This is a genomic window from Prevotella sp. 20925_1_30, assembly GCF_041433025.1.
GTDB lineage: Bacteria > Bacteroidota > Bacteroidia > Bacteroidales > Bacteroidaceae > Prevotella > Prevotella vespertina.
Genome location: NZ_JAPWAR010000012.1, coordinates 1 through 57,671, shown reverse-complemented (window position 1 = coordinate 57,671; position 57,671 = coordinate 1). Strand labels below are relative to the sequence as shown.

39 protein-coding genes (1 of these 39 running past the window's edge) are annotated in these 57,671 nt (G+C 41.5%); 5 read left to right on the top strand and 34 right to left on the bottom strand.

Going from position 1 to position 57,671, the window contains the following annotated elements:
• From O3603_RS06905 to O3603_RS06865, 9 genes are all read right to left on the bottom strand, one after another.
• Positions 1 to 1,576, bottom strand: partial view of a transketolase family protein gene (locus tag O3603_RS06905; protein ID WP_371521735.1) — the 5' portion only. The gene continues 443 nt to the left of window position 1, outside the view; 1,576 of the gene's 2,019 nt are visible here — the first part of the coding sequence; its start codon is at positions 1,574 to 1,576; its stop codon lies beyond the left edge, outside the window.
• A gap of 147 nt (positions 1,577 to 1,723) precedes the next feature.
• Positions 1,724 to 2,401, bottom strand: coding sequence for an NUDIX domain-containing protein (locus O3603_RS06900; protein ID WP_371521733.1), 678 nt, complete (start codon positions 2,399 to 2,401; stop codon positions 1,724 to 1,726).
• Positions 2,402 to 2,549: 148 nt separating this feature from the next.
• A complete protein-coding gene (gene galK / locus O3603_RS06895; protein ID WP_371521731.1) occupies positions 2,550 to 3,710 on the bottom strand; it encodes a galactokinase in 1,161 nt (386 codons plus the stop codon).
• Between the two features lie 107 nt (positions 3,711 to 3,817).
• Positions 3,818 to 5,101, bottom strand: a complete 1,284-nt coding sequence (locus O3603_RS06890; RefSeq protein ID WP_155716131.1) for an MFS transporter — start codon at positions 5,099 to 5,101, stop codon at positions 3,818 to 3,820.
• Positions 5,102 to 5,142: 41 nt separating this feature from the next.
• Entirely contained in the window at positions 5,143 to 6,234 is a 1,092-nt protein-coding gene (locus O3603_RS06885) for an aldose epimerase family protein (protein WP_371521729.1), read from the bottom strand.
• Positions 6,235 to 6,708: 474 nt separating this feature from the next.
• Positions 6,709 to 7,995, bottom strand: coding sequence for a folylpolyglutamate synthase/dihydrofolate synthase family protein (locus tag O3603_RS06880; protein ID WP_371521727.1), 1,287 nt, complete (start codon positions 7,993 to 7,995; stop codon positions 6,709 to 6,711).
• A 139-nt stretch (positions 7,996 to 8,134) separates the two neighbouring features.
• On the bottom strand, positions 8,135 to 9,298 hold the full coding sequence (dnaJ, locus tag O3603_RS06875; RefSeq protein ID WP_371521726.1) for a molecular chaperone DnaJ: 1,164 nt from the start codon (positions 9,296 to 9,298) through the stop codon (positions 8,135 to 8,137).
• A 5-nt stretch (positions 9,299 to 9,303) separates the two neighbouring features.
• The gene (locus O3603_RS06870) at positions 9,304 to 9,894 is read right to left on the bottom strand and encodes a nucleotide exchange factor GrpE (RefSeq protein WP_371521724.1); all 591 of its coding nucleotides are present in this window, start codon (positions 9,892 to 9,894) and stop codon (positions 9,304 to 9,306) included.
• A 58-nt stretch (positions 9,895 to 9,952) separates the two neighbouring features.
• A complete protein-coding gene (locus O3603_RS06865) occupies positions 9,953 to 11,569 on the bottom strand; it encodes an ABC-F family ATP-binding cassette domain-containing protein (RefSeq protein WP_018910226.1) in 1,617 nt (538 codons plus the stop codon).
• A 209-nt stretch (positions 11,570 to 11,778) separates the two neighbouring features.
• On the opposite strand from O3603_RS06865, the gene O3603_RS06860 reads away from it, so the two are divergent.
• Positions 11,779 to 12,669 (top strand): RluA family pseudouridine synthase, encoded by an 891-nt coding sequence (locus tag O3603_RS06860; RefSeq protein ID WP_371521721.1) that lies wholly within the window; start codon positions 11,779 to 11,781, stop codon positions 12,667 to 12,669.
• A gap of 817 nt (positions 12,670 to 13,486) precedes the next feature.
• Here O3603_RS06860 and O3603_RS06855 read toward each other — a convergent pair.
• From O3603_RS06855 to O3603_RS06835, 5 genes are all read right to left on the bottom strand, one after another.
• Entirely contained in the window at positions 13,487 to 16,546 is a 3,060-nt protein-coding gene (locus O3603_RS06855; RefSeq protein ID WP_371521719.1) for a glycoside hydrolase family 2 TIM barrel-domain containing protein, read from the bottom strand.
• A 42-nt stretch (positions 16,547 to 16,588) separates the two neighbouring features.
• A complete protein-coding gene (locus O3603_RS06850; protein ID WP_371521717.1) occupies positions 16,589 to 17,968 on the bottom strand; it encodes a sialidase family protein in 1,380 nt (459 codons plus the stop codon).
• 181 nt (positions 17,969 to 18,149) lie between these two features.
• Positions 18,150 to 20,138: a glucosamine-6-phosphate deaminase gene (locus O3603_RS06845; protein ID WP_155716122.1), complete on the bottom strand. Its 1,989-nt coding sequence runs from the start codon at positions 20,136 to 20,138 to the stop codon at positions 18,150 to 18,152.
• Entirely contained in the window at positions 20,138 to 20,926 is a 789-nt protein-coding gene (gene nagB / locus O3603_RS06840) for a glucosamine-6-phosphate deaminase (RefSeq protein WP_287315531.1), read from the bottom strand. Before nagB ends, O3603_RS06845 begins: the two co-directional genes overlap by 1 nt.
• 55 nt (positions 20,927 to 20,981) lie before the next feature.
• Positions 20,982 to 22,301 carry an MFS transporter gene (locus O3603_RS06835; RefSeq protein ID WP_314518916.1) on the bottom strand — a complete coding sequence of 440 codons (1,320 nt, stop codon included), beginning with the start codon at positions 22,299 to 22,301 and terminating at the stop codon, positions 20,982 to 20,984.
• A gap of 249 nt (positions 22,302 to 22,550) precedes the next feature.
• On the opposite strand from O3603_RS06835, the gene O3603_RS06830 reads away from it, so the two are divergent.
• Positions 22,551 to 24,095: an alpha-L-fucosidase gene (locus O3603_RS06830; protein ID WP_371521714.1), complete on the top strand. Its 1,545-nt coding sequence runs from the start codon at positions 22,551 to 22,553 to the stop codon at positions 24,093 to 24,095.
• A gap of 424 nt (positions 24,096 to 24,519) precedes the next feature.
• On the opposite strand, the gene O3603_RS06825 is transcribed toward O3603_RS06830, so the two are convergent.
• The 14 genes from O3603_RS06825 to O3603_RS06760 all read right to left on the bottom strand — a co-directional run bounded on the left by O3603_RS06825 (position 24,520) and on the right by O3603_RS06760 (position 48,433).
• The gene (locus tag O3603_RS06825) at positions 24,520 to 25,875 is read right to left on the bottom strand and encodes a discoidin domain-containing protein (RefSeq protein ID WP_155716118.1); all 1,356 of its coding nucleotides are present in this window, start codon (positions 25,873 to 25,875) and stop codon (positions 24,520 to 24,522) included.
• A 24-nt stretch (positions 25,876 to 25,899) separates the two neighbouring features.
• Positions 25,900 to 27,024 carry a DUF1735 and LamG domain-containing protein gene (locus O3603_RS06820; RefSeq protein ID WP_273540013.1) on the bottom strand — a complete coding sequence of 375 codons (1,125 nt, stop codon included), beginning with the start codon at positions 27,022 to 27,024 and terminating at the stop codon, positions 25,900 to 25,902.
• A gap of 20 nt (positions 27,025 to 27,044) precedes the next feature.
• Complete coding sequence (locus O3603_RS06815) at positions 27,045 to 28,148, bottom strand: glycoside hydrolase family 18 (protein ID WP_371521712.1); 1,104 nt, start codon at positions 28,146 to 28,148, stop codon at positions 27,045 to 27,047.
• 20 nt (positions 28,149 to 28,168) lie between these two features.
• Entirely contained in the window at positions 28,169 to 29,764 is a 1,596-nt protein-coding gene (locus O3603_RS06810) for a RagB/SusD family nutrient uptake outer membrane protein (protein WP_371521710.1), read from the bottom strand.
• A gap of 12 nt (positions 29,765 to 29,776) precedes the next feature.
• A complete protein-coding gene (locus O3603_RS06805; protein WP_371521708.1) occupies positions 29,777 to 32,911 on the bottom strand; it encodes a SusC/RagA family TonB-linked outer membrane protein in 3,135 nt (1,044 codons plus the stop codon).
• Positions 32,912 to 33,562: 651 nt separating this feature from the next.
• A complete protein-coding gene (locus O3603_RS06800) occupies positions 33,563 to 35,209 on the bottom strand; it encodes a fumarate hydratase (RefSeq protein WP_371521706.1) in 1,647 nt (548 codons plus the stop codon).
• A 109-nt stretch (positions 35,210 to 35,318) separates the two neighbouring features.
• Complete coding sequence (locus tag O3603_RS06795) at positions 35,319 to 38,249, bottom strand: M16 family metallopeptidase (protein WP_371521786.1); 2,931 nt, start codon at positions 38,247 to 38,249, stop codon at positions 35,319 to 35,321.
• A gap of 37 nt (positions 38,250 to 38,286) precedes the next feature.
• The gene (locus tag O3603_RS06790) at positions 38,287 to 40,140 is read right to left on the bottom strand and encodes a DUF4954 family protein (protein WP_371521704.1); all 1,854 of its coding nucleotides are present in this window, start codon (positions 40,138 to 40,140) and stop codon (positions 38,287 to 38,289) included.
• A gap of 120 nt (positions 40,141 to 40,260) precedes the next feature.
• On the bottom strand, positions 40,261 to 41,511 hold the full coding sequence (gene hflX, locus O3603_RS06785; RefSeq protein ID WP_371521702.1) for a GTPase HflX: 1,251 nt from the start codon (positions 41,509 to 41,511) through the stop codon (positions 40,261 to 40,263).
• A gap of 647 nt (positions 41,512 to 42,158) precedes the next feature.
• Positions 42,159 to 43,088: a DNA/RNA non-specific endonuclease gene (locus O3603_RS06780; protein ID WP_371521700.1), complete on the bottom strand. Its 930-nt coding sequence runs from the start codon at positions 43,086 to 43,088 to the stop codon at positions 42,159 to 42,161.
• Positions 43,089 to 43,217: 129 nt separating this feature from the next.
• The gene (locus O3603_RS06775; protein WP_278567430.1) at positions 43,218 to 43,469 is read right to left on the bottom strand and encodes a type B 50S ribosomal protein L31; all 252 of its coding nucleotides are present in this window, start codon (positions 43,467 to 43,469) and stop codon (positions 43,218 to 43,220) included.
• Between the two features lie 132 nt (positions 43,470 to 43,601).
• A complete protein-coding gene (locus O3603_RS06770) occupies positions 43,602 to 44,570 on the bottom strand; it encodes a choice-of-anchor J domain-containing protein (protein ID WP_311454412.1) in 969 nt (322 codons plus the stop codon).
• 23 nt (positions 44,571 to 44,593) lie between these two features.
• The gene (locus O3603_RS06765) at positions 44,594 to 45,832 is read right to left on the bottom strand and encodes a DUF5689 domain-containing protein (RefSeq protein ID WP_371521697.1); all 1,239 of its coding nucleotides are present in this window, start codon (positions 45,830 to 45,832) and stop codon (positions 44,594 to 44,596) included.
• A 21-nt stretch (positions 45,833 to 45,853) separates the two neighbouring features.
• Positions 45,854 to 48,433, bottom strand: a complete 2,580-nt coding sequence (locus O3603_RS06760) for a TonB-dependent receptor (protein ID WP_371521695.1) — start codon at positions 48,431 to 48,433, stop codon at positions 45,854 to 45,856.
• Positions 48,434 to 48,643: 210 nt separating this feature from the next.
• Here O3603_RS06760 and O3603_RS06755 point away from each other — a divergent pair, with 210 nt between their 5' ends.
• The 3 genes from O3603_RS06755 to udk all read left to right on the top strand — a co-directional run bounded on the left by O3603_RS06755 (position 48,644) and on the right by udk (position 51,015).
• Complete coding sequence (locus O3603_RS06755; RefSeq protein ID WP_371521693.1) at positions 48,644 to 49,690, top strand: endonuclease/exonuclease/phosphatase family protein; 1,047 nt, start codon at positions 48,644 to 48,646, stop codon at positions 49,688 to 49,690.
• 73 nt (positions 49,691 to 49,763) lie between these two features.
• On the top strand, positions 49,764 to 50,351 hold the full coding sequence (locus tag O3603_RS06750; RefSeq protein ID WP_288953786.1) for a uracil-DNA glycosylase family protein: 588 nt from the start codon (positions 49,764 to 49,766) through the stop codon (positions 50,349 to 50,351).
• Positions 50,352 to 50,388: 37 nt separating this feature from the next.
• On the top strand, positions 50,389 to 51,015 hold the full coding sequence (gene udk / locus O3603_RS06745; RefSeq protein WP_287315546.1) for a uridine kinase: 627 nt from the start codon (positions 50,389 to 50,391) through the stop codon (positions 51,013 to 51,015).
• A gap of 578 nt (positions 51,016 to 51,593) precedes the next feature.
• On the opposite strand, the gene O3603_RS06740 is transcribed toward udk, so the two are convergent.
• The 6 genes from O3603_RS06740 to O3603_RS06715 all read right to left on the bottom strand — a co-directional run bounded on the left by O3603_RS06740 (position 51,594) and on the right by O3603_RS06715 (position 57,380).
• Positions 51,594 to 52,061, bottom strand: a complete 468-nt coding sequence (locus O3603_RS06740) for a nucleoside deaminase (RefSeq protein WP_155716418.1) — start codon at positions 52,059 to 52,061, stop codon at positions 51,594 to 51,596.
• 23 nt (positions 52,062 to 52,084) lie between these two features.
• Positions 52,085 to 52,720: an HD domain-containing protein gene (locus O3603_RS06735; RefSeq protein WP_287315548.1), complete on the bottom strand. Its 636-nt coding sequence runs from the start codon at positions 52,718 to 52,720 to the stop codon at positions 52,085 to 52,087.
• Between the two features lie 75 nt (positions 52,721 to 52,795).
• Entirely contained in the window at positions 52,796 to 53,737 is a 942-nt protein-coding gene (gene menA, locus O3603_RS06730) for a 1,4-dihydroxy-2-naphthoate octaprenyltransferase (protein ID WP_371521690.1), read from the bottom strand.
• A 36-nt stretch (positions 53,738 to 53,773) separates the two neighbouring features.
• Positions 53,774 to 56,170: a putative porin gene (locus tag O3603_RS06725; protein WP_371521688.1), complete on the bottom strand. Its 2,397-nt coding sequence runs from the start codon at positions 56,168 to 56,170 to the stop codon at positions 53,774 to 53,776.
• Positions 56,170 to 56,400: a hypothetical protein gene (locus O3603_RS06720; RefSeq protein ID WP_004384480.1), complete on the bottom strand. Its 231-nt coding sequence runs from the start codon at positions 56,398 to 56,400 to the stop codon at positions 56,170 to 56,172. Before O3603_RS06720 ends, O3603_RS06725 begins: the two co-directional genes overlap by 1 nt.
• A gap of 56 nt (positions 56,401 to 56,456) precedes the next feature.
• Positions 56,457 to 57,380 (bottom strand): DUF4468 domain-containing protein, encoded by a 924-nt coding sequence (locus tag O3603_RS06715; protein WP_371521686.1) that lies wholly within the window; start codon positions 57,378 to 57,380, stop codon positions 56,457 to 56,459.
• Between the last annotated feature and the right edge of the window lie 291 nt (positions 57,381 to 57,671).

Genomic DNA, 57,671 nt, shown 5'->3' with positions numbered 1-57,671 from the left:
TAAGTGCCGTAGGCGTATCCATATTCTCCATAGCCATCTGCCAACAGATGGTTGCAGCATCACTATCGGCTGGACGAAGAACGCGTACAGAATCTTGACCAGCATGGTTCTGTAACTTCTCCATCAAGCGAATCTGTGCTTCCTGCTCTACTGGCTCATGCGTAGGTCCATCTTCACCAACGCGGAAAGCATCGTGACTCCATACGAATTTTACAGGTACTTGCATGAGTGCTGCCATACGAATAGCAGGCTTCATATAGTCTGAGAAAACGAAGAATGTTCCCATTGCAGTGATAACACCACCATGTAGCATCATACCGATACACATACATGCCATAGCTAATTCACTTACGCCAGCTTGGAAGAAAGCACCACTGAAATCGCCACGAGTAAATGAATGAGTCTTGTTCAGAAAACCATCTGTCTTATCAGAGTTACTGAGGTCTGCAGAAGAAACTATCATATTAGGTACTTGCTCTGCAATTACTCCAAGACATGCTGCAGAACCATTGCGTGTTGGAATATCACGTTTTTGAACTAAACCATTCCAATCTATTTTAGGAGCTTTACCTGAGAACCACTGTTGCATTTGCTCTGCCTTTGATGGATTATGTTTCTTCCACTCAGCCTCATCAGCGTGTCTCTTTGCTACAATCTGCCTTAATTCTGCATTGCGTTTATCGTATAATTTTTGTACTTCTGGGAATATTTTGAAAGGGTCATTAAGCTCTCCACCAAGATTCTTAATAGTATTCGTATAGGCTTCACCACCAAGTGGTGCTCCATGAGTCTTTATGTTATGTTCATAGCTACTGCCGTCAGCTTGCAAGGCTCCTTTACCCATTATTGTTTCACCAATAATAAGGGTTGGGCGTAATTCCTCCTTATTTGCAGCGATAAGTGCAGCACGGATAGCTTCTGGATCATTACCATCTATCTTTATGACATTCCATCCCCATGCCTGATACTTCATTGCTGTATCTTCGCACATAACAGCCCCACATTCTGTTGAAAGTTGGATATCATTAGCGTCATAGAACATGATGAGGTTATTAAGACCTAGATTTCCTGCCAATCTTCCGACTTCACTACTGATGCCTTCTTGTACTCCGCCATCAGAGATGTAAGCATATATTTTGTGTTGCATCATAGTGTGACCAAGTCGAGCCTCAAGGAACTTCTCTGCTATAGCAGCACCTGCAGCATAGGCATGTCCTTGTCCTAATGGACCAGAAGAGTTCTCTATGCCGTGTGCTAAGTCACGCTCAGGGTGTCCTGGGGTGATAGATCCCCATTGACGGAATTGTTTGATGTCATCAATTGTGAACTTCCTTTGAAGTGTTAGCGCTGCATAGAGCATAGGAGACATGTGACCAGGATCGAGGTAAAAGCGATCGCGTCCAGTCCATTCTGGCTGATCTGGGTCATAAACGAGAAACTCAGAGAAAAGAACGTTGATAAAGTCTGCTCCGCCCATAGCACCTCCAGGGTGTCCAGACTTGGCTTTCTCTACCATTGAGACTGCTAGAATTCTAATGTTGTCCGCTGCGCGGTTCATCAGTTCCTTGTCATTCATATAGATTGGATTTAAATTTGATAATGCAAATATAGAGATAAATGTGGAGACCTCAAAATAATAAACTTACATTTTTATAAAAATGTTTTTAGATGCTGCTAATAGTATTTTAAGATCATAATAGAGTTATTCTACTTTTCAGCATACTTATAGTTTATAAACAGAACAATCCTTATATGCTTGCTTGTTGAAGCGATATAGAAGGGCTCCCCTTTTACTAGTTACTTTATCTATAAGACTCGTTTGTTCTATAAAATCAACTTGTTTAATGCGCTTCCTAAAGTTACGTTTATCAACCTCTGTACCTAAGATCGCTTCATGAACATGTTGCAATTGGGTCAAAGTAAATAGTTTGGGCAGCAGACTAAAGCTAATAGGAGCATTGTTGAGGAGCTTGCGTAACTGTTCCAAAGCTAGTTGCACCATCTTTTGGTGATCGCCATATAGATCTTCTAGATGGTCTAATTCAAGCCATTGTAGGTCATTTTCCTCCATAGCTTGATGGTTATAATCTGTTGCATTGATGAGTGCACAATAGGCGATGGAGATAACTCGATCACCTGGATCACGATCTATTTCACCAAAAGCACCTACTTGTCTCATGTAGGGATTCTTAATACCTGTGCATTGATATAATACACGATTAGCAGCCTCTTTCAAGCTCTCATCTTCTTTTACAAATCCTCCATACAAAGACAATCTGCCACTTTCTGGTTCTACTTTACGCTTACCGACAAGTAGTTTAAGCTTTTTGTTTTCAAATCCTAGGACTATACAATCCACGGAGACTAATATTTTGGGTTCTCCTTGGTAATATTCATTCATGTTGTAGACATTTATAATAGAGATGTAAAATTACTATTTTTTATTATTTAATCACGTTTTTATCCGTTTATTTTGACTTTCGCAAAGTAAAAAGCCATAAGTCTTTATGAGCTTATGGCTTATACTTTTTCAATTATAACTATCAGATTTAACAAACCTTATGAGAGCCTTCACTGATGATTACAGGATAGATCTCTGGTTTGTGTCCATATTTTGCATTGAACTTCTCGGTTACATTCTCAATGAATGTCTCGTACAAGTCGTCTTTTACGAGGTTAATCGTACAACCACCGAAACCGCCTCCCATGATACGAGAACCAGTAACACCATTCTCTTTAGCAACATCATTGAGATAATCAAGTTCCTCACAGCTAACCTCATACTCCTTGCTTAGACCATAGTGCGTCTCGTACATCTTCTGTCCAACTGTCTCATAGTCACCAGCAACAAGAGCATCGCAAACAGCAAGTACACGATCTTTCTCGCCCAGTACGAAATGTGCGCGCTGATAATCCTCGGCACTAACTTCTGCTTTTACAGCCTCTAGTTCTTCCCAATTAGCATCTCGCAATGTCTCGAACTTCTTATCAGGGAAATGCTTACCAAGTGCTGCTACAACATTCTCACAACTCTTACGACGATCATTATAAGGACTTCCTGCCAACTCATGTTTAACCTTTGAGTTTACGAGAACCAACTTGTAACCTTTTGGATCAAATGGGAAGTACTCAAATTCACGACTCCTACAATCAAGGCGCATGAGCTTTCCTTCTTTGCCAAAGACGCTTGCAAATTGATCCATAATACCACAGTTAACACCGATGTATTTATGTTCTGTAGCCTGCCCTGCCAATGCAATATCCCATTTAGAAATCTTGTTATCAGCAAACAAATCATTCAGAGCACAGCCAAAACAACTTTCCATAGCAGCAGAAGAGCTCATACCAGCACCGAGAGGAACGTCACCAGCAAAGGCAATATTAAATCCTTTTACATCAACACCAAGTGCTTTAAACTCCTGAACCATGCCATAGATGAATCGTGCCCATGTAGCGCGTGGACCTTTTGGATCGTCTACCTTAAATTCAACTCGGTCTTTCAAGTCGATAGAGTAACACATTATAGTATCTGTTCCGTTAGGTCTTACTTCTGCCATGATACCCTTATCTACGGCACCAGGGAATACGAAACCTCCATTATAATCTGTATGTTCACCAATGAGATTAATACGTCCTGGTGAAAAATAAATGTTACCAGTTTTGCCGTCAAAATGTTTAATGAAACGACTTCTTACAAATTCTATGTCCATGTTAGTTAGTATATTTTAAAATGATTGTTAGGGTTTTTATCTTACATTTATGTTATAATAGCAGACAATTCAAAAGGAATTATCTGCTATTAGAAAGGGTATTCTTGTTATGCTTTCTTAGCTGGGCGAGAGCCAATCAAAGCGAAGAAGAGGATATAAGCTAACATTGCGACGATTAGCCAATAGCTCTGAATATCACCAATCTTAGTTGCCATGAGGTTCTGAATCAATGGCATGACACCACCACCGACTACCATAGTCATGAACAAACCAGAGGCTGTTGCTGTGTATTTCCCAAGTCCCTCTGTTGCGAGGTTGAATATTACGCCCCACATTACGGATGTACAAATTCCACACAAGATGATGAACAATACCTTTGTTGGAACTTCTGCATGTATCAATGTACTCTCGGCAAGGTTAGGTACTGTAAGGTTCATCTTGCTAGCTTCTGGTGTGAATATTGCAATTAAAAGGAGGGCAATAGCCACTACAGATGTTACTGTTAACTGTGTGCGTGAAGAAACTTTACCGCTGATGAAAGCACTTACAAAACGACCAACAAGCATTAACAACCAATATATACCAGCAATGAGACCAGCTACAGCCGCACTACCAAGAACACCGCCTTCAGATACTGGCTCACTCAGATAGAATAAGAGTTGTCCAGGAATACCCACCTCTACACCAACATAGAAGAAGATGGCAATAATTCCTAAAACAAGTTGGCGATAAGCCAAAGCACCCTTAACACCACCAATGACATCTGCATGCTCTGTTTCAGGCTCGGTTAGTTGGGTGAACCAGACGATAACAAATGAAGCTGCAAAGATACCTAATGCGATAAGAAGTAATGGTGTTACTACCTGCAGAGAAGTGTCTTTTGTAATCTCACCAATCATTGATCCCGCAAGCATAGGGGTTAATGTTGCTGCGAGAGAGTTCAATGATCCACCAGTTTGAATGAGCTGGTTACCACGGTTACCACCGCCTCCTAGCAAGTTAAGCATTGGATTGACAACAGTATTAAGAATACATACACAGAATCCGCAAATGAATGCTCCTAGTAAGTAAACAACGTATGTGCTGATAGAATTACCATCCATAGTACTTGAAACGTATTGTACTCCAATACCTACAAAGCCCAATGCTAAGGCAACAAGAGCAGTCTTCTTGTATCCGTATTTAGTAATCATCATACCAGCTGGGATGCCCATGAATAGGTATGCAGCAAAGTTCATCATGTTGCCCATCATACCTGCCCAATCATAGTGTTGTTTCCAGATTGTGCCAAAAGGTGCCGCCATGTTGGTGACGAAAGAGATCATTGCGAACAGGAACATCATAGTGATGATTGCCACTAGAGTTCCTTTCTTCTTTGTTTGATTTTCCATTGTGTCTATTTTATTTTTTTGTTTATTAATTCATAAGATGGTTATTCCTCCACTCCAAACTTATAGATTGTCTTCTGCGTGTAATCCTTACATGGCTCCAAGATAACTGATGGGAAATAAGGATGGTTAGGGCTATCTGGGAAGTGTTGAGCCTCGAAACAGATAGCACTACGACGTGGGAAGGTTGCTCCATGTTGTCCTTTGTATCCATCAGCCCAGTTATCTGTGTACACCTGAACGCCTGGTTCTGTTGTATAAACTTCCATTGTTCTACCGCTATGAGGCTCTTTGATCCGTGCAGCAAACGACAATTCTCCCTCTTCCCTCTTGTTCAGAACGAAGCAATGGTCATAACCTGCTCCATTCTTAATCTGTTCGTTATCAGCATCAATATCTTGTCCAACGGGTTTCATCTGACGGAAGTCAAAAGGTGTATCTGCCACCTTTCTTATCTCACCTGTTGGTATAGAAGTCTCGTCAATAGGCAAGTAGAAATCAGCATTTATTTGACATTCTAAGTCATTGATAGTGGGTGTTGGGTTAGCAATACCAGCCAGAGAGAAGAATCCATGACTAGTAAGGTTGATGATAGTCTTCTTATTTGACTTAGCGAGGTATTTGATAACTAGCTCGTTATCGTTTGTAAATGAATAGGCAACCCACACTTCAACCTCACCTGTGTACCCCTCTTCTCCATAAGAGGATGTGTATTTTAACACAACAGCGTGTTCGTTTACCTGTGTTGCATCCCACACTTTGGCATTGAATCCTTGTTTGCCTCCATGCAGAGAGTTAGGTCCATTGTTAATAGCAAGTTTATATTCTTTGCCATTGAGTTGGAATCTTCCTTTTGCAATGCGATTGCCATATCGTCCAATAAGAGTTGATAGATAAGGTTCGGGAGAATTGATAACGTCTTGAATATTATCGTGTCCTTGAATAACATTGGATAGGTTCCCATTTCTGTCAGGAACCATTATTGCGACAATAGCACCACCATAGTTCGTGATTGCCACTTCGTTTCCTTTTGCGTTCTTAAGGATATAGAGGTCTGTTTTCTTTCCATCAATAGTGGTCTGGAAGTCCTCTTTCTTCAGTCCACACACATATTGTGCCTCTGCGGTATTTACCATGACGTTTGTTTTTAGTTACTAATTCAATGAATTGCAAAGTAAATAAAAATAAACGAAAGTCACAAACTTAACCTTAAGAAATGATATTTACTATTGTGTTAAAAACAATTAATCAACACTCTTTCCTTTGCTTTCCAGAAGTGCTTTTATTGCTTAATCAGCATATCTTTAATGCTTTTCTTTTTATAATCGAATACTTCTTCTGATTCTTAATTTGGGTTTGTTCTTATGGAATTAGACAACAAGTTTAAAATGAAGAGACGCTCTTTTTGATGGGATAAGAGCCTTTCCTTGTCGTGAAGAAACGCTCTTCTCTGTTTAAGAAGGGCGTTTCTTTCTTTACTTTCTATTGTTTTCTATTAATAAAAAATCATTTCATTATATACCGACTTATTCTTCATTGTTGTGCATTCACATGTCTCGTTGGAAACTTCTATCCTTCGTGAATGTTATAAGAGATATCCTTTTGAATTTCTATTGTAAGCCTGCTAGTAGATCTGCAACCACATAACTAGACCCACCAACAAATATGAAGTCATCTTTGTTGGCATCAGTAAGAGCTGCGCGATAGGCTTCCATTACTGTTGGATATTGTTTTCCTTGTAAGTTGTAAGCATCAGCTGTTTCGAAAACCTTATGTACAGGGAAGGCACGATGCGTACTTGGTTGTGTCCAGTAGTACACGGCATCATCGGGTAACATACCCATAACAGAGTGTAAGTCCTTATCATCCACCATACCAAAGACGATTCTTCTTTGTTTGCAAGGCGTATGCTTGATTTGTTGAGACAGATATTTCCATCCGCCAGCATTGTGTCCTGTGTCACAAATTACTAATGGTTGTTTTTGAATTGTCTGCCATCTACCCATGAGCCCAGTCATCTCACAAACGTTTGCAAAGCCTTTTTCTATACTTTCTGTATTCTTTATCACACCTTTATTATATAGGTGCATGGCTGCAGTAAGTACAGTATTGGCATTCTTCTCTTGATAGTTTCCTCCTAACTCACCCTTAATATGACCGAAGAAACGGGTTTCGTATGCACGTCCCCCACTTGGTAAAGCCTGCGAAGAGAGTACTGCTGGGATGTCTTCAGCGAATACAATCAATGAATCCATCGTTTGTGCCTTAGCCAGAAAGACCTTTTGCGTCTCGGGCACAGCCTCTCCGATGATTACTGGTACACCTTGTTTTATGATTCCCGCCTTCTCTGTTGCAATCTCACCAAGCGTATTTCCGAGGAATTGAGTATGGTCAAGAGATATGTTCGTAATGATAGAAAGGATAGGAGTTATAATGTTCGTGCAATCCAACCTGCCACCTAATCCCACTTCAATAATTGCTATATCGACCTTTTGGTCAGCAAAGTGTTTGAAGGCCATAGCAGTTGTTAGTTCGAAGAAAGAGGGATGTAATGGTTCAAAGAAACTGCGTTCTTGCTCAACAAAATCGATTACCTCTTGTTCAGAAATCATCTTTCCATTTACTTTGATACGCTCCCGGAAGTCAATAAGATGCGGACTTGTGTAAAGCCCAACCTTATATCCTTCAGCCTGTAAGATGGCTGCTAAAGTGTGAGAACATGAGCCTTTACCATTCGTTCCAGCGATGTGAATGGTGAGAAAGTGGGTGTGCGGATGACCAAAGTGCTCGTCTAGAGCGTGTGTCGTCTCCAATCCCTCTTTGTATGCGGAAGCACCAATATGCTCAAAAACAGGGGTGCTATTGAACAGATATTCTACTGTTTCTTGGTAAGTCATGTAGTGTGTTATGTTTGTAATCTTGGGTGTTTGACAATGGATATAATAACATTTAGTCCCATTAGCCGTTACAGTCTAATGGGACTAATACCATTCATCTTACAATCAGCTAGTCGACTTGTAGAATGAATCGAAGGCATTAATTAAACAATTTCTTGAAGTTTTCAAAGATAGAACGCTTCGTATTCTTATCACCACGGAAGTTCTCGCTGTCACGCAATTCCTCGATGGCTTTCTTCTCAGACTTTGTTAACTCCTTTGGAACATAGATACTGATATGTACGACAAGATCGCCAATTCCAGTGCCATAACCCTGTACGGCAGGTAGTCCCTTGCCCCTTAGTCGAAGTGTCTTACCCGGTTGTGTGCCTGGTTCAATTTTAATCTTTACGTTGCTTCCATCGATAGTTGGAATCTCAACTTGCCCTCCGAGGACAGCCGTTGGGAAGTCGAGTAGGAGGTTATAGATAACATTTTGTCCGTCACGAACGAATGTTTCATTAGGTTCCTCTTCGATATACACTTGTATATTACCCGTCACTCCGTTGTGCTTTCCAGCATTTCCTTTGCCAGGAACGTTGACCACCATACCTTCTGCAACACCTGCTGGGATATTGATTTCGACAACTTCTTCACCCTTAACGACACCTTCACCTTGACAATGAGTACACTTGTTCTTGATGATCGTACCCTCTCCACCACATACGTGACAGGCTGTTTGGGTCTGAATCATACCAAACATACTTTGTTGAGTACGTATCTCTACACCAGAACCATGACAGTTTGGACAAGTCTCTGTGCCACTTCCACCTTCTGCACCTGTACCATGACAATGCTCACAGGTGACGTCTTTGCGCACTTTAAACTTCTTGGTAACACCTGTAGCGATCTCTTGTAAGGATAAGCGAACCTTCAGTCGGAGGTCAGAACCACGATATTTAGGTGCCTGTTGACCACCGCCACCAAATCCGCCAAAGCCTCCGCCGTGACCACCGAATACATCTCCAAACATGGAGAAGATATCATCCATAGAGAATCCACCCGCTCCACCGAAGGGGCTGCCACCACCGAATCCACCGCTCGGAGCATCAAATCCGAATTGATCATACTGCTGGCGTTTCTGCGGATCATGCAATACATCGTATGCTTCCGCAGCCTCTTTGAATTTGGCTTCCGCCTCGGCATCACCAGGATTGCGGTCAGGGTGATACTTAATAGCTAGTTTCCTGTAAGCCTTCTTAATCTCATCTACAGAAGCACTCTTGCTTACTTCGAGTACTTCATAGTAATCTCTTTTAGCCATCTTGTTTATTGTCCTACTGCTACCTTAGCGTGTCGGATAACCTTATCATTCAATGTATATCCTGTTTGAACACAGTCTATTACCTTTCCTTTCATGGCATCTCCCATGCCAGGAACCATGGCAATAGCTTCGTGGTAATCAACATCAAAGTCCGTATCGTTTGTTTCAATCTTCTTTACTCCCAGTGTCTCCAGTGTCTTGAGGAACTTTTTGAAGATGAGTTCAAAGCCCTCTTTGATAGCTACTGGGTCTTCTGTCTTGTCAGAAAGAGCACGTTCGAAGTCGTCTAAAATAGGTAAGATAGAGGAGATAGTCTTCTCACTTCCATTTAAGATTAGCTCTGACTTCTCTTTTAACGTACGTTTCTTATAGTTGTCAAACTCGGCTACTAAACGGATATACTTGTCCTTCCATGCTTCAGCCTCACTCTGTGCAGCGGCTATAGGATCAGTCTTTTCTTCTGAAGAAGATTCCTCTGAAGAATCCTTTTCATTGTTATCTTCAGCCTGTGTATTCTCTTCGTTCATAGTAGACTCATCATAGTTCTTTTCCAACTCTTCGCCTTCTATGTTTATTTTCTTTTCTTTCTTGCTCATATTAAAGTACTATTAATCGTGGTATACACCTACAAATTGTATGCCATGTTGGATGTCTTTAGTACATGCCAGCCCTCTGTTCCTTGATTTGTTCATCATGGATATAGTCGTCGTAAGTGGTTAACTTATCGATAGTACCACTTGGTGTCAACTCGATGATACGATCAGCAACAGTGTTGATGAACTCGTGGTCATGTGAACTAAACAGGATATTACCCTTGAAACTAACCAAGTTATTGTTGAATGCTTGGATACTTTCGAGGTCAAGGTGGTTCGTTGGCGTATCAAGGATGAGGCAGTTTGCATTCTGTAATTGCATACGGGCAATCATACAACGCATCTTTTCTCCACCCGAGAGGACGTTTACCTTCTTCTCAACCTCTTCTTGTTTGAACAGCATTCTACCTAAGAATCCCTTCATAGCAACCTCATTACCTGGACCGTACTGAGATAGCCAGTCGACCAGATTTAGGTCACAATTAAAGAACTCAGTATTGTCTAGTGGGAGGTAAGCTGTTGTAATAGTAACACCCCAGTTGTACGTTCCTTCGTCTGCTTTTCGATTACCATTAATAATCTCAAAGAGAGCTGTCATTGCTTTTGGATTGCGTGACAAGAATACGACCTTTTGCCCCTTTTCTATGTTGAAGTTTACGTGATCGAACAATACAGTGCCGTCTGGATCAACTGCTTTAAGGTCTTGTACCTCTAGAATCTGGTTACCCGGTTCACGTTCCATACTGAATATGATGCCTGGATACTTACGACTTGAAGGGCGGATCTCTTCAACGTTTAGACGTTCCAACATCTTCTTTCGAGATGTAGTTTGCTTACTCTTTGCAACGTTAGCAGAGAACCGGCGGATGAATTCCTCAAGTTGTTTCTTCTTCTCTTCAGCCTTCATTTTCTGGTTCTGAGCTTGTCTCAATGCAAGTTGTGAGCTCTCATACCAGAACGAATAATTACCAGCAAAGACTGTAACTTTGCCGAAGTCGATATCAATCGTTTGTGTACTAACAGTGTCCAAGAAGTGACGGTCGTGTGAAACAACTAACACCGTCTGATGCTCGTCAATCTCACTTAGATAGTCCTCAAGCCATTCCACGGTATCAAGGTCAAGGTCATTAGTAGGCTCATCAAGTAGTAAGTTCTCTGGCTTACCAAACAATGCTTTCGCCAACATAACGCGCACCTTCTCTGTATTTGATAGCTCCGACATCTGCTTCTCATGTAGATCCTCTTTAATACCGAGGTTCTGAAGAAGTTGTGCGGCATTGCTTTCTGCCTCCCAGCCATTCATCTCTGCGAACTTTAACTCTAGGTCGGCAGCGCGGTTACCATCCTCTTCTGTCATCTCTGGCTTGGCATATAGCGCCTCACGCTCCTTCATATTCTGCCAAAGACTATCGTGTCCCATGAGGACAGTATCCATCACTTTGTACTCGTCATATTTAAAGTGATCCTGCTCCAATACCGACAATCTCTCGCCTGGACCAAGCTCGATAGTTCCCTTGTTAGGCTCTAAATCGCCTGATATCGCACGAAGTAATGTAGACTTACCTGCGCCATTAGCACCGATAACTCCATATATATTACCTGGTGTAAACTTTAGATTAACGTCTTTGTAGAGAACTCTCTTGCCGAATTGGATAGCAAGGTTTGAAAGTGTAATCATCTTTTTCTAATACCTTATTATATAATAATTTGGCTGCAAAGGTACTACTTTTATTCCATTTCCCCAAATCTCTTGCTTTCTTCTCAAGCCATGAGAAGGATTGTTATTGATAGGTAATAGTTATTGAGGTTGGCGTGTAGCCTATGGGAATTAATTTCTTCTACTGATTTAATAGATGTATCACTTATTCTTCGTACATTTGCACCCTGATGATAAGAAAGAACCCATATACACAAGAGAAGTATAAGCATTATAAGGTAAGAGATAATGCTCCATTGCTGGAATGGCTGTTAGCTAACCTCAGCGAGAGTAAGAGTAAGGTGAAAGCAACGTTGCAGAACCGAGGTATAAAGGTTAACAGCAAGTGCGTAACGCAGTTTGATTATCCGTTAAGAGCTGGCGACAGGGTTTCAGTAAGTAAGAGTAAGAAGAACGATCTGTTCCGTAGTCGTTATGTGAAGATAGTCTATGAGGATCGCTTCTTAGTTGTGATTGAGAAGAACATAGGTATCCTCTCAATGGCTGCTGGTCACTCTGCTCTAAATGTGAAAGCTGTGTTGGACGATTATTTCCACAAGTCTCGACAGAAGTGCACAGCGCATGTTGTGCATCGTTTGGATCGTGACACATCGGGCTTAATGATATATGCTAAGGATATGCAGACCGAACAGCTCTTGGAGAGAGATTGGCATAATATCGTCTATGACCGCCGCTATGTGGCTGTTGTCAGTGGTGAGATGGAGAACGATGAAGGCACGATTGCCAACTGGCTGAAGGATAATAAGGCTTATGTCACCTATAGTTCTCCAGTGGATAATGGCGGTAAGTATGCCGTTACTCATTTTCATGTGTTGGATAGAACAGTGCGTCATAGTCTTGTTGAATATCGTTTGGAAACAGGAAGGAAGAACCAGATACGTGTGCATTCAGCTGATATGGGGCATCCTGTCTGCGGTGATGTCAAGTATGGCAATGGTGATGATCCTTTGCACCGACTATGTTTGCACGCTTATGTTCTTTGTTTCTACCATCCTGTAACACATCAGCGCATGGAATTTGAGACGCCTATCCCGATGAATTTCAGACATTTGTTTAAGTAGGAATCTATGATGTTGTAAGATGGAACAATTCGAACAGTTCTTAGGCTTGTTATTGGCTTTAGTCGTTGGTGTAATATTGATTAAGAAGATAACGAGTTGTCTTTTCCGATTAACTATAACCCTTGTTCTATTAGGGATTATAGTCTGGTTCCTGTTGAATTACACGAGTGTCTTTCATTGAGTTAATCTATTAAGAACTTACAAAGACAGAAGCTTTCTGTATAGCAACAGAGGCTTTCTTCTATTTAAGAAGGGCGTTTCCTCACATCAAGGAAACGCCCTTCTCGCATCAAAGATATGCCTTTCTCAAAAGGAGAAGTGTTTCTCCTCCTCTGCTAATAGCTTTATCGTTGTTATTCAATGGTTCGTATTCTAATTGCTCTCCAATAGGTGTCTCTTCCATTAGAAAGGTTAAGTACGATCGTTGAAAGCCCTTTCCTACAATTTTATACACGCTTGTATAATTAGTTATACACGTGTGTATAATCAGTTATACACGTATGTATAATTAGTTATACAGCCTTGTATAATTCGTTCTACACGTCTGTAGAATTTGATACATCTTATAGGCAAGCAGTCATCATGGTATTACTCGTTCGATTGAATACTAACTCTAAAAGGGTAGCGAGGGACTATTGTTAGCCGATTCTTATATACCTTAATAATCTATCTAGGCATATTCTCTCCTTTTAAAGGAGGGCTTAGTAAAGTCGTTCGTAAGGAATGTTTGGAGACAGAAAAGCCCTATTCTTTTCCCCCGAATGATGGTAAGAGGAAAGGAATAGGGCGATTGTTTATGTCGTTCTAATCGCTTACACTATTTGGCGAAAGGATAGAGAACGAAGCTGAAGATTGTTCGCTTAACTGGAACACGATATTGCTCGGCAACACCAGGACCACAGGTTGCAGTACCAACACCGCTTTGCAGTGCATCTAAGTGTACTGTTACCTTTCCATCGCGATAGAGTTGGTTGATGTGAGTAGCACGATCGACAACACTATCAGAGAATGGTATTACAGAGAACTGGAAGGGTTGCTGCGCTGCAACCATCAGTTGGTTCTTTGTGTCAGAGAACTTCACCCATCGCACATCAGTGCGGTTGCCCGTTGCTTGTGGTTTCACATAATAATGGAACATAGCCTCTGCAGTGGTGTTGTAATGCCCAATCAATCCAGCTTGCTTGCGGTCGTTGTAAGTCTCAACATCACCACGACCAACGTATTCAACCTTTCCGAAGTCGTCATTCATGCGGAAGGTAAGTCCAATGCGAGCAAGCGATTTGATGATTGCAGTGTCTGGGTTGAAGGTCACTGATACTGCTAACGCACCATCCTTTTGTGGTTGATAAGTGAAGAGAGCTGTTCCAATGACGTTACCCTTCTTACCGATAATCTCGGTCTCTGCGCTCGTTATGTCCTTTTTATGCGTAATCTTCGTTACCTTCTGCGTGATAGAATCAAGTCCAGCCTCACGCCAGCGTCTAAGTCCGAATTGGTCACGTCCATCGTTATCGGTTGCTGGACGATAAAGACTAAGGCAGAGTGGGGTAGCAAGATATTCCTTGTTACCATTCTTCAAAGAGGTTAACTCGCCTGTTTTCTCATCCACCTTATAACTTGTGCGTTGCTTCTCACGAGGGAGATATGTGGTGCTGTTCGCTGCTTGTTTCAGTGTGAACTGATCGTAAGCAACTACATCATTCTTAGTGATAACCAATCCGTCATTGACAGGTTGCCATGCGAGATCAAGGAAGGCTTCGGTTGTTGCCTTCAAGTTAGCAGTAGGGAAGGTGATAGTTGTAGTTTCATGAGGAGCGCAATCCACGTTCTTTGTTCCCTTGGAGAGCACCTTTCCGTTCTCATCAACAATCTGCCAGTTAAGCTGGTAAGCATTGAGATTGGTGAAGTCAAACCAGTTCTTTACCTTAATCGTTATTTCTTTATCGTTTGATACAAGCTCTGATTTAATGTTCTGGTAAATCTTCTTTACCTCTGCAAGATGTGGATGAGGCGTGCGATCGGCAGCTATCAAACCATTCGTACAGAAGTTGTCGAAGCTAGGAACATCCTTTGGTCCATAATCGCCACCATAGCTCCAATACCAGTTACCATTCTTATCTACCTCACGGAACGACTGATCCACCCAGTCCCATATACTTCCACCTTGCAAGATAGGTTCTTTCTCAATCAAATCCCAATAGTCCTTCATGCCACCACAACTATTACCCATAGCGTGAAGATACTCGCACATGATGTAAGGGCGAGTGGTGTCAGTGCGTTTAGCGTATTCCTTCATGTGATCAAGTGAACGATACATTGGGCAATAGATGTCCGTGTTGAAGTTCTCTTCCGCACGTTCGTATTGTATCAAGCGAGTCTTATCAGCATTCTTAAGCCAGCGATATGTGTGCTCGAAGTTAGTGCCATTACCAGCCTCATTACCTAATGACCAGATGATGATACTAGGGTGGTTTTTAGAACGCTCATACATACGGCGAGTTCTATCCATGTGTGCCTTGAGCCATGTACTATCCTTTGCTAATGACTCTTTGCCATATCCCATACCATGTGACTCGATGTTTGCTTCATCGATAACGTACAATCCGTATTTGTCACAAAGCTGATACCAATAAGCGTCGTTAGGGTAGTGAGAGCAGCGAACCAGGTTGATGTTGTTCTGTTTCATCATACGAATATCCTGTTCCATAAGCTCCTTGCTGACGGTGCGACCACGTTCAGAATGTTCGTGGCGATTGACTCCCTTGACAAGAATAGGCGTGCCGTTGACGCAGAGTTGCTTGTTTTTTATCTCGATAGTCCTAAATCCTATCTTGCTACCAGTTTGCTCTGTTACATTACCATCTTTATCCTTTAAGGTGATAAGTAACGTGTAGAGACTAGGGTGCTCAGCACTCCATGCAGCTACATTCTGTACATTCTTTGTGGTGAAGGTAACGATGGCATCGGCATCTTTCGGGTTTACAGTCTTATCTTCGGAGAGCACTTTGTTGCCCTTGTCATCTGTTAAGGTATAATTGACAGAGGCAGCTCCTGTACCTTTAATATTGGTAGTTAGACTGAAAGAACCATTGTAGCTACCATCCGTCTGTTTGTCAACAGAAGCAGTTGTGTTATAGTCTGCAATGTATTGCGTGGGTGTGGAGTAGAGATAAACATCCTGTTCAATACCGCTGATACGCCAATAGTCCTGGCATTCGAGGTAAGAACCAGAGCTCCAACGATAAACCTCCATCGCAATTATATTGTCACCCTTGTCATTAAGGTACTTGGTTATATCCCATTCAGAAGGCATCTTCGCACCTACATTGAAACCAACATATTGCCCATTGATCCATAGGTAGAAGAATGATTTAACACCTTCGCAGCATAGAACGACACGGCGCCCCTTCCATGCAGCAGGTATAGTGAATGTACGACGATAGTCGCCTACTTCATTCTCTGCAGATGGTACATGAGGTGGGTTCTTCTTAAAGTTGAAGAGCTTATCATCAAACTCGTATGTCTCATTGACGTATATAGGTAAGCCGTAACCTTGGCGTTCCCAGTTGCCAGGAACATTGATGTCATTCCATCCCTGTACGGCAAAGTCAGGTTGATAAAAGTTCTTTGGGCGTAGCTCCGGGTTTCTATTCCAATGGAACTTCCACTTTCCGTTGAGCGACATATAGTAGGTGGAATGTTCGTAACCACCAGGTTGCTGCAATGCTGCAACAGATGAGTAAGGTATCACATAAGCATGTGGTTCTAACTTGTTCAGTCCTGTGCTGTATTGACTCTGCCACTCAGGAGTGGTAGTCTGAGCCAATGAGGATAGAGGAAGTAATATGCCACAAAGAATGCTGAATATTTTTCTCATGTCAATATCTTGATAATAAATGGATAGTATAAAAGTCTGTTCTTATTTCTTTCTTATATTGCTTTTGTTTCTTGGTTGAGTCTTTCCTTTCCTTGCAAGAGCTGCATCTTTGAGGAATTGCGTGCGGTCAACGTGTGGAAGAATCGTGTACTCTCCGTTTGTGATATCATTCAATGAGAGACTAACAAACTCTATGTCATAGCCATCATTTTGCCCACGAACTTCGTAAAGGAAGCCTATGCGATGGTTAGACATATTAACCATTGTGGAGTAACAAGAAGACTCGTCAGTTACACGTAGTCCTTTCTTCCAATTCTTTCCAAGTGCCGCTGCTGTTGAGTAATCGGCATAACGAGCTATTTCCTTATAATAGAAACCAACGCTATCACGCTTTGCGCTGAGAGGAACAGATTGTAGGGCAACGAAGAGTTGTTTGCCATCAATATTCCTCTTAGCTGGTACGATGAGGATTCCACCATTACATGCATTTACTTCCTTAGCGGTCATGTTCTCTGGCATTACTTCTTTGCCCCATGACCCAGTAGCCTCTTTTGTATTGGTATATGTGAACACATTGAATCGTCTTCCACCATATACATTTCTGCAACTAAGTAATACGCTACCATCAGGTAACTCCTCTAGCTTTGATTCATCTTGTGCTATTGAAGGAGCGACTGAAGGGTTACCAAGTGTATGCCAAGTATATCCGAAGTCATCTGAATAGATAACAAATGTACCGCAGATATCCACGCCTTTTTGCCTGATCGGATGTGCTATATAAAGGCGATAGAACTTACCTTTACGTATATAGCGGCTTTGCATAATCTTACCTGATGTAAGGAATATACCATCAGGTTTTCCTCCGTTGGGTAGTTTCCCGTCATAAAGACCATGTATCATCTCGGTTAGTTCAATACCATTATCCCATGTCTTACCACCATCCTTACTATGGAAGAATACTGCATGTTGTGGATTCTGCCGGGTTGCTGTCTGGTATCCTGACTTTCCCGCAACGCAATGTAGGAGGACATTGTCAGATGTTCTATCTGCTACAATACTTGGGTCTCCAAAGGCAGCACGTACGGGGTTAGTTGCATGTTCATTGCCACGTGCAACGCAAACAGAGTCTGACCAAGTTCGACCAAAGTCTTGGCTTGTCTTCATAACAACGTTAATCTGCCATAAACCATTGCGATTGTTCCATCCAATATCACTATGGTTTAAGCGATAGTCGCATACTGCGAGCAATGTTCCTTTGCGTGTTTCTGTAATTGCAGGGATGCGGTAAGGGACTGTGCTATGCGCTCCGTCAAAGACAATGGTTCTAAATTCACCATCATCTTTAGGTGTTTGGCTTGTCTTTGCATACCCTGTCAAACATGACAAAGAGAGAATAAGTAAAAAGATAATATGCTTTCTCATTTTTGTTAAATGGGGAAGTTTTTGATTGTTTTGTTTAGTAATAATCATTGTTCTAATCGATAAGAACATGATTATATTGGGGTTTGTATAAACTGCACCTACCCTTAGCAGGTAGGTACAGTGTTATTTCTTAGAACAATGTAATTCAAAGAGTCTCTTTTAATTACAGCTGTCCTAAATGCTAAATTTTATATTCGACGAATGCTTCCATTGCCTCATAACAAGCTAAACCGAGGTCATCGTATAGTTTAGCTGTCCCGCGATTGCGGTCTTCCGAACGCTGCCAGAAGAGTCGCTCATCGTTTCCGAGGAATGGAGCACTTTCCATCTGACTCTGGTGCTTGAGGATAGAGTTGCGCTTAGCACGTAGCTCTTCAGGGCTGATAGGAACACACATTTCAATGTTCTCAATTTCCCATTCTGCCCATGCACCACGATACATCCATACGCGACAATCCTTTAGCCACTCTGCTTTAGCTTCTTTCTCAAGGTCTAAAGCTGCAAGTACTGCATCGGTGCACTTACGGTGTGTACCATGAGGGTCAGCCAAGTCACCAGCAACATAAATCTGATGTGGTTTTACCTTAGTGATGAGATCTCTAACAATATTTACATCAGCCTCGCTCATTGGGAGCTTTTCTATCTTACCAGACTCATAGAAAGGAAGATCCAAGAAGTGTACGTGGTCGAGTGGGATCTGATTGAATGTACAAGCTGTGCGAGCCTCTCCACGACGGATAAGTCCCTTGATTGTGCGTACATCTTGTGTGTCGATATCACCTTCCTTCTTGCCTTTCAAGAAGTTCTTAATCTCTTTGTATTTAGACTTGATAACCTCATCTTGCTCGTTGCCGAATATTTGGTTAAAGCCATTGATGAAGTGCATGAAGCGTACAACTTCCTCATCTCCAACGGCAATGTTACCCGATGTCTCATAAGCTACATGTACATCATGACCTTGTTGTACTAGACGACGGAGAGTTCCTCCCATTGAGATAACATCATCATCAGGGTGTGGAGAGAATACAATTACTCTCTTCGGGAATGGTTTAGCACGCTCGGGACGATAGGTGTCGTCGGCATTAGGCTTACCACCTGGCCATCCTGTGATAGTATGCTGAAGGTCATTAAAGATCTTAATATTAGCATTGTAAGCTGAACCATAGAGTGCTAATAACTCACTAAGACCATTCTCGTTGTAGTCTTTATTCGTTAACTTAAGGATTGGTTTACCAGTGATCTGGCACAACCATACCAATGCTGAGCGTACTAACTTATCGGTCCATTTGCATGAAGCAACAAGCCAAGGATGCTGGATGCGAGTAAGTTTTGCTGCAGCAGAGAGGTCGATTACTACATGAGCATCATTATGTGTTTGTAAGTAGGATGCAGGTACTGTTTCACTAATCTTACCCTCAACAGTTTTCTTGATGATATCTGCCTTTTCCTCGCCCCATGCTGTTAAGAAAATCTTGCGAGCGGCAAGTATAGTGCTAATACCCATAGTGATAGAGCATGGAGGAACGGTTTCTTGTGAACCAAAACTCATCTTCATCTCTTCGCGTGCAGTCTCATCAATGAGGATAAGGCGTGATGCAGAAGTGAGACTAGAACCTGGTTCGTTGGTCGCAATATTACCCATACGACCAATACCCAATAAGATAACATCAAGTCCTCCAAGCTCTTTAATGCGCTGTTCGTAGGCACGGCAATGTTCTTGTACCTTGTCTTGAGCAATCGTACCATCTAATGTATAGATGTTTTTCTCTTCGATATCTATATGATTAAGGAAGCGCTGCTTCAATTGATTGATACTACGATTTACATTTTCCGCATTCAGTGGGAAGTACTCGTAAGCATTAAACATAACAACATTCTTGAAGCTCAATTTGCCAGCCTTATGACGCTTGATAAGCTCCTCAAATATTGGTGTGAGAGATGAGCCAGAGCCGATACCTATGACGAGTTGTCGTCCCTCTTGTTCTCTCTTCTTAATCTCTGTTTCAAGTTGATTTGCTATATCGGCAGCACCTTCTTCTATGGTAGGGAATATATCAGTAGGCACTTTCTCAAAGCGCGTAATCTCTGATCTCTCGATAGCAGTTGATGGGTGATAAAACTCTTTAGGAACTTGGTTTAGTACGATTTGTGAACTTAGATTTAGTTTCATTATAGATTCTCCTTTTCTATATCTTTAAAGTATTTATATGTTTCAACAGTCAACTTGTCTGTTGCAGATTCATCACATACAATTGTTCCGTGCTCGTGCATCTGAAGTGCACTGATAGTCCATTTCTGAGTGATTCCTCCCTCAACAGCAGCGTGAAGAGCCTCAGCCTTGTTATGACCATTTACAAGGATAAGAACTTCTTTTGCGTCCATTACCGTACCAACACCTACAGTTAAAGCATGTGCAGGAACTTTCTCTGGGTCATTATCGAAGAATCGCGAGTTTGCGATACGAGTGTCAGAAGTTAATGTTTTGATACGTGTACGTGAACGAAGAGATGAACCTGGTTCGTTGAAGGCAATGTGTCCATCAGGTCCAATACCTCCGAGGAAGAGATCGATACCACCTGCTTCACGAATCATATCTTCATAGTGCTGACATTCAGCCTGTAGATCCTCTGCGTTACCATTAAGTATATGGATGTTCTCTTTGGGGCAATCAATGTGATTGAAAAGATGCTCTGCCATAAATGAGTGATAGCTCTGTGGATGACTTTCAGGTAGTCCCACATACTCATCCATATTGAATGTAATAACGTTCTTAAAACTCACTCTTCCTTCTTTGTAAGCTTTCACTAGCTCTGCATACATACCCTCTGGTGACGAACCAGTTGGCAGACCGAGTACAAAAGGTTTAGCTTGATTCTTTGCAGCATTGATACGTTCGATAACATAATTAGCTGCCCATTTAGATAACTGATTGTAATCGGGTTCTATGATTAATCTCATAAGTTTTGGTTTTAATTATTTTGTTTGAATGTTCTATTTGTTATTTAAGGGCTTGTTAAGCCTTATCTTTCTTTGTTGTATCTGGATAAGTGAAAGGTACGAACCATGTAATTAGTAATGCAGGAATGGTACATATCAAGACAAAGATAAAGAATCTGCGATAACCAAGAATGTCACTACAGAGTCCACTTAGCATACCAGGCAACATTACTCCTAGGTTCATAATACCACTGGCGAAGGCATAATGCGCCATTTGATGCTTACCAGGCGCAACCTGTTGCATCATGAATAATGACAATCCTACAAATCCGAAGCCATATCCGAAGTACTCCATTACGATACCCCCACCAATCCATATCAAGTTTTCTGGTTGATAAATAGCCAAGAGCGTGTAGGCTATAAAGGGGATGTTAAATACTAATGCGAGGGAAAATAAGCTTTTCTTCAATCCTCTATGAGCAATGTAATAGCCAGCAAGGATAGAGCCGATGACAAAAGCAGCAGCTCCGAATGTTCCATAGCAAAGCCCAATCTCTTGCTCGGTAAGCCCTAGACCTTGTTCAGCACGGGGTGCTTTAAGGAAGAGAGGGACAATCTTCATGACAAAACCTTCTGCAAAACGATACAGAATGATGAAGAAGATATAGTATAGAATATGTGGCTTCTTGAAGAAATCAATGAATACTTTGAGTAGTTCATTTAATGAGTCACTAAGAGATTGAGGTGTTTCTTGTGCCTCTTTCTTTGGATTCGGAAGGATGAAATAATGGTAGATACCAATAGAAACCATTATAATAGCAATAATCAGCATGATGAATGTCCATGCCTTCGTAACGCCGAATATTTTGATGAGACTACCTGCAAGATATACTAATCCGCCAGTTGCTGCAATCTTTGCAATGTTATAGAAAGCACCTTGCCAGCCTATCCAACGGGCTTGTTCCTCATTAGAAAGTACTGACATATAGGTTCCGTCAGCAGCAATGTCATGTGTGGCACCACTCATTGCTATTACTGCAAGCATGGCAATGGTGATTGCGAAGAAAGAAGGGAGATGTAACGCAAAAGCTACTAATGCGAACAACAATCCCGTAAGTATCTGTGTGAGTACAACAAAGAACTTCTTTGTTTTGTATATTTCAAGGAATGGGCTCCATACAGGTTTGAATGTCCATGGAAGCATGATGAGTGATGTCCAAAAGGTAATTTGAGCATCAGATACTCCCATACCTTTATACATTAACGTGCAAACCATATTGAGAACAACGAAAGGCATACCCATTGCGAAGTAAAGTGTTGGTACCCATGTCGCTGGACTATGCTGCTTGCTTTGGTTTTGGTCTACCGTCATTTGGTTCTTAGTCTTTAGATTCATTTCGTTTATTTGGATGTCTTTTAAAGTGGATTCAAAGTTACAAATTTACTTATACTTATGGAAATATTTAACTATAATTTATCAATTAAATGTGTTATTTCTAGGCTATATGTCGTTTATTATTGCTAGTTCCGCTTTTAAGAGTCTTTATATGCTTTTTGTGATAGCATAGTTTGATTATCTAAGGATAATGTCGTAATTTTGCGGGGAGTAATACATAAATTAATTTACAATCAATTACCTATTCGTATGCAGAATAAAGCCTACTCGAAAATTCTGAGGGCTACGATTGCAAGTTCTTGCTTGTTTTGTATGCCTACATTGCTCCCTGTAGCGTACGCTCAGGAGCATAATTTTGTTGTTATTAATCCATCTGATTCTCCTGCAGACATTGTTAAGAAAGCTGCAAATGTTGTTCCTTCCGCTCGTCAGTTCAACTGGCAACGCCAGGAGTTGACAGCTTTCTTGCATTATGGGGTAAATACTTATACAGGCAGGGAGTGGGGCGATGGAACGGAGTCTCCAGCAATCTTCAATCCAACTAACCTCGATGCCGACCAATGGATACGTGAGTTGAAGGAGGCAGGGTTCAAGTGTGCCATCCTTACATGTAAGCATCATGATGGTTTCTGTTTATGGCCTTCAGCTTATACTGACCATAGTGTGAAGCAGTCGCCATGGAAGAATGGAATGGGCGATGTGGTTCGTGAGGTCAGTGATGCCTGTCATAAGTATGGAATGTCATTTGGAGTTTACCTCTCGCCATGGGATCGTAACTCTAAGCTCTATGGTACAGAGGAATACAACGATTACTTTGTTAAGCAACTGACAGAGTTACTCACGCAATATGGAAAGGTAAGTGAAGTATGGTTTGATGGTGCATGCGGTGAAGGACCTAATGGTAAGAAGCAGCACTATGACTTTGTGCGTTGGTATGAAGTTATTCGCAAATTACAACCTGATGCAGTGATAGCTGTGATGGGACCAGATGTACGATGGGTTGGAACTGAGACGGGTAAAGGTCGTGAAATGGAGTGGAGCGTTGTTCCAAAGGATAATCTCGACCAGGATGCCATAGCTAAGAACTCTCAACAGGAAATGCTGACTCAGCCTGTTGGCGATATGCGTGGAGAGGATTTAGGAAGTCGGAAAGTCATTGAGAAAGCAAAGTCTCTCATATGGTATCCTGCAGAGATTGACGTGTCCATACGCCCAGGTTGGTTCTATCATAAGGAGCAGGATAATCAGGTAAAGACTCCCAAAGAGTTGATGAATATCTACTTCTCATCAGTTGGAATGAATGGAGTTTTACTCTTGAATCTCCCTCCGAATAAGGAAGGTCAGCTTGCGGAGGCAGATGTGAAGAGCCTTCGTGGTTTCCGTCAGTTATATGATGCTACTTTTAAGCATAACCTTTTAGCGAATGCGAAAGTTACTTGTCAGTTACTAGAGGGTAAAGGTCAGAATCTGATAGATGATAATTATGATACATCCGTCCGTCCGAATATGAAAAAGGGTACGGCTGTGTTCCTTTTTAAACTCAAGCAACCAGCGACATTCAATGTGCTTTCTGTGCAAGAAGACATCCGAAAGGGGCAGCGTGTAGAGCAGTTCTCATTGGAGGTAAAAGATGCCAAAGGACAATGGAAGAAGGTGACGGAGGGTACTACGATAGGGCATAAGCGCCTGTTGAAATTCGCTCCTCAAACAGCGAAAGAAGTACGTTTGGTAATTCATCAAGTACGTGATATTCCAACCATTAGTGAGGTTGGTCTCTATCGTTTGGTAGAGTAGGAGAGCGGCAGACAGCGTCTGTCTTGAATAGAGCAAACGCCCTTCTTGATGCGAGATAACGCTTATCTCAACTCAAGAAGGGCGTTTCTTTGTTTGCAGGAGAACCTATCTTTTATCCCATTCGATTGATGGTCGCTTTGTAGTATCGTACTGATGAAACTCCTGTATCATGCCGATGATACTTCTGGTTCTCCTATGTGTAGCAAGGAATAGCACATACGTGTCACGAGTAGTAGCACATATGTGTCACGTGTGGTAACACATATGTGTAATGAGTGGTAACACATATGTGTTGTTTAGAGATGACGCAAAAGAGGCTGTATCTCATCTCATTATCCACTTATTGTAGTGGTAAGAGAAGCGATACAGCCTCTTGTTCTTGCTTGTTGTAAACACCCGTGAGGATGTTTACTTATTATCGGAATTACTTAAAGATTTCAATCTCTGATAATGAGCCAAACGCCTCAGGTGTATGGTACTCAATCTTTAGGTAGCGTACGTTTGTAGTCTTCGTAGCAACGATGTCATTCCATGTTGTTTGGTTCATCGTAATCTTGTCAGACATGAGTTTCCAGTTAGAACCATCGGTACTACCATAAACCTTTACGTAATCAGGATAGTAAGCATAATCTTCGTTGACAAATATTCCTAGGCTTATACCCTTTACACTTGTTGTTTGCTTCAAATCGATAGTGAGGTCAGTTGTACCTTGTGGGAGGTAAGTGTACTGCTCAGTATCTTCATCTGACATATCTTCTATTGATCCATAAGAGAAGTCTCTAGAAGTCGTGATAGTGTAATCTGAGCTAGAGATTTTGCTACCTGATGGAGTTGAAGATGATGCCTCGAAGTGGATATCAGCTACATTAATAGGGATGAGCACCTCTCCGCCTTGGATGTAATGCTTGTTGCCAGCCTTGTCATAATATACTGCACGCATTGGAAGGATGTATAATCCCTCTGCTGTGAACTTCTCTGGATGCTGCAATGTTACGGTAGTTTGCACATCTGATAAGTTCTTTGCACTTACCTGTGAAGCGACAGCGATACCCTCAGGAGCAAGCTTCGCCTCACCCTCACTCTTGAAGAGAGAGTTGTCACGCTCTAGTCCTACCTTGCAATCTTCAGTAAGCTGCTTGGTTGTAGCAAATTGGATATTCAATGTTGTGCCACTTGTATATGTAGTAGAAGAAGCACCAATCTTTGCTATACCACCTTCACCAATAAGCTTAGCAGTCCATACATCCTTAGGTTGAATAACGATGTAAGCATAGTCCTGCTTGTTTGTTGATGGATTCTTCAAGTCAGCACTTGAAGGCGTAATACGTACTGGTACGACTGTTGGTTTGGTAATCTTCTGGAGATTATTTACAGTGACTGGTATGTTTACTTGAGTTGTGCCAGTTGCAAAGTCGAATACTCCGTTGTTAGGAAGAGATATCTGATCAGCAGTAGCCACCTGATAGTCTTTGTAAGTAGTAGCCAACAATGGAGCGTCAGCTGCTAATGCCACCTGGATCTTAGTAGCGTTAGTAAGATTACGGCTAATGTTTGCTGTGAAGTTGAATGTGTGACTATTCTCACCCACAGGGATGTCACCAACGAAGTCGTTGGTATATTCCTGAACATTAGTTGGGAAGTAAACCAAGTTGTTTCGTGGGTCAGAGCCATGGAAATAACCTGGGATGTCGTATTCGCCATCGTAGTTGTAATCGTGGCTACAACCCGTAAAGGTTGTAGCTGCGAGTGCAACTGCTATAATATATATGTTCTTTTTCATATTGCTTAGTTACTTATTGAATGTTTATTCTGGGAACTTCTCATTCGACCATGTTATAAGGCTTTGGTCATACTCTGTACCATCACCAGAACCTGGAACATAAACCTTGATAGTATTCTGCTTCTTTGATACATCCTTGATACCAGTCTTCTTGTCTAATGGAGCATAGAAGAGTAAGTCTGGATTGTCAGGTGTTTCAATGTACAAGTTATCAGCTATCTGGAATGCTGTGAGTGCCTTGTCATAGAGACGAATCTCACGAACATAGCCCTCGAATGCGCCCCAACTCATGTTCAACTTAGTGAAAGTCTCAACCTTTGGTACGTCGAACTCGTTATCAAGTACGCCATTGATGTAGCATCTTACATGCTGGTTCTTGTAAACCCAAGCAATGTAATACCACTTACCTGGCTGTAGCTTTGTCTTAGCAAATGCCTTAGGATCGTCTGTCTCACCCACCTTCATCTGCAAAGCACCATCAGCAGTGACACGAGAATAGAAGTCTGGAGAGAGAACTGCCTGGTTATCTTTGTTGCGATCAAGCTTGATAGCGTAAGACATTGTCCACTCGTGTAAACCTGTGTAAGGTGTTGGGAAAACGGTCTTCAAGTAGAAGTTCTTCTGACGTAGAGCGGTTGTATAGAGTACGCGGTCGATAGCGAAGATCTTTACAGAGCTTGAGCCTAGGAGCTTAGCACCATCAACTGAAGCAATCTTTACAGGTATTGCATACTTTGTTGAAGCATCTAAATCGTCACCAAGTGGCTTAACGTTTACGTCGATATTACCATTAGAGATATTTGCCTTATCAATGGTGAGATTCTCTGTTGATAGGCTGTAATACTTTGCAGGCAATAGCTTATAATGTGTGCCATTTGCCTCATTGTATTTTGTAAGCTCTTGCTCATCAACAGCAAACTTCAAAGTAGCATTAGATGATAGTCTGTTTGCTGCACGAGCAGTGAAGCTAGCCTTACCACCCGCTGCGTCTACAGTGAGCTTAGAGATAGGAGCAACATCTGCACCATCAATATATATTGCGTTGGGTAACTTGTCTTCATTACCCACCTCATCATAGTCTACATTTGCACATGACCATGTGAGACATGCAATAGAAGCGATACCTAAGAATTGAAATATATGTTTCATCTTGTCTATTTATGTTTTAGTTATTTTATAGCAGGATTCATAATCTGGATACCCTGACGTAGGTACTTGTAAGAAGGATTAGCTGCGTAATCTTTCTCCATGTGGTAACTACCGATACCGCCCTTACGTCCCTTTAGTGGTTGCCATTGTGCCATACCAAGGTAAGATGTGACAGTCTTTCCATCACGAGTCGTGAAGTTTACACCACCTTTAGCAGAGTAAGCCTCGAAGTTCTCTGTTACGATGAGCTTGCGAGCTACCTCCTCAGCTGATTGCTTTGATGCAAATTTGTTAGCAACCTGCTGGAAGCGTGTGTCAAGATCAGTGTAAGAATAGCAGTTGTAAGCCTGAAGAATGTAGTAGTTGAAGTAGAGAGCCATATCTGCAGAGAACCAATAAGGTTCGCCATCTACGACTAACAATTTCTTTCTACCTTCTTCTGTCTCAGCCTTTGGCCCGATACGCTTACCCATAGTACGGATGAATAGATTCATACGATCGCCTTGCCACATCTCTTTACTGGTCTGGAATGGTTGTGGAATATAAGGCTCTGCGTCGAGATCGAAACCATCGAGGTTGTACTTATAGATTGTGTCGCAAATTGCATTAGCATACTTTACAATAGCGGCATTGATCTTCTCTTCATCACCATCTACCCAACCCCAGTAGTTGTGGTTGTATTGTTCCCATGTCTCACCTTTATCCTTTGATGCTTTAGGCTGTGCAGGGGTAACACCTTTACCGATGTCGAAAAGAAGAGCACATGCCAATGCACGGATACCTTTCTCTTCTTGGGCACGCTTCAAGTCAGCCTGTTGTGCCTTGGTTAGATTAGAGAAACCATCCCAAAGAGATACAAAGTCTGTACTATCAGGGAGATTATAGAGGCAACGTGATGCTGGATTCTCACCTGTCCAGCCACCAAACCACCCGAAGGTGACTTGGTGATCAGTTTGTTTGTATGCACGGAGGTTAGCAAGATAGGCCTCATGTGCTTTTGCCTGTGCAGCATCAGCATCTGCTAAGAGTCCGTCGATATTCTTTGTTGCAGGCTCTGTCCAATCACTACAACTAACAGTAGCGAAGAGTAATGCTAAGAGACCGAAAATATAATATTTCTTCATTTGAATAATCTTTATAAGGGTTATTTATTCTTCTTATCCCACCATACACGTGTTGCGCCATTGTCAGGTCCATTCAATAATGAAACAGCCTTCTGAACATTTGCAAGGTTCTTGGTGTACTCATCATTTGAGTATGGAATACGTGTAGGACGGAGGTCACCATCAACATCACAATCTGTTGCGTTGAGAACAGAAGGGAATATGCGAGGATATCCTGTACGGCGGAACTCTGACCAAGCCTCCTGGCCATCAGGATAGATAGCGAGGTACTTCTGTGTGATGATACGCTCTAAGTTCTTTTCAAAGGTATCGCTGCTTTCCCATTTGATAGTGATCGTAGAGGCTGCAGTTGCATTATATTCAGAGTGTTGTGCATCAACGAAGTTAGCTGGTTTTGCTGTACTATTTGCTGCATAAGCTGTTGCTTGTGCTGAGCTTAAACCATTCTCTTCAAATGAGGTCGCAATACCCTTGTCATAGTATGACTGTGCTGAGCCACCGCCCATGTTCCAGCCACGAAGTGCACCTTCAGCACGTAGGAAATAAACCTCAGAAGCCTTCATGATGTAAATAGGTGTTGCATCTTGCACATTGAGAGAAGATGACTTTGTCTTATCCAAGTAGTCTGTTGTGTTTGGAATACTTGAACGAACGCCATAGTAACCTTCGATACCATTGTTCTTTGACTTTACAAAGTAAGACGCAATACGTGGGTCATCATAACCCTTGAGGTATGATTCAATCTCTGCACCCATACGAACGTCATTGTAGCTACCATTGATGATTACTAATGGATTTCGTAGAGAAACACCTGCACCCTTAGATAGCTGTGCAGCGTCTTTAGCAGACTCAATTACACCATAAGGATTATTGATTGCTTTCTCTGCATATTGCTGTGCAAGCGTTGGATTAGCGTATACAATGCGCATAGCCAAGCGAAGCATTAAAGAGTTAGCAAACTTACACCACTTAGTGTAATTTCCTTCGTAAATGATATCATACTTAGGGAATACATCATGTCCACCATTGCTAAGAGCCTGAACAGCTTCGTCCAAATCTTTTAGCATAGCCTTATAAACATCTTCTTGTGAGTCGTATTCAGCTGTTGTAGCACCAGCGATACCAGCCTTGGTATAAGGAATAGGACCAAAGGTATCTGTTGCTTTGTGAACTGCTGCGACCTTGATAATCTGTGCTATTGCTAATCCTTCAGGATCATTAGCAGTGCGCTTCTTAACGTCAAGGAAGTTACGGAAGGCATTACCAGCCATAACATTGTAGGTATACTGGCTCCATGGCTTCAGAGCGTAGCTTGGGAAACCACGTCCAACCCACTTATTTTGAGCTGGTGCCATATAACCAATCCAGCATGCACCTGCTAGTGTGTAAGGAATCTGATAATCGTTAACATAACCTGTGCCAGAAGATCCTACAGGGAAGATACTCTCTTCGAAAGAAGTAACAAAACCACCGACATTGAGGTTATCTTGCTCTAATTGTTCTTCTGTAGGCTGACGATGATCACGGTTTATATCCTCAAAGTCAGCTTGGCATGATGCTAATAGTGATGCGGCAATAGCCGAAACACATATAATAGAATTAATATTTCGTTTCATGAGAAATTCGTTTTAGAAGTTAAGTTTCAAGCTAAATCCAATGTTTCTTAGGCTAGGAGCACTGAAGTAGTCGCTACCTTGACCATAAGTACCAGTAGAAGCAGCAACTTCTGGGTCGAATGGAGCCTTGTTGTAAATCATCCATAGGTTGTTAGCGATGAGTCCAACAGTAACGCCAGGCCAGCCTTGTCCTAATAGAGTCTTAGGCAATGTGTAGCTTAGACTTACGTTCTGTAGACGAACGTTAGTTGCACTGTAGTAGTAGTAACCCATCAACTGTTGGTTAGCAACAACCTCGTAGTATTTCTGTGGGTCAACTTTCTGTCCACCAGCAACCTCTACATAGCCACGATCTCTTGCATCTGCTGTTGCCTTAGATACACCGAACTGATCGAGAACAGCCTGTGTTGCAGAAGTTACGATACCACCAACACGTGCATTGATTAGGAATGAAAGGTTAAGACCTTTCCATGAGATGTTGTTTCTCCAACCCAAAGTGAAGTCAGGGTTAGTGTTTCCAATCTTTAGACGTTGACCGTTTGGTAAGTCCATAGAAGACAGACTACCATCTGCACCAACAGCAATCTTACCTGATGCATCACGCTTCAACACCTTTGTGATATATACATCACCCATGCTATCACCCTCGCGAATGAAGCCACCACCAGCTGATGTCTCTGTGAAGTTAATTACCTGGTTGTCAATACCTGTGTGATAATCACGAACCAACTTCTTTACCTTATTGACGTTGCGGCTATATACAAGACGTGACTCAAAGTCTACAGCACCAACATGGTCGTTATATGCTAAAGACATTTCTACACCAGTGTTGGCAATGTCACCAGCCTGAATATACAAACCAGAATAAGGAGATGTTGCAGAGAGTTCTGCTAAGAAGGTCTGGTTGTAGGTGTTAGAGTGATACCAAGTAAGATCGAGGTTCAATTTGTTGTTGAACATACGTAGGTCTAAACCTAACTCGTATGATCTCGTTCTTTCTGCCTTGAAGTCATAGAAAGGCATGATGGTACGAGTAGAAGGAATACCATTAGAGATAGGGTAGGTCACTGTTCCGCGTGTAACGCCACGATAGCGATCAGGGATAGGAGAACCTACTTCAGTATATGAACCTCTCACCTTCATGAATGAAATGAACTCTGGAAGTTTTGCCATCTTAGTTACAATGGCTGATAGACCTACAGAAGGATAGAAGAAAGAAGGTTCCTTTGCATTTACCAAGAGTGAACTCCAGTCGTTACGTCCTGTCATTGAGAGGAACAACATATCCTTCCAAGAGAGTTCTGCACTAGCAAAGACAGCTGTATTGCGCTTACGGAACTCAGAATCATTAGGTATCGCGTTTACTGGGTCAAGTGCTGCAGAAGAGAACAAGTTAGGAACCTTGAGGATAGGACCACCAAAACCAACTCCACTTGAGCGATAGTCTTCGAGGCTGGCACCAAGGTTAGCTGTTAAGCGATAATCAGCACCGAAGCTCTTATCAAGGTTGAACATCATATCCAAGTATGTCTGCTGATCAATGCTCTGAGAGTGGTTATAGATACCATTACCGTATGTACCTGCATACAAGATGCCCTGACCACTTGCGTGGAAACGACTCTCTGATTCAGTGTTAGTGTTATCAACACGTACACGACCAGTAACATTTAACCAAGGAAGAATGTCATACTTCAAGCTACTCATGAACATGTAACGCTTACGCTCTGTAGGAGTCATCATGTCGTTAACAATGAAGTAAGGGTTTTGCAACTGCATACCCTGGTCACCATAAGGCCAATATTGTGTAGCAAACTTGCGTGAAGCGTCGTAACGTTTGTACAACTGTACTGCTGACCAGTCCTCTCCACGTGGGAAAAGGTAAACGGCTGTCAATGGGTTGTAGAACTCACCAGGACGATACATATTCTGTGTGTTCTGGATGATGTAACTAGCACTCACGTCAAGATGTAACTTGTCATTGAGGAAGTCGCTTGTGTTACGAGCTGTAAAGTTGTAACGATTGTATTTGTTGTTAGGTAATATACCTGTTGCATTGGTTGTTGCAACAGAGATATACGTCTTATTTGTCTTTGTACCTGTAGTCAATGTTACAGAGTTGAGGTAACTATGACCAGTGTTAAAGAAGTTCTTAGGATTGTAAGAAGATGGAGTTGCTAAACGATCACCCCAGCTTTCAAAAGAACCTGCTTTGTTGCCATAAGTGTTTTGGAACTCTGGCATAACAAAAGGATTAGAGAACTCCATACTGCTTGAAACAGCAACTTTCACCTTTCCTTCTGCACCACGTTTGGTGTTAATCATGATAACACCATTAGCGGCAGCTGAACCATAAAGGGCAGCAGAAGATGGACCTGTAAGAACGTTGATGCTCTCAATATCGTCTGGGTTAATATCTGCAATACCTTCACCACTTGGTTGGCTTGAGTAACGACCACCGCCAACATCACCACCACTCTTATTGAGCATTGGCACACCATCGATTACATAAAGAACGTTGTTACCACCGGTGATAGACTTTGTACCGCGCATGACAACACGAGTAGCACCACCAACACCTGACGTTGAAGCGTTGATGTTCACACCAGCGACAGCACCATTCAGACTGTTTACAAAGTTTACGTTCTTAACAGCACTAAGTTGTTCGCCACCAATCTTCTGTACGTTATAACTCAAAGCCTTCTCTGAGCGTTTGATACCTAAAGCGGTTACGACAACTTCGTCAATCTTGTGTGCTTCGTCTTTCATGGTAATCTTCAGGTCAGACGAACCTGTTACTTGAACCTCTTGCGTAAGCATTCCGACGTAACTGATGATAAGAGTTGAACCCTTAGGGACGCTTAACTCAAATTTACCATCAAGGTCAGTTGCTGTACCATTTTGAGAGTTCTTTACTCTTACCGTTGCACCAATAATTGGCTCACCGGCATTGTCAACGACAGTACCATTGACCTTTACATCACCATTAGATTGTTGTGTTCCTAAGATACCTGTGCTTGTAGCTTTGGTAACAGCTGTCACCATATTTTTGCCGAGATTGTCAGATGAACTGACATGACCACTGGCAAATGCGTTAAGGCAGCAGCAAGATAGGAAAACACTTACTGGTAGAATCTTTCCTTTTCTCATTGATTATAGTTGAGTTTGTTAATAAATTATCTGACTTAGGGGTCCTTTAGGGGTATATTTAGGACTTCGTTGTCTAATACTAGGTTGTTGTTTCTGTACCTTTAGGTTTTGCAGATGCAAATATAATATATCCTATTGTAATATAGTATAGTGTACACACATCTTTTAACAAATATAAACACAAAAGAGACTAAATAGAACCTTTCTTCTTCCTTTTGGGAAGATATTTATCGTTTTCAACGCTATTGTTTTGTATTATTTGTTGTTTCTCGATGGTGCTTTTATAACCCTTTCTATTATATAAGGTGTGTATGAGTCTCTATTGATGTTTAAGTTAAAGTACGAGAGGGGTTTAAGTTAAAGTACAATCGTTGTTTAAGTTAAAGTACGAATGAAGTTTAAGTTAAAGTATAATTGTGCTTTAGTTTAATGGATTCGTGATGAAGTTATTAAATGCTTTTGTGCCTGTAATCTAATGGGTTATGAAGTCTCAATATTATTGTAAGTTTAGCTCCTATTTAGTATATAAAAAAGAACAGCATTAGGTAAGTATTAACCTACTTTTATGCTGTTCTTAGTTTTATAAAGAGTAATAATCTCGTTGAAAAATTGTAAAAGCTATTACTCTTCAGTTGTATATTCTCTTACATCTTATTTATCGCAACTGCAACCAGTCCATGGCTTTAATTCCTTAAAGAAATCATGCCCCTTATCGTCAACAAGGATGAAAGCAGGGAAGTCTTCAACTGTAATCTTCCAGATAGCTTCCATACCAAGTTCTGGGTATTCTACGCATTCAATGCTCTTAATACTACTTTGAGAAAGGACTGCAGCTACACCACCAATCGTACCGAGATAAAACCCGCCATGCTTCTTACATGCATCAGTAACAACTTGCGTACGATTACCTTTCGCCAACATAACGAGTGAGCCACCATGACTCTGGAACTCATCTACGTATGGATCCATTCGGTTAGCTGTTGTTGGTCCCATTGAACCACAAGGATAACCTGCAGGTGTCTTAGCAGGACCAGCATAGAAGATTGGGTGATCCTTGAAGTACTGAGGTAAGTCTTCACCTGCATCCAAACGAGCCTTCAACTTAGCATGTGCTATGTCGCGTGCTACGATGATAGTTCCCTTTAGATTGACGCGTGTAGATACAGGATACTTTGTTAATTCTGCACGTACAGCATCTATACCCTTATCAAGATCAATCTCAATGCCCTTTGCGCCCTCTCCTGGCTTGCGGTACTCCTCTGGTATTAACTCACTTGGATTTGTATCCATCTTCTCTAACCAGATACCATCTTTGTTAATCTTAGCCTTGATGTTGCGGTCAGCAGAACAGCTTACGCCCATACCTATAGGGCAACTTGCACCATGGCGTGGCAAGCGGATGACACGGATATCATGTGCTAGGTACTTACCACCGAACTGCGCACCAAGTCCGATCTTGTGTGCCTCGTCTAGTAGTTTAGCTTCTAGGTCGATGTCACGGAAAGCACGACCTGTCTCATCACCTGTAGTTGGTAGATTATCATAGTACTTAATACTACCGAGTTTAACTGTCAATAGATTCTTCTCAGCAGATGTACCACCAATAACAAAGCAGATGTGGTAAGGAGGGCAAGCAGCAGTACCTAGACTCTTCATCTTCTCTACGAGGAATGGAATCAACGTTCCCTCGTTTTGGATGGTAGCCTTTGTCATTGGGTAGAAGTAGGTCTTATTAGCAGAACCACCACCTTTGGCAACCATTACAAATCGATATTCTGCACCTTCAACAGCCTCGATATCAATTTGTGCAGGGAGGTTGCACTTTGTGTTTACTTCATCATACATGTTAAGAGGAGCGTTCTGTGAGTAACGAAGGTTCTCCTCTGTGAAAGTATTGAATACACCACGTGAGAGCGCTTCCTCATCCTCGAAACCAGTCCAAACTTGCTGTCCCTTCTCACCATGAATGATAGCCGTACCCGTATCCTGACAGAAAGGTAATACTCCCTTAACTGCCGTCTCTGCATTGCGGAGGAATTGGAGAGCAACATACTTATCGTTCTCAGAAGCCTCTGGGTCAGTTAGAATCTTCGCAACTTGCTCATTGTGCGCACGACGGAGCGTAAACTCACAATCGTGGAAAGCTTCTTGTGCTAGGAGCGTCAACGCTTCTTTACTTACTTTAAGGATCTCTTTACCTTCAAACTCATCTACACTAATTCCCTCTTTAGAAATCAGTCTGTACTCGGTGTCATCCTTGCCCAATTGAAACATTGGTGCATATTTGAATTCAGCCATAATGTTTTGTTTTCCCGCTGTGCCTGTGTTGTATAAGGCACAGCGGCATTTTCTATTTGTTTGTTATTATGTTTTTGTATGTTTCTTGTTTATTCGCTTTTACCTTGTTCTAATATCCGAAGATTTCTTCTGTAGTAACCTTCTTGATAGGTGCAATCTTCTCAAGCCCCTTCATATCAAGCTCTTTCTCATCACCAAGAATGATGTACTTAAACGGCTTATTAGCTACATACTTCTTCTCAAAGTCGATTACATCTTTCAGTTGTAGTGCTGGAAGAGCTTTGTAAATAACTTCGCCTAACGAGGTGTCAAGTCCTAATCGTTGTGCTGCAAGGTAAGAAGTGAGGATAGAGTACTTTGTGGTACGTGCAGACGCCAAGCTCTTCATCAAACTTTGTTTTGCTAGATCGAAACCTGCTTGACGCACTGGCATATCATCAAGGAGCTTGTTAAACTCGTGTACACAATCCATCATCTTATCGTTTTGTGTAATAATATAGGTGTAGAAACTCTCCTTATCACCTAAACGATAAGGTGTATCATATTGTGCATAGGCAGAGTAAGCAAGTCCACGTGCTTCGCGCAACTCTTGGAAGACGATAGCATTCATGCTACCACCGAAGTATTCATTGAAGAGAGCAATGATTGGGGCACGTTCAGGTGTCCAATCTTGATTCTCGTTATGAAGCTGTACCATATAGATATTCTTTGCCTCATAAGGAGCAATAATCACCTCATTCTTTGGTGTTGTCTGTTCTACGTAACGTTTAGCAGCAGGAACTTCTGCAAACTTCTTAGGTGATTGAATGGTTTTACTAATAAGTTCATCAATCGCCTTTATACTTGATGGTCCATAATAGAGAACTGTCTGCTTATAGTTCTTCAACCCTTTCAGCATATTTAGTAGTTCTTGTGGATTCATTGCTCTAAGAGCTTGTTCACTAAGAATATTACGGGTTGGGTTGTATTCTCCATACGTTGCATAGTTTCTCAGCGCAGCAAAGTTCTGTTGCTGATTAGCTTTATTATCGCTGCGTGATTTCAGAACCTGTTCAACATAGAGGTTATAAGCCTGCTTATCCACCTTTGCATTATTAAGTAAATCATTTAATAAGGCAAGAGCTTGTGGCATATTTGAATTTAAGCCATTAAGCGTGATATAGGTGCGCTCATTCTTCTCAGAGATACTATAGTCGCATGCTAACTTATAGAACTGTTGTTTGATCTGTTCGTTTGTGAGCTTATTAGTTCCAAGATACTCAAGATATTCAGCTGCATAAGCGAGCTTAGGATCGTGTTCGTCACCGAAAGGAAGAACAAAGCAGAGCGTGAAGAGATCGTTAGATGTGTCCTGCTTATAAAGGATAGGTAAGCCCTTCTTTGTTGTCGCCTTTGTCAGGTCACGCTTATAATCAACAAACTGAGGTTGAATAGGAGTAGCCTTTGTGTTTACAATCTCCTCCAAGAACGCACTATGTTTATCGTTGTTTGTAGGGATAGGAGTGATGGCTGGCTTTTCCACCTTCTTAATAGTAGTGTCATTACCTTGCTCTTTGTAAACACAGGCGAAGTCATTACCAAAGAAGTGGTTAGCGAACCTAACGATGTCAGTCTTTGTTAGTTTAGATATACGACTAATCTTTTCTACTTCCTGTTTCCAGTTCTTATGATTGATGAATGCATCAACAAATTGCTTTGCTCGGAACTGGTTGTTATCGAGCTGTGTGTAATAATGTCTTTTATAGTTGTTGATGATAGAAGGAAGTAAATCGTCAGAGAATTGTCCTTTCTTTAACTTCTCAATCTCATCTAATGCCAAACTACGAACTTCTGGTAATGTTTGTCCTTTCTTAGATTGACCATAGAGATAGAATACAGAGTAATCGTTCATATCAGCAACGCCCGCACCGACCTCTTGTACCTTCATCTTTTGATTAAGGTCTAAGTCGAATAAACCAGCTTTGCCATTCGATAGTAACTCTCCAATTACTTCTAGGGTATCAATCTGTTGAGAGTTACTAGCATCTGCACGCCAACCCATGAAGAACATAGGAGCTTCCTTACCTATAACAGTTGTGTCGATAGGCGCTGTGATTGCTGGTTGAGCAGCATATTGTGGTACATCTATATGTGCACTTGGTTTCCAATTACCGAAATACTTATCAATAGTTGCTACTGTCTCGTCCGGATTCAAGTCGCCAGATAAACAGATAGCAATATTGTTAGGAACATAATACTTGTGGAAGTAATTCTTAATATTGACAATAGAAGGGTTCTTTAAGTGCTCTCCAAGTCCAATCGTTGTTTGTGTACCATAAGGATGTGTAGGGAATAACTTTGCAAATAAAGCTGCATACATCTTGCGCCAGTCACTTGCCAGTCCAATGTTATACTCCTCGTACACAGCTTCAAGCTCTGTGTGGAATCCACGGATTACCATGTTCTGGAATCTGTCACCTTCTATCTTTGCCCATGTGTCAATCTCATTTGAAGGGATATTTTCAACATAACAAGTGACATCATTCGATGTGTATGCATTTGTCCCAGAACTTCCAATAGCAGTCATCATCTTATCGTACTCGTTAGGAATATTATAACGAGCAGCTAGTTGGGAGATGGAATCAATTTGATGATACCACTTCTTGCGTGCTACTGGATCAGTGATGTGACGATATTGTTCGAATCGCGCTTCAATAGAGTCTAGGTAAGGACGTTCTGCTTCGGCGTTAGATGTGCCGAAGTGGGTAGTTCCTTTGAACATAAGGTGTTCCAAGTAATGAGCCAAACCAGTTGTCTCCTTTGGGTCATTACGTGACCCTGTTCGAACGGCAATGTAAGTTTGCACACGAGGTTTCTCCTTGTTTACTGATAAGTAAATCTTCAGTCCGTTCTTCAGCGTATAGATACGCGTTTGCATGGGGTCATTTGGCACACTCTCGTAGTTATAACGCTGTGCATGTCCCGCAAGGGTTGTTAGTAGAAGCATTGCTCCCACACAAATCCCCTTCATGTAGATTTGATTAAGGAAATACTTTCTCATACCATAATAGTTTAGTTGTTGAATATAAGGTTGGTTATCAATTCTCAAAGTCAATCTCATGATCAAGGCTATTGACGAAGGACTCAAATACTTCTGGCTCCACATCGCCCATATCAAACTCCTTCTGAGCATCTTTCCTAATCTCGGCAATCCATGCACGACGTGCCTCCACGTAGTCTTTCTTAATGCGTTCATCGTCTTCTGCAGTAATCTCCTTGATTCCATAATATTCAAGAATCATGCGATAAGTCCATGCCCATTGATATACTCGATAGTTCTCGTTGATTTCCATAAAGCGTTCAATAACATCTTGTATGGTCTCAAGCGTACCATCCTTAATATCACTGATAAGACGCATCTCTTCTGATTCAGGAAGTAATAAGCCTGATAAGTCATTCCATTTACCTGTACCGACTTCAGTCTCTGGTTTACCAAAGAAGCCCCACTTATGTGCACGCTTGAGCACTGCACCCATGTAGATGCGCAAGGCTATATCGTAGTATTTGATACCCTTACGCAGGCTGGAAGCATTGATGGTGTATTCGTGATAGTTGTATGCTGATACGTTATCACCACTCGCTTGACGCAGACTTTCCAATATCTTCTTTCCTCTTAATATCTCACCAACAGAGAAAGGTGACAGCCAATCGAAGTTGACAATACTCTTCTGTGACTGTTGCGGACGCATATCACGTTTAGGCCACTTGCGTATGTCACGATAAAGTCCTACCGTTGTTATGTTACGACCAGGCACAAGGAACATCTTGTCGGCCTCTGCAATAAGATACGAGAAGGGGAGAGCTGTTGTGTTAGGGTGGTGCATTAACTTACCAAAGCATACCGAGAATGTTCCTATCGTAGCTGGCATTAACAGGTAGCTACCACTGGCATTTTTCGTACCACGTTCCAATATTCCCCAGTGCATTGGTCCCATCTTATACGCATGGTTAGAGAAGTTGGTTCCTGATCCTGCATTATAGAAGGAGAACATACCGCCGATGAGTAGTGAGCTCTTGTGATGTGACGCACAGAAAGGACCGCAGAAGGCAGCACAAGCCTCGCCGTTTGCCATGAATGAATTAGCAAAGAATACACTTTGTGAGGCGGTGAAACCATTAGCTATCTGGCAAGCCTCACCAACAAAACAATCTTGCATCTTTACGCTATTCACAATACTAGAACCATCTGATATAATCGAGTTCTCACAGATGACACCAGTACCAATGAACACACTAGCATTCTCTGAACTAAGTATTGTGCAATCACTCAATCGGCTAGCACCTGATATCTCGCAATCATCTTGGATAACCGTGTTTGTTATCTCACGTGTATTGATGATCTTCACGTTATTACCGATGGTTCCGCGGTCAGGATTGGTGCGTGCTATCTCTTCCGAAACGAGCCTACGTATTGCATTCTTGAGGTCTTTATCATTGAAGTGCTTAACCATGAATGCAGCAAACTGGCTGTTTAAGTCATGGAATAGGATAACGTTTCCATCACCAACCTCATTGAGCACAGCAATTAGATTGCCTTCTCCGTAAGTTGCTCCCTCTGTTGTCTCCATAACAGAGACATTTGAGATAATGCAGTCGTCACCAATGGTGTAATTATTGATATAATTCCCTATCTTTTCTATTAAACAGTTATCACCTACCGTGACATTGCGTAGGGTGGCATCGTTAATGCCCGAGTGCTTAACGAAATCCTTTGCTATTTCTATATCCTTCTGGCATTTTCCCAATCGGATATCACCATAAAACATCACACGATGAAAGAACTTTGCTTGAAAGTCTTCCTCTGCGACCTTCACACGAGTCCAATCCTCTGCCCAGCAGCTATTCTTCTCTAGAAGGTCTATCTCTTCAGGTGTTAGGGAACGATATTGCATATTCTTTTGTTTTAGTTGTTGTTATCAGCCTTATTAGCCTTACTAGCCCAATTAGCCTTATTATCCCAATTTATCTTATTAGTCCGATTAGCCTAATTAGGTCAATTAGCCCAATAATCATTATTCTTCTTCGATGTTATAAAGGAAGTCATTGTAGGGATACTTCTGCACATGCAACTCACGCACCTTCTTGTAAAGCACGTCCCGGAACTCGTCTATATTCTCCTTATTCTTAGCTGAGATGAACAGACATTGCTCCTGTTCCTTAGCCATCCAGGTTTTCTTGAGCTCATCCAAGGTGATATTCTCTTTGGTTGCTGGCGTGAGGTCGTCCTCTTCCTTTTCTATCCAATGATAGTTATCAATCTTATTGAAGATAATCATAGAGGGCTTATCAGCACATCCTAATTCGGTGAGCGTTTGGTTTACAACCTGTATCTGCTCTTCGAAATCAGGGTGAGAAATATCCACAACATGTAAAAGTAAGTCGGCTTCTCTCACCTCATCAAGCGTCGATTTAAACGAATCAACCAAGTCTGTGGGGAGTTTGCGGATGAATCCTACGGTATCGGCAAGCAGGAAGGGAAGATTCTCTACAACAACTTTACGCACGGTTGTGTCTAAGGTTGCAAAGAGCTTATTCTCAGCAAACACCTCACTCTTGGCAAGCAGATTCATAGTTGTTGACTTGCCCACATTCGTATAACCGACTAGTGCTACACGAATCAGACGCCCACGGTTCTTACGTTGGGTTGTCTTCTGTTTATCTATTTCGGCTAATCGCTGCTTTAAGAGGGACATTCGCTGAAGGATGATACGGCGGTCCATCTCCAACTGAGTCTCACCAGGACCACGCAAACCTACTGACCCCTTACCACCGCCAGAACCAGAGCCGCCACCTTGACGCTCCAAGTGTGTCCATAGGCGTTGTAGGCGAGGTAACATATAGCGATATTGTGCCAATTCTACCTGTGTCTTCGCATTGGCTGTTTGCGCACGCATAGCGAAGATATCGAGAATGAGTGAGGTGCGATCTAGTATCTTTACGCCGAGTTCCTGCTCGATATTGCGCATCTGCTTGGCTGATAGCTCATCGTCAAAGATAACCATACCAATAGGCTCATCATCGTCCTCTTTCTGCTTGATATATTCTTTGATTTCTTCGAGCTTACCTTTACCAACGTAGGTAACAGCACTCGGACCATTCACTCTCTGTGTGAATCGTTTAACGGTAACAGCGCCTGCGGTATCAGCAAGGAACTCTAGTTCGTCAAGATACTCCTTCGTCTTGGCTTCGTCTTGCTCCTTTGTGATGAGTCCCACTAATATAGCAGTCTCTGTTTTTACTTCAGATATGATAAATTCTTTCATTCAGTATGCTTCTCTTATAATATATTGGTAGTGTGCGTAATAGCATAACTTTGGTTAGCTTTCTCTTACACCTTCTGCTACATGGCAAAGGTACTTATAAATTCTGAAAAATACTAATCATAGCCTCCGTTTTTATGTCCTTTAAGAATCAAGACAATAATGTTCGTGCTCTTAAGGGATATTGCGTCGTGAAAACACCTTCCTATCTCCGCATCATTTATACCTAATATATTTACATTTCCATCTATACTAATTCAAATCCTTTTGAACCCTGTTTGCGCTCTTTGTCTAATAGGTTCCCACATTCTTTCTCTCTTGTCTCCTATTCTTTACTCATGTGTCTTGTGTTTTTTCCTTCCGTATCTTTTGTTATTTTCACCATGGTGAAACTATTTCGTCACCACGGTGAAACTTATTCGTCACCATGGTGAAACTATTTCGTCACCACGGTGAAACTAAATTTATACACGTGTGTAACTGATGCGCAACACGTTAGAAGGAAATGTGGAACGGGTAATAAATAATGCTGGAACAGGTGCTAAATCATGTTGAAATGGGTAGTAGATGATTCGCAAATGGGTGAGAATGATTAGACAGCCCTATTGTGTAACAGTCTGCAAAGTAGGTTCTTTCGTAGCAGGAAGTACCTATTGTATGTTCCAGAGGTCAATGATTTTCTCTTTTGACACGCTTTCTACCTTTCGCTCAATGTCATCAGGTAGATTGCAAAAGAAGTCTATACCCGTGAGTTGTTCAAGCTCACTGATGTTGACAACATAGGGTACAAGCGAGCGGTCATTGTTACTCTTGTGCTCAAACCAGAAGCCGATAGCCTTGTACTCCCACTTATCTTTTCCGTACACCTTATACTTCATCAGGGCAGCTGAGAAGAAGTATTTGGGGACGATGACGTTACTTCTCATCGTCATGAATTGTCCTGCCTTATCAATCGTACCACCGCGACAGATGAAGAGTGTGTCTTTGGATCCGTTGGCAGCAGTGATATAGGTTCTCATCTTACTTTCCATCGTTTCCCAAACTCCAGCGTTGAAGCCATGGACCTGAGGTTGCATATTACTAAGATAGAAAGTCTGGTCATTCGATTCCCTTGAGTATTTCCTGTCTTCCGAGGGACAGATGTGCCCATGGTCGTAGCCAGAGCCGTAGATAGGGTCGTAAGTATAATAGGCATTTGCGGGGAAGAGCGGGTCAAAGGGGTATTGATTTGGGTCGGTGTATGGCTTCCTTGGTACGTTCTTCTCAGCGTTTTTCGCATAAATCTCGTAGCAAGTCCATCGGTTTGACTTCTTTACGATATCCCATTCCACGCTGTAATTCACTTCACCCGTATTCAGTTCGTGTGTGAGAACAATACTGCTTCCGCCCTTTAGCCTTGGAAATTCAAGGCGATGTGTTGCTAGTCGGATATCCTTTATATTTGAGTTTGTGTTATTAACGATGGTCTCTTTCTGTCCTGTGGAGGATGAGCCGCTATCGTCTTTGCTACATGAAGAACATATAGTTAAGGTGAGTAAGGTAAGGGTGAAAATGCCCTTGCTGACTAGTTTCTTGTTCATTGTGTCGGGTTGTGTGCTTGTTTTGTTAGAGGATGCTAGTTTTTCTTGAATACAAAAGTGCGAGCAAACGTATATGCAACTACGTTTGTTCGCACTTTATATGTCTTTAAATCGAAAGATATTTATCGATTACTTCTTCAACTTACCGTAACGGCTCATGAAGCGGTCTACGCGACCTGCTGTATCGACAAGTTTGCTCTTACCTGTATAGAATGGGTGAGAGGTACTTGAGATTTCGACTTTTACCACTGGGTAAGTTTCGCCTTCAAACTCTACTGTCTCTGTAGTCTTGCATGTAGATTTTGAAAGGAACATATCGCCGTTGGACATATCTTTGAATACGACGGGGCGATAGTTTTCTGGATGAATACCTTGTTTCATTTTGTTATTATCTAATTGTTAATAATGTAACTCGTCTTTGTTCTTCTCCTATGAATAAACTAGGAGACTACACTCAACAGGGTGCAAAATTACGAATAATTCTGCACCCTGCCAAATATTTCATATTGTTTTTTACTTTACCTCTACGTTGCTAATCTCCCATGTACCAGCAGTTGTTGCTGTGCTGGTATAGTGGAAACCAATATAAACAGTTGGTTGACCTGCATAAGCTGAGAGGTCACAAGTAGCATCGATGAACTTCCAATCGTTACCTGTTGGATAAGCTGAAACAGCTACGTCATGCCATGTTGTGCCATCTGTTGATACTTGTACCTTAAACTCGTTGGCTGCATTGGCAAAGAATTTAGCTGCGTGCTTGAAAGAAAGTGTAGCAGTAGTCCTACCTGCTAGGCTAAAGGCTGGAGATACGAGACGGCTCTCAGAAGCATAGTTATCACTACCTTTGTGTGCAGAAGCCTTCATATACTTGTTCTTTGCGTCATGTTTCCAAACGAATGTGAGTTCTGAAGGGAGGGTGATATTATTGATCGTGAAATTGTCTTCGCCTGTTGCAAATGTTGCAGCGAGTGCTACACCTGATGGTTGTGGGGTTGCAGAGCCACCAATAGTTATAATCTTGCTACCCTTATCTATCTCCATGATAGTCTGTCCCTGCTTGTTAGTAAAAGCTTTGAGATTACCCTTAACAACAACTGTTTGACCAACCTGCAAATCGGTCTTAGCTGCGAAGTCAGCACCATTTACACCCTTACCAGAGAATACTTGAAGAGTCTTATCGGTTCCATTATCAGAGATATAATATGATAAACTCTTATGGTTCTGATCGTAGAAAGTTACAGCAGAGATAATACCCTTTACATAAGCCTCTCCGTTTGTAGTCTGCCCTGCCTGTATCTTCTGTACTGCTTCTGCAACCGTCCAAGCGGTAGCCTCTGTATTGAGATCAGTGGTTGGTTGTGGGGTAGGAGTGACATTAGGCTCTTCGAATGTCATGTTATATGGCGATGGTACATCCTCGCAACTGGTGAAAACTGTGGCAGAGATAGCCAATGCCATCATTGAATAAATAATCTTTTTCATCTTGTGTATTGTTACTTTACTTGTTAATTAATTGAGATAATCTTACTACGCTGGTCAACCTCTGGCGTACCATTATAGTCTTTCAACTTACCGAGGATAACGACTGTCTTTCCAACAGCGAGTTGTGGAGCTGTTGCGGTAGTGAACTTAGCACCATTCAACCAATAGCCACGGAATACCATGAGGTGATTGTTGGTTGTACCGTCATTTGATATGTAATATTCAGCATTACCATAATTACCAGTATCAACGCTGTTGACTAAGGATATCTTACCTTTTATATAGCACTCTGTAGCATCAGCATGACCAGAAGCAATGTAAGCTAAGGCACGGGTTACATCAATAGGATTAGCAAGAGTGCCATCACCTGTACCAGGAAGTCCTGCAAATGGATCTATGCGTTCAGCGGGCTTGATATCGTCCAAAGAGCGAATGATAATTTCCCACTGGTTGTTGAAACGCTTGATGATACCAGTGATGTCTACTTTACCAGTTGGAACCTTAGCATTCGCAAAGTCAGCAAAGTTACTGTTATATACAATTACCTTTCTTCCGTCCTGCTCATTCAATGTCCAACTAACGCTACCCGCACCGCCATTCGCATCAGCGAAGGTATCTTTCACCTTTGCGTTGTTGCTACTCTTGAAACTAACGTTACGGATTACACCGAGCTTACCTCCGTCTGTATCGAGATTCCAAGTTGTAGGAGTTGAACCTGTTGCAAAGAGGGTAGGCTCAACTTTATGTCCTGTTGAAAGAATCTTGTAGTGCTGATCCCATGTCGCACGACCGATTCGTCCAATGACATCTGCACCTGTCGCATTCTTCGATGGTACACCAATCTGTGCTTGTTTACCATAGTTACCGACATAGAGATCCTTCAAGCTAACCAAGACTTCTGTACCAACAGGTAATGCTCCATAGAGTCCGCCTTGTGCTACACTAACAATGATAGCACCCGTCGCATCCTGTAAAGCTAGTTCTTGATAAACGTTACCTTGTACATCAGAACTGGTTACGATTGCCTTAATCTTAATATCATCATCAACTTTAGCATAGCTACGACCATCTCGGAAGTCGGTAGCAATGTAAGTTGCAAAGTTATTCTTCAGTTGTGCAATAGTGATGACATTTGTTTCTGTCAGTTCATTATTGCCATAAGGGGCTGGTGCATTCTCGTCAGGCTCAGTATAACCATCGTTCATACAAGAAGCAAAGAGAGCGCAGGCAGCAGCCATCATTAAATATTTAAATCTCATCATAATTGTTCCTATTCTTTAGTTTTAGAATTTATATGCAACGTTCAACATACCATTGATACCATTTACATAGTATTTCTTTGGATTGCGATAGAAGTCGTAAGCACGTGTTGTTGCTGCGCCAGTAGCTCTATTGATTGTATAGTTACTGCGGCTCTGCTCATAACCACCACTAACAATCTTTTGGTTGTTGAGGAGGTTTGTAATCATCAAATTGATAGATAGGCTACCATGTGGCAAATAGATGCTCTTACCAATAGATGCATCGAGCATAAATCCGCCTTTACCCTCACTTTGTGCGTATGGAGTATAGTTACCATCAGCATCCATACCACCAAGAGCTGTACCCATTGTGCGAAGTGTGCTACCATAACTGAGACTAGGAGCGTATGAGAGATAGATTCTATCATAGTAGTTGCCACTCAAGTCGATGAACCAACCTGCCTTGTGGAAGCTAAGGATACCACTATATACACTCAGAGGAGTGTTTGCCTCGTGCATACCCTTGTTGTAAACAACATCCTTATTATATGTACTCTTTGTAGAGTTCATGTAAATAGCATCAGCATTATTGATGTTTTTAGCCTCGCTCCATGTTCCAAGTGCCTTAAAGTTTAAGAAGCTATTAATCTTAAAGTCGAGTCCTAACTCAACACCATAATAATTTTTCTTTATGTTAGTCATGCTAACATAAGTAAATGAGTTAGCATCGTCAAAGTAGAAGTTTTGCCATTCTGTTACATGTGTCATGTGGTTATAATAACCGCTAAGGTTTGCATGTAACCAACTGCCAGAATACTGATAACTTAATTCGCTTGAGAAGATTCGCTCGTTACGTAGGTTGAGAATAAAGTCGTTGTTCATCTCTGGAGAGGCAAAAGCATTGCTTGCATTTGGTGCTCTATGTTCATAGCCTAAGCCGAGAGAAAGTGCATTCCCACCACCAAGAGTAAGTGTAGCACTAGACTTTAATCCACCAGAAACGAAGTCTGCATGTTTGCTCTTACCATATGAGTTATCTGCAAACATACCATTGCGCATATGACCAGTACGATACATGTTGTCATAAGCTAATCGCCCAGCTACCATATAATTCAGTTTGCCGAGAGTTTCATTGTAACTAGCCCATAGTTGACCACGACGTACGTTGATGTTATAGTCATAACCAAACTTATCGCCTTCATAAACAAGACTGCCCAAGCCTCTTGTTCCCATTGTGTTGAGGTCGTATTGGATACGAGGATCATTAGCAGCGTATGTTCCGATAGCGTAAGTATTCACGTTATGGAAACTCTTAGCACCTAATAGGTCTTCCATTGTCTGATAATGACGAGCAAAGTTCTGACCAAGTGAGAATCCAACATTTAAAACCTTATTCTTAGCAATATGGTTTGTGAGTGTTGAAGAAAGGGATGTTGTCAGATTATCAATGTGCTTTGCTTGTAGATAATAGAGCGCATCTTGTCCGTTAATAGCAGCTTGACGGTTTGCATAGTAAAGACGATCCCATTGAATCTGACGATTCTCCTTATTGCCCCACCATGCAACAGCAGTCTTCCAATCAGCGTATGCCTGTGATGTACGATAGCGTACATCGCTCTCATTCCATACATCAAAGTAACTACTTGGAAGGTTCTTCCAATAATCTGGCTGTGGGTTGTCACTATTGTTGTAATTTAGCTTTGTACTCTTATACATTGAGTACTTAGCGAAGAGACTCGTTGTGAGTTTCATCTTCTTATTAATGTCCCAATCCCAAGTAAGGATAGCAGAAGGTGCGAAATCATTTACAACACGGCTGTTACGCTTGCGCCCTTCTTGATAACCCCAATAAGGATTATATTGATAATCATTAGCAAGCCAATATGCTTCATCAGTACTTGCGCCTTGAGAAGCACGCTCGGTTGGATTACCCCATGTAGATAATGCTAATGAATGACCATTATTCCATTTCTTCTGAACACCGAAGAAATAAGATAATGAGTTATAGAATGTGCCTTCAACATAACCACGATTTGCCCAACGATAAGCAACACTTGCTGCGATAGCCCATCCTTTAGCATTGAATCCAGAAGCATAGTTGTACATACCACGGAGGGTGTAATTGCGGTTAGCTGCAGAAAGAGTAATACGATGTCCAGCAGCCATAGATCCTGCACGGAAATCATAGTTGTTACTTCCTGCTAGTCCTGTCATTGAGAAGTTATTACTCTCAAAAGGTAGGGCAAAGTCAACATTACGTGTTTGTTGATTAAGACCACCAACCATAGAGTAGCGGAACTGTCCACTTTCCATGTCATTCATCGGTGCTCCATTGATGTAGATGTCGTTATACTTCTGGCTCAATGCACGATAACGGAAGCGCATTGGAGAGTATAAGAAACCTACTTGAGAAGCATAGACGTTACTATTTGAGTTAAGAATTGTGACATTGTCGTTCATGTCATTGTCTTCACCTAATTGCGCTTCAGTGAATGTAAACGCCGATTCGTCCATAGTGTTGGCTGTTTGTTCCTGCTGGTTCATCTCTGTTTTGGTATTTTGTGCCACCATAACGGATGAACTGCAAAAGGCTAAAACAGCAAGTGTCAGCTTTTTCTGCATAGTTGATTACATTAAAATATGTTATATTTTGTGTGCAAAGTAACGAAATAAATTTTAAAAAGGAAAGGCTTTTTGATTAATTTTTCGGGAATCATGCCTATATGTCGGATAAATTAACGACATTTGCAAAAGTAAAATCCCAGTCTCTTATTGATTAGTTATGGAACAGGGATGTGTGCTGCTGATAACAAACAACAACATTTAATAATAATGAGAAAGTTACTATTTGCTCTTATTGGTACCATTTTCTTTGGTATTTCTACTTCTGCACAGAAGAAGTTTTCTGTTTATGCCGTTGGTTTTTACAATCAAGAGAATCTGTTTGATTGCACCCATGATGAGGGAAAGAACGATTATGATTTCACACCGAATGGTAGTTATCATTGGAATGAGATGAAATATAGCCATAAGTTGCATAACATGTCAACAGTATTGGCGGAGATGGGAACGGATGTTCTACCGAATGTTGGTTGTGCGATGATTGGATTGGCTGAGATTGAGAATGATCATGTAATGCGTGATCTAGTAGCTCAACCTGCTTTGGCTGCTCGTGGTTATAAGTTTGTGCATATAGAAGGTCCTGATCATCGTGGCATTGATTGCGCTTTAATCTATAACCCTAATCTTTTTACTGTTCGCAACACAAAGTTAGTTCCATACGTTTATGATCTTCCGCAGGACAGTACACGTGCAACTCGTGGATTCCTTACTGTTAGTGGAACTTTAGCTGGTGAACATCTGACGGTTGTCGTTTGTCACCTTCCTAGTCGTGGAGCTGGTTCTTATTATCGAGAATTAGGTGCGAAGCAGGTAAAAGTGTTGAAAGACTCATTACTTCTTGATGATCCACAGGTAAAAGTATTAGTAATGGGTGATATGAATGATGATCCAACGAATAAGAGTATCCATGAGTGTCTATCTGCGAAAGCTGAAATTAATGAGGTTGGTGCTGATGATATGTATAATCCATGGTATAATCTCTTAGTAAAGGAGGGAACAGGAACCTTGCAATATCAAGGTAAGTGGAATCTCTTTGATCAGATTATCATGACGCCTAATCTATTAAATAAGGATGGTAAAAAGGATTTCTCTCAGTTGAAGTTCTGGAAGAATCAGATCTTCCGTCGGGATTATCTCTTCCAGGAAACTGGTAAATATAAAGGAAATACAAAGCGTACTACGGCTGGTGGTGTTTGGTTGGATGGTTATTCTGATCACTTGCCAGTGGTAACTTATTTTGTTAAGCAGCAGCAGTAGTAGAGGGTTATTAGGCTAATAAGGCTAATAGGGCTAATAAGGCTAATTAGCTTAATTTGATAATAATAAGACAATGGAAATAGAAACTCATCCTTTTGAGCCATGGTTACCAAGTAATGCGAAGCTATTGCTGTTAGGAACCTTCCCTCCAGCCCCAAAGCGGTGGTGTATGGAATGGTATTATCCTAATTACACGAATGATATGTGGCGCATATTTGGTTATATATTCTTTGGTGATAAGCAGTATTTTGTAGATGAGGAAAACAAAACTTATAAGCTAGAATTACTGAAAACCTTCCTGAAAGAGAAAGGAATTGCTATCTTCGATACCGCGTTACGTATCCGACGAACGACTGGAACTGCGGCTGATAAGGACTTGGAGATCGTAGAACCAGCCGACCTTGATGGTATGCTTCGTGTTCTTCCAGAGTGTAAAGCGGTACTTGCAGCAGGACAATTAGCTACAAAGGTATTTACAGATCATTATCAAATAGATGCGCGTAAGATGAAGATGGGCGACTATAAGGAGTTTTCATTCGAAGGGCGAACCCTCAAACTCTATCGCGAACCCAGTAGTAGTCGCGCCTATCCGATGAAGGTTGAGAAGAAGTCAGAATATTATGTACAGATGTTGAAGGACATAGGATTATTCAATGAATGATAGTCCGATAATAAAAAAGGAAATAAAATCAAAAAAGATGAAAGATAAGATTACAATCATTGGCATTGCTGGTGGAACTGGCTCGGGAAAGACTACTGTTGTTAAGAAAATTGTTGAGAGCCTCCCTCCTCATTATGTTGCTGTCGTTCCCTTGGATTCTTATTATAATGACACGACGGGGCTTACCGATGAGGAGCGAAAAGCCATCAATTTTGACCATCCTGATGCGTTCGATTGGAAGCTATTGATTAAGCATGTGAATGAATTGCGTGAGGGAAAAGCGGTTGAACAACCCACCTATAGCTACATTCTTAGCAATCGTTTGCCTGAAACCATCCATGTAGAACCCAAACCTGTTATTATCGTTGAGGGGATTATGGCGCTAAGTAATAGGAAGTTGAGAGAGATGATGGACCTCAAAATCTTTGTTGATTGTGACTCTGACGAGCGTTTAATTCGCAATATTCAGCGTGATACTATCGATCGCGGTCGTACTGTTTCTATGGTTGTTGACCGTTATTTGGAGGTGCTTAAACCCATGCACGAGCAGTTTATTGAGCCAACAAAGCGTTATGCTGATTTGATTATCCCACAAGGTGGTGAGAATGTTAAGGGTATCAATATGCTCTGTAAGTACATTGAAGGACTGATGCCTGAACAATAAAAATCGTAGGTTTGTGCTTGAAGTGGCGCATTACTAGATAAAAAAGGATTCATGTTATAGACAATGCATGAATCCTTTTTTGTAAAATAATACTGCTAATTTGGGTGTTTATTTCTGCGTTTTTTTCGAGGAGTTCTAAGCTTGTGTTCAAATACGCTAATTATAGAGCCATTTTTGTATATTTCTTTAATACGCTGATAATCAATATTTTATTGAAATCTAACCTATGATGAGGTTATTCTAATCGTTCTTTTTTAGCAAAAAATACCCTCTTTTCAGCCAAAACGTACCTACTTTCAGCCCAAAACGCACCTATCTTTTTATAAAAACGGAGGTACATTTCACCAAAAACGGAGGTACGTTTTACTCAAAACGTAGGTAGATTTTATCAAAAACGTAGGTAGATTTCTATTTTAAAGGATATTTCTTTGCTTTCAAACGCTAGATTGAAAATTTCGTTTGTAAAATATATTCCAACAAAATGGAGGTTGTGAACAGTTTGTCATAACCTCCTTTTCCTCTTTTTTGGCTATTTCTTTTTGAAGAAACAGACCTATCGGAATCTTAGAAACAAGATTTTAATATTCAATTTTATCCGTCTTTTTATTCCAAATTCGGAATGCCTCGAGCCCTTCCTCACGCATCAAAATCTCTGAAGGCTTCTTGCGATATTGTGGTTTTACTTCTATCTCTTGATAGATAAAATCGTCATCAAAACCTATATCGGCAGCATCTTTTCGGTCATTTGCATAGTAGATTTTATCCAAATGTGCCCAATAAATTGCACCGAGGCACATAGGGCATGGCTCGCAGGAGGTGTAAATTTCGCATCCTGTGAGGTCGAAAGTGCCCAATTTCTCGCAAGCTTTTCGGATAGCCGTTACTTCGGCATGTGCCGTTGGATCGTTATAAATCGTGACGCCATTACTTCCTTCTGCTATAATCTCACCTTCACGTGCAATGACAGCGCCAAAGGGACCACCACCATTGTGCACACTTTCGATGGAAAGCTCTATAGCCTTCCGCATTAATTCTTCTTTTGTCATCGTATTTCTGACCTTGTAATTACTTAATTTTTGGCTAATAACTGTGGATAAATCTTATTGAAAACATCACGCAATAGAGTCTCATTTTCAATGGTTTTGCGTATGATTTCTAAGTTCTTAGCATTCGGTGAAACTGGAATCCATAGTTTGAGATAGCCCGTCCGACTATACTTTTCCTTCATGTGATCGCGGAATCGTTCCCACATTTGTTCCTCATTCTTCTCAGGATAATTCTCAATTCCGTAGAGAATGGCACGTGAGAATACGATTTCTGGCTCTAAATCTCGGTCGGCTTCAGCCACGATTTTCCCATAAATGCTCCTTGGCGTGCGTGAACAACTGGCACGATGATCCTCCACCGCTTCCTTCATTATCTTTAATTGCTCGGGTGAAAACCACTTTTTCAGTCTTACGTCAGCAAGAAGAATCTTACCGCTTGTGATGTGATGGATAGCACGAGGTCCCTCCATTCCTAGGTCGTGATAGGCAGCAATGACATACACCATGTTGACATCGGCGCCTGTTGCGGCGGCTAATGCTAGTGAGTTTTTGATTACTCGCTGCACGTGTCCGAGTCCATGACTCCTTCCGAAAGCGTTGTAACGGGGTAGAATCTGCTGTTCTACAAATGTCATTATTTCGAGATTGGGCTGTTGCATGGGAATTGTTTGTATTTAAAAAATGAAGAAATGGGGTGAGATTGAGGGAGAACGGCTAATGGGGCTGATGCAATATTATGAAATAAGCACCACGATTGTGGTTAGTATTCCATAGATTAGGATATTCCGAGCCGTGAGAGCCAGTACTTTATTTAGTTCCCGCCCTTGCTTGATTTGCACCATATACCGCTGTGTTTTGGTGTGCAAGAAGATATAAGGGATATAGATAATCAGCGGAATTACGTAGGCTTTCCACCCATTGTTATCGGGGCTAATGCGTCCTTGTATGGTGAAAATGATAGCGAGTAAACCTAAAAAGTTATAGAGTTTTTCTGCTTTCCTTGCTCCGATTCTCACAATTAGAGTCATCTTTCCGCTTTTCTTGTCGTTGTCTCTATCCCGATAGTTATTGACGATTAGGAGTGTATCAATAACCAATCCACAAGCAATGCTTGTCATAATTACCTCAGGATAAACGCCTTGTAACGTGGAAGGAAGGATGACATAAGTGGTAAAGGTGACTGGAATGATACCGAAAAATACCAATACAAGTACATCTCCCAAGCCTAGATAGGAAAAAAAGGTGGTGTATAAGAAGGCGAAAAGTACGCAGGCTGCACCAACAAGAACCATTTGCCATCCGCCATAAAATACGAGAGGAAGCCCAACGAGACTAGCGAGCAGAGAGGTAATGACTAATCCTTTGCGCATAGCTGGCAGTGTGATCCATCCTTCCGTACAGGCACGTTTAGGACCAAGACGCGTCTCTTTGTCGTCACTTCCCTTTACGCAATCGAAATAATCATTGATGAAATTAGAGTCAATCTGCATTAAAAAGGCAAAAAGGAAACAGAGTAGGGCGGGGAGGAAACGGAAGTTTTCAGCTCCACCAACCTTCCAAGCCCATGCTGTTCCTATCATTACAGGGACAATCGCACCCGTCAATGTCTTTGGACGAGCTGCAAGAATCCATGCAGATAGACTATTAGTTTTTATGTTGTCACGTTCTGAAATCATTTATTATAATGATGGTAAAGTCCTGATGAAGCTTGTTTAGTTAAAGAAGTTCCAACTAATACCGAATTTTAGAATACGTGGATTCAATGGATAATGCGGTGTGAAAAGATAATTTCCACCACTTCCCTCATTGAGATGCGTGAACATTATGAAGAAACGTGTGTGCTGTAATTGGAAGTTTGCATAAGCATCCAAGAGCGGATAATTACCAATCTTAGTCTTACTTGCAGCCGTTTCCTGTATTCCGAATGTGCCCATTCCCGGGATATATTCTGGAGCATAATAACTTGTGAAGTAGCGCATATCAACACCCAAGTCACATTTTAGCACACGTGCAATCTTGAATCGGATGAACAGATTACTATAAGCATTGAAAGTCGGTACTGGTAAAATGTCTTCCTTACTTGACTTTTGCAATGTCAGTACATTCTGCCAGTTGAGTATGCCTAGTTGAAAGTCCTGTTGCAGTTGTAAGGTAAGCAAACTAATAGGACTACTTGCTTGTCTAACATTCACATTGTTGTGTTGTACGAGATAGTTGTCTCCACTTCTAACACGATCATTCTGAAGTCCGAAGTAGGTGTAGTTCTTTAAAACATCATAGCCAACACGTACTTTTGTGCGTGTCCGTTGTAGTGACAATTCACCTAATATGCGTGAATGAATCTGCTGATCAAGGTTGTTATTCCACCAATAATGCTTGCCATAGAACTGCTCCATATAGAAAGAAGGAGCCGAACGATGCAAGAAAGCCGTAGCGGCTAATTGTACTGTATCGCCGAATAAGGGGAATCCAACATCTGCGTGACCATCAAGATGGAATTGTCCGGCACGAGTTCCTACCAGCCATGCCTCTGCACTGATGTCGTAATGGAGAGTCTTGCCTTGAGCCTTGAGGAGTTGTCCTCCTACAGAAATATCATGTTGATTCCATTTCTGTGAACCATTGATGAAAGCCGTGGCAGGCGGAGTAGCTGCTGTAATTGTAGGTAATTCATAATGTCTTAACTCATAAGATACAAAAGCTTTCAATCCTGCCTTTGCCCATTTATTGAATCCTTCGAGCAATGCTACCGCAAATGTATTCTTAAAAGACCAATGCTTTGTTCGGTCGTAAATAGAATCATTCGCAGTTGTTCCATAGTTAAAGTAATTCTGCGCATAGTAATCTGTTGGGGTTTCATAAGCCTGATAGATGCGTCGATAATTATCGAATCTAGCTGTATGAATAAAACTCGTCACAGGGACATATTCTTCCTTCATCCATTGAGAAGTAGAGTCTTTTGCTGCCTTATCAGCCTTATTCAATCTTGCCATCTGGGCGGAATCTTCTAGGTTTACCACCTCACGATTTCCCATTTTAAGACTATCAGCTTTATGATTAACCTGCGCAACATCGCCCGCAATGACGGCATTATCAGGGCGTCCAGAGGAACGTTGTTCCTTGTCGTATGCTTCCTCATCAAAGGTATCACCATTTGCTTTTGCTATTCGGCGCGCCTTTTCCTTCGCTTTTGCCTCTGCTTGAGCCTGTTGTGATTTGAGGGCAAACTTCTTTGCCTTAATCTCTTCCTCGGTCATAGGTATCTTGCGGAAGAATCCCAGACTATAGCGATGGTTGAAGAAGATATGCTGGTTATCATTTCTATTCCAGTTTTGTTTTAGGACTGTAGGAATTTCATCTTCATTGTATGAATCATTGAAAGACTCTGGATGAGTGATATAGGCATCGTTTGTGATACCACCATTCTCAGTTACCTTCTGATGATTGAGAGAAAGGAGTAGATGAGCTTGATAACGTTCGCCTAAATAGCTTCCCCACATCGAATAATTGAAGTGGGACGTACTTTGATTGCTATAATATCCACGACCATAGAGGTAATCAAACTTGAATCCGAAACCCCATTCTTTGCCAGCATTAACAGCAAAGAGTGCCTTAAAACGATCTTCTCCGTTGGTTCTATTACCAGCGGTATTATAAGATAGAATCGTAATAGGGGAGAGGGTAGAGGTAAATTGAAAGTCTCCTGGTTGCACGATGAACATATCATACGGATCTACGAAGAAGAATTCCGAAGGTAGTTTTCTATCAATAAAGATTCTGTTCTGCCGTGGAGAACCGAGGTTCCCTAGTGTATTGTATTCGCCTCGAAGTCCTGTGCTTAGTCCTCTGTTCATGAACATATAAGATAAGGTATCAGGGATAGCAGGTTTGCGATCACCGAAACGTTCATCTATTGTCCACACCTTCATGCCACGTGGAATCTCCTTATGCTGGCTTTGGATAGAATCGGAACGACCCAAATTGCGGTCTTTTCGGTATCCATCTGCAGCAAATGTGCCATCGTCTATGGGGCGGTAGTCATTGTTCTGTGCCATTGCAACGATTGTTGAAGCAATGGAAAGAACAATTAATAATATGTATTTTCTCATTAACGGATAAAACGAAGGATGCATTCGATAATCTTAAAGACCATCGCAGCAAGGATAATGATAATACCTGTTGTGGTTGATTCGCTTAAGAAGTAAACTGCTACACCCACGATTGCACCAAGCATAAAGATAATGTTTAGTTTCTGGCGAATCGGTAAGAAGCGGTCTTTGGGTTCTTGCCTGTGTAAGCGATGGTCGGGTCTTCGTGCTGTACTATTTTGTATTTCCATTTGTTGGTTATTTGCTTGTTATTAATTAAAAGAGGAATAGTCGTGTTGTTAGCCTTTTATTGTAGGGCTTCACGGAATCCTTGGAAAATACTATCTTTACGGTCGATAGTAGCTTTGCGGAACTTACCAGATACAGGAAGGAGACGCGTCTGTTTCTTATTCATTGAATAGTGGTCAGTAATCCACTTCTCCGCTGTATAATTGGTTACATTTCCCTGAACATCATAACTATATGTGATTCTACTCATACTTAATGTAGCCAATCCATCCTTACATGTTGCTTGTAGCACATAGTTACATTGTGTATAGTCGAGGGATAGAAATGTAGAAGAAAAGATGAGTTTCTCTCGTATTGTTGCGATGATACTGTGCTCATTCTTATTCACCAATGCTACCTTACTACCTTCTAATTGGTTGCTTCCTTCTGTGAGTTTGGTTAGATAAGCGTATGCCTTATCATATAATTCAGATGCTGTTGCACCAGGAACATTAACATCTTCTGTCCATATAACTTGTCCATTTACTTCAGGTACAATGCCTGGTTGAAGATAAATATCATTTGTGTTCTTACTGTCTGCAACTTTATTATTTGCCTTTACTGCTGCTTTATCAGGAGTAGTAGGTACAACCCAAGCATTAGAATTACCCTCTTTCTTTGTTGTGGAATCAGTGGTTGTGCCTTCTTTCTTATTACTCTCCTTATTCGCTTCTTGCCTGATCTTCGCAGCCTCACGTGCTACTCGTTCGGTTTCTGCTTTTGTCTCAGCAATCTTTCGTTGTATGGCTTCAGCGTCTTTTTTTGCTTTCTCTGCTGCTTCAGACTTTGCTTTAGCCGCATTTTGTTTCGCCTTTTCTAAAGCTGCTTTCGCTTCTTCTAATTGGCGTTGCGCCTGTTCCAATTGCTGCTCTGGCGTAAGAGTTGTTTGTGCCATAGCCATCAAAGGAAGGCACATGAATAAGAATATTAGAGTCTTCTTCATATTTCTAAACTTTATCAAGTGTCAAAATGATAAGCAAAGATAAGGAATTATACTTATATAAGGGATGTTTATAAATACTTTTAACGTTTTCTTTCCTCATGCCATAATCGTTCTTTCATGTAAGTTCCCTATGTTGCAATTACGTTTCCTATATATTATAAGGTGTAATTCCCTTCCAAATTCCCTAGCAAACAGTACTATTCACTCCCCTCTCCATTCGGAGAGGGGTTGGGGGTGAGGCTGTAGAGGGGGCGGGGGTGAGGCTTTTTTTTCTTCTTTTCCTTGCTCCTT

Bases quoted from the DNA above. Each gene is read 5' to 3' on its own strand.
- O3603_RS06900 (WP_371521733.1), bottom strand. From the start codon at position 2,401: ATGAATGAATATTACCAAGGAGAACCCAAAATATTAGTCTCCGTGGAT.
- galK (WP_371521731.1), bottom strand. From the start codon at position 3,710: ATGGACATAGAATTTGTAAGAAGTCGTTTCATTAAACATTTTGACGGC.
- O3603_RS06890 (WP_155716131.1), bottom strand. From the start codon at position 5,101: ATGGAAAATCAAACAAAGAAGAAAGGAACTCTAGTGGCAATCATCACT.
- O3603_RS06885 (WP_371521729.1), bottom strand. From the start codon at position 6,234: ATGGTAAATACCGCAGAGGCACAATATGTGTGTGGACTGAAGAAAGAG.
- O3603_RS06880 (WP_371521727.1), bottom strand. From the start codon at position 7,995: ATGACTTACCAAGAAACAGTAGAATATCTGTTCAATAGCACCCCTGTT.
- dnaJ (WP_371521726.1), bottom strand. From the start codon at position 9,298: ATGGCTAAAAGAGATTACTATGAAGTACTCGAAGTAAGCAAGAGTGCT.
- O3603_RS06870 (WP_371521724.1), bottom strand. From the start codon at position 9,894: ATGAGCAAGAAAGAAAAGAAAATAAACATAGAAGGCGAAGAGTTGGAA.
- O3603_RS06865 (WP_018910226.1), bottom strand. From the start codon at position 11,569: ATGATTACACTTTCAAACCTTGCTATCCAATTCGGCAAGAGAGTTCTC.
- O3603_RS06860 (WP_371521721.1), top strand. From the start codon at position 11,779: ATGATAAGAAAGAACCCATATACACAAGAGAAGTATAAGCATTATAAG.
- O3603_RS06855 (WP_371521719.1), bottom strand. From the start codon at position 16,546: ATGAGAAAAATATTCAGCATTCTTTGTGGCATATTACTTCCTCTATCC.
- O3603_RS06850 (WP_371521717.1), bottom strand. From the start codon at position 17,968: ATGAGAAAGCATATTATCTTTTTACTTATTCTCTCTTTGTCATGTTTG.
- O3603_RS06845 (WP_155716122.1), bottom strand. From the start codon at position 20,138: ATGAAACTAAATCTAAGTTCACAAATCGTACTAAACCAAGTTCCTAAA.
- nagB (WP_287315531.1), bottom strand. From the start codon at position 20,926: ATGAGATTAATCATAGAACCCGATTACAATCAGTTATCTAAATGGGCA.
- O3603_RS06835 (WP_314518916.1), bottom strand. From the start codon at position 22,301: ATGAATCTAAAGACTAAGAACCAAATGACGGTAGACCAAAACCAAAGC.
- O3603_RS06830 (WP_371521714.1), top strand. From the start codon at position 22,551: ATGCAGAATAAAGCCTACTCGAAAATTCTGAGGGCTACGATTGCAAGT.
- O3603_RS06825 (WP_155716118.1), bottom strand. From the start codon at position 25,875: ATGAAAAAGAACATATATATTATAGCAGTTGCACTCGCAGCTACAACC.
- O3603_RS06820 (WP_273540013.1), bottom strand. From the start codon at position 27,024: ATGAAACATATATTTCAATTCTTAGGTATCGCTTCTATTGCATGTCTC.
- O3603_RS06815 (WP_371521712.1), bottom strand. From the start codon at position 28,148: ATGAAGAAATATTATATTTTCGGTCTCTTAGCATTACTCTTCGCTACT.
- O3603_RS06810 (WP_371521710.1), bottom strand. From the start codon at position 29,764: ATGAAACGAAATATTAATTCTATTATATGTGTTTCGGCTATTGCCGCA.
- O3603_RS06805 (WP_371521708.1), bottom strand. From the start codon at position 32,911: ATGAGAAAAGGAAAGATTCTACCAGTAAGTGTTTTCCTATCTTGCTGC.
- O3603_RS06800 (WP_371521706.1), bottom strand. From the start codon at position 35,209: ATGGCTGAATTCAAATATGCACCAATGTTTCAATTGGGCAAGGATGAC.
- O3603_RS06795 (WP_371521786.1), bottom strand. From the start codon at position 38,249: ATGAGAAAGTATTTCCTTAATCAAATCTACATGAAGGGGATTTGTGTG.
- O3603_RS06790 (WP_371521704.1), bottom strand. From the start codon at position 40,140: ATGCAATATCGTTCCCTAACACCTGAAGAGATAGACCTTCTAGAGAAG.
- hflX (WP_371521702.1), bottom strand. From the start codon at position 41,511: ATGAAAGAATTTATCATATCTGAAGTAAAAACAGAGACTGCTATATTA.
- O3603_RS06780 (WP_371521700.1), bottom strand. From the start codon at position 43,088: ATGAACAAGAAACTAGTCAGCAAGGGCATTTTCACCCTTACCTTACTC.
- O3603_RS06775 (WP_278567430.1), bottom strand. From the start codon at position 43,469: ATGAAACAAGGTATTCATCCAGAAAACTATCGCCCCGTCGTATTCAAA.
- O3603_RS06770 (WP_311454412.1), bottom strand. From the start codon at position 44,570: ATGAAAAAGATTATTTATTCAATGATGGCATTGGCTATCTCTGCCACA.
- O3603_RS06765 (WP_371521697.1), bottom strand. From the start codon at position 45,832: ATGATGAGATTTAAATATTTAATGATGGCTGCTGCCTGCGCTCTCTTT.
- O3603_RS06760 (WP_371521695.1), bottom strand. From the start codon at position 48,433: ATGCAGAAAAAGCTGACACTTGCTGTTTTAGCCTTTTGCAGTTCATCC.
- O3603_RS06755 (WP_371521693.1), top strand. From the start codon at position 48,644: ATGAGAAAGTTACTATTTGCTCTTATTGGTACCATTTTCTTTGGTATT.
- O3603_RS06750 (WP_288953786.1), top strand. From the start codon at position 49,764: ATGGAAATAGAAACTCATCCTTTTGAGCCATGGTTACCAAGTAATGCG.
- udk (WP_287315546.1), top strand. From the start codon at position 50,389: ATGAAAGATAAGATTACAATCATTGGCATTGCTGGTGGAACTGGCTCG.
- O3603_RS06740 (WP_155716418.1), bottom strand. From the start codon at position 52,061: ATGACAAAAGAAGAATTAATGCGGAAGGCTATAGAGCTTTCCATCGAA.
- O3603_RS06735 (WP_287315548.1), bottom strand. From the start codon at position 52,720: ATGCAACAGCCCAATCTCGAAATAATGACATTTGTAGAACAGCAGATT.
- menA (WP_371521690.1), bottom strand. From the start codon at position 53,737: ATGATTTCAGAACGTGACAACATAAAAACTAATAGTCTATCTGCATGG.
- O3603_RS06725 (WP_371521688.1), bottom strand. From the start codon at position 56,170: ATGAGAAAATACATATTATTAATTGTTCTTTCCATTGCTTCAACAATC.
- O3603_RS06720 (WP_004384480.1), bottom strand. From the start codon at position 56,400: ATGGAAATACAAAATAGTACAGCACGAAGACCCGACCATCGCTTACAC.
- O3603_RS06715 (WP_371521686.1), bottom strand. From the start codon at position 57,380: ATGAAGAAGACTCTAATATTCTTATTCATGTGCCTTCCTTTGATGGCT.